This window comes from Pseudoalteromonas sp. Z1A2 (assembly GCF_011378755.1).
Classification (GTDB): domain Bacteria; phylum Pseudomonadota; class Gammaproteobacteria; order Enterobacterales; family Alteromonadaceae; genus Pseudoalteromonas; species Pseudoalteromonas distincta.
On record NZ_WTKX01000020.1, the window covers coordinates 57,672 to 98,127 of the forward strand.

Annotated in this window: 41 protein-coding genes (1 of these 41 running past the window's edge); 25 read left to right on the forward strand and 16 right to left on the reverse strand. The window is 40.2% G+C overall.

Annotation, left to right across the window (positions count from 1 at the left end; all coding sequences use genetic code 11):
• Both pilB and yacG read left to right on the forward strand, forming a co-directional pair.
• A protein-coding gene (pilB, locus tag GQR47_RS14120) for a type IV-A pilus assembly ATPase PilB (RefSeq protein WP_002957773.1) crosses the window boundary here: on the forward strand, positions 1 to 171 show its 3' end. It extends 1,506 nt beyond the left edge of the window; the window shows 171 of its 1,677 coding nt (coding positions 1,507–1,677); the start codon falls outside the window, past its left edge; the stop codon is at positions 169 to 171.
• A 101-nt stretch (positions 172 to 272) separates the two neighbouring features.
• Complete coding sequence (yacG, locus tag GQR47_RS14125) at positions 273 to 503, forward strand: DNA gyrase inhibitor YacG (protein ID WP_024597564.1); 231 nt, start codon at positions 273 to 275, stop codon at positions 501 to 503.
• A gap of 72 nt (positions 504 to 575) precedes the next feature.
• Here the strand turns inward: yacG and GQR47_RS14130 are convergent, their stop codons facing one another.
• The gene (locus GQR47_RS14130) at positions 576 to 1,064 is read right to left on the reverse strand and encodes a Spy/CpxP family protein refolding chaperone (RefSeq protein ID WP_002957775.1); all 489 of its coding nucleotides are present in this window, start codon (positions 1,062 to 1,064) and stop codon (positions 576 to 578) included.
• A 165-nt stretch (positions 1,065 to 1,229) separates the two neighbouring features.
• Between GQR47_RS14130 and GQR47_RS14135 the strand changes: the two genes are divergently transcribed.
• From GQR47_RS14135 to GQR47_RS14145, 3 genes are read left to right on the forward strand one after another with little or no spacing between them, the layout of a single operon-like run.
• On the forward strand, positions 1,230 to 1,919 hold the full coding sequence (locus GQR47_RS14135) for a response regulator (protein ID WP_165723908.1): 690 nt from the start codon (positions 1,230 to 1,232) through the stop codon (positions 1,917 to 1,919).
• Entirely contained in the window at positions 1,897 to 3,312 is a 1,416-nt protein-coding gene (locus GQR47_RS14140; RefSeq protein ID WP_154903595.1) for an ATP-binding protein, read from the forward strand. Before GQR47_RS14135 ends, GQR47_RS14140 begins: the two co-directional genes overlap by 23 nt.
• 3 nt (positions 3,313 to 3,315) lie before the next feature.
• Entirely contained in the window at positions 3,316 to 4,263 is a 948-nt protein-coding gene (locus GQR47_RS14145; RefSeq protein WP_024597562.1) for an alpha/beta fold hydrolase, read from the forward strand.
• On the opposite strand, the gene GQR47_RS14150 is transcribed toward GQR47_RS14145, so the two are convergent.
• Positions 4,226 to 5,140: a cation diffusion facilitator family transporter gene (locus GQR47_RS14150; protein WP_029753364.1), complete on the reverse strand. Its 915-nt coding sequence runs from the start codon at positions 5,138 to 5,140 to the stop codon at positions 4,226 to 4,228. The two genes, GQR47_RS14145 and GQR47_RS14150, sit on opposite strands and share 38 nt — an antisense overlap.
• A 109-nt stretch (positions 5,141 to 5,249) precedes the next feature.
• On the opposite strand from GQR47_RS14150, the gene trmL reads away from it, so the two are divergent.
• Positions 5,250 to 5,714: a tRNA (uridine(34)/cytosine(34)/5-carboxymethylaminomethyluridine(34)-2'-O)-methyltransferase TrmL gene (gene trmL / locus GQR47_RS14155; protein WP_002957780.1), complete on the forward strand. Its 465-nt coding sequence runs from the start codon at positions 5,250 to 5,252 to the stop codon at positions 5,712 to 5,714.
• Positions 5,715 to 5,782: 68 nt separating this feature from the next.
• Here trmL and gpsA read toward each other — a convergent pair whose 3' ends face one another.
• The 4 genes from gpsA to GQR47_RS14175 are packed head-to-tail and all read right to left on the reverse strand — an operon-like array spanning position 5,783 to position 8,034.
• Positions 5,783 to 6,790 carry an NAD(P)H-dependent glycerol-3-phosphate dehydrogenase gene (gene gpsA / locus GQR47_RS14160; RefSeq protein ID WP_024597561.1) on the reverse strand — a complete coding sequence of 336 codons (1,008 nt, stop codon included), beginning with the start codon at positions 6,788 to 6,790 and terminating at the stop codon, positions 5,783 to 5,785.
• A 3-nt stretch (positions 6,791 to 6,793) separates the two neighbouring features.
• Positions 6,794 to 7,279: a protein-export chaperone SecB gene (gene secB / locus GQR47_RS14165; RefSeq protein ID WP_002957782.1), complete on the reverse strand. Its 486-nt coding sequence runs from the start codon at positions 7,277 to 7,279 to the stop codon at positions 6,794 to 6,796.
• Positions 7,280 to 7,313: 34 nt separating this feature from the next.
• Entirely contained in the window at positions 7,314 to 7,571 is a 258-nt protein-coding gene (gene grxC, locus GQR47_RS14170) for a glutaredoxin 3 (RefSeq protein WP_002957783.1), read from the reverse strand.
• Between the two features lie 31 nt (positions 7,572 to 7,602).
• Positions 7,603 to 8,034, reverse strand: coding sequence for a rhodanese-like domain-containing protein (locus GQR47_RS14175; RefSeq protein ID WP_002957784.1), 432 nt, complete (start codon positions 8,032 to 8,034; stop codon positions 7,603 to 7,605).
• A gap of 605 nt (positions 8,035 to 8,639) precedes the next feature.
• Here GQR47_RS14175 and gpmM point away from each other — a divergent pair.
• The 4 genes from gpmM to GQR47_RS14195 are packed head-to-tail and all read left to right on the forward strand — an operon-like array spanning position 8,640 to position 13,439.
• Entirely contained in the window at positions 8,640 to 10,184 is a 1,545-nt protein-coding gene (gene gpmM / locus GQR47_RS14180) for a 2,3-bisphosphoglycerate-independent phosphoglycerate mutase (RefSeq protein ID WP_024597560.1), read from the forward strand.
• Positions 10,185 to 10,187: 3 nt separating this feature from the next.
• Entirely contained in the window at positions 10,188 to 11,327 is a 1,140-nt protein-coding gene (locus tag GQR47_RS14185) for a peptidoglycan DD-metalloendopeptidase family protein (protein WP_024597559.1), read from the forward strand.
• 34 nt (positions 11,328 to 11,361) lie between these two features.
• Positions 11,362 to 12,627 (forward strand): S41 family peptidase, encoded by a 1,266-nt coding sequence (locus GQR47_RS14190; protein WP_024597558.1) that lies wholly within the window; start codon positions 11,362 to 11,364, stop codon positions 12,625 to 12,627.
• A 50-nt stretch (positions 12,628 to 12,677) separates the two neighbouring features.
• The gene (locus tag GQR47_RS14195; protein ID WP_024597557.1) at positions 12,678 to 13,439 is read left to right on the forward strand and encodes a divergent polysaccharide deacetylase family protein; all 762 of its coding nucleotides are present in this window, start codon (positions 12,678 to 12,680) and stop codon (positions 13,437 to 13,439) included.
• 344 nt (positions 13,440 to 13,783) lie between these two features.
• On the opposite strand, the gene rpoH is transcribed toward GQR47_RS14195, so the two are convergent.
• The 4 genes from rpoH to ftsY form a co-directional block, all read right to left on the reverse strand.
• Positions 13,784 to 14,647, reverse strand: a complete 864-nt coding sequence (gene rpoH / locus GQR47_RS14200; protein WP_002957791.1) for an RNA polymerase sigma factor RpoH — start codon at positions 14,645 to 14,647, stop codon at positions 13,784 to 13,786.
• Between the two features lie 314 nt (positions 14,648 to 14,961).
• Positions 14,962 to 15,948, reverse strand: a complete 987-nt coding sequence (ftsX, locus tag GQR47_RS14205) for a permease-like cell division protein FtsX (RefSeq protein WP_002957792.1) — start codon at positions 15,946 to 15,948, stop codon at positions 14,962 to 14,964.
• Complete coding sequence (gene ftsE, locus GQR47_RS14210) at positions 15,945 to 16,622, reverse strand: cell division ATP-binding protein FtsE (RefSeq protein ID WP_002957793.1); 678 nt, start codon at positions 16,620 to 16,622, stop codon at positions 15,945 to 15,947. Before ftsE ends, ftsX begins: the two co-directional genes overlap by 4 nt.
• An 87-nt stretch (positions 16,623 to 16,709) precedes the next feature.
• Positions 16,710 to 18,392: a signal recognition particle-docking protein FtsY gene (gene ftsY / locus GQR47_RS14215; protein ID WP_165723909.1), complete on the reverse strand. Its 1,683-nt coding sequence runs from the start codon at positions 18,390 to 18,392 to the stop codon at positions 16,710 to 16,712.
• Positions 18,393 to 18,599: 207 nt separating this feature from the next.
• On the opposite strand from ftsY, the gene rsmD reads away from it, so the two are divergent.
• The 14 genes from rsmD to GQR47_RS14285 all read left to right on the forward strand — a co-directional run bounded on the left by rsmD (position 18,600) and on the right by GQR47_RS14285 (position 34,707).
• Entirely contained in the window at positions 18,600 to 19,205 is a 606-nt protein-coding gene (gene rsmD, locus GQR47_RS14220) for a 16S rRNA (guanine(966)-N(2))-methyltransferase RsmD (RefSeq protein WP_024597555.1), read from the forward strand.
• Positions 19,206 to 19,350: 145 nt separating this feature from the next.
• Positions 19,351 to 19,566, forward strand: a complete 216-nt coding sequence (gene rpsU, locus GQR47_RS14225; protein WP_002957797.1) for a 30S ribosomal protein S21 — start codon at positions 19,351 to 19,353, stop codon at positions 19,564 to 19,566.
• A 19-nt stretch (positions 19,567 to 19,585) separates the two neighbouring features.
• On the forward strand, positions 19,586 to 20,032 hold the full coding sequence (locus GQR47_RS14230; RefSeq protein WP_007376027.1) for a GatB/YqeY domain-containing protein: 447 nt from the start codon (positions 19,586 to 19,588) through the stop codon (positions 20,030 to 20,032).
• 244 nt (positions 20,033 to 20,276) lie between these two features.
• Positions 20,277 to 22,028, forward strand: a complete 1,752-nt coding sequence (gene dnaG, locus GQR47_RS14235; protein WP_024597554.1) for a DNA primase — start codon at positions 20,277 to 20,279, stop codon at positions 22,026 to 22,028.
• Positions 22,029 to 22,418: 390 nt separating this feature from the next.
• A complete protein-coding gene (gene rpoD / locus GQR47_RS14240; protein ID WP_154903596.1) occupies positions 22,419 to 24,269 on the forward strand; it encodes an RNA polymerase sigma factor RpoD in 1,851 nt (616 codons plus the stop codon).
• 68 nt (positions 24,270 to 24,337) lie between these two features.
• Positions 24,338 to 25,219 (forward strand): 50S ribosomal protein L11 methyltransferase, encoded by an 882-nt coding sequence (gene prmA, locus GQR47_RS14245; protein WP_002957801.1) that lies wholly within the window; start codon positions 24,338 to 24,340, stop codon positions 25,217 to 25,219.
• A gap of 282 nt (positions 25,220 to 25,501) precedes the next feature.
• On the forward strand, positions 25,502 to 26,473 hold the full coding sequence (gene dusB, locus GQR47_RS14250; RefSeq protein WP_024597553.1) for a tRNA dihydrouridine synthase DusB: 972 nt from the start codon (positions 25,502 to 25,504) through the stop codon (positions 26,471 to 26,473).
• 19 nt (positions 26,474 to 26,492) lie between these two features.
• A complete protein-coding gene (fis, locus tag GQR47_RS14255; RefSeq protein WP_002957804.1) occupies positions 26,493 to 26,783 on the forward strand; it encodes a DNA-binding transcriptional regulator Fis in 291 nt (96 codons plus the stop codon).
• A 325-nt stretch (positions 26,784 to 27,108) separates the two neighbouring features.
• Complete coding sequence (purH, locus tag GQR47_RS14260) at positions 27,109 to 28,695, forward strand: bifunctional phosphoribosylaminoimidazolecarboxamide formyltransferase/IMP cyclohydrolase (RefSeq protein WP_024603412.1); 1,587 nt, start codon at positions 27,109 to 27,111, stop codon at positions 28,693 to 28,695.
• Positions 28,696 to 28,801: 106 nt separating this feature from the next.
• Positions 28,802 to 29,623, forward strand: coding sequence for a class I SAM-dependent methyltransferase (locus tag GQR47_RS14265; protein ID WP_024597551.1), 822 nt, complete (start codon positions 28,802 to 28,804; stop codon positions 29,621 to 29,623).
• A gap of 15 nt (positions 29,624 to 29,638) precedes the next feature.
• Positions 29,639 to 30,922, forward strand: a complete 1,284-nt coding sequence (purD, locus tag GQR47_RS14270) for a phosphoribosylamine--glycine ligase (RefSeq protein WP_154903597.1) — start codon at positions 29,639 to 29,641, stop codon at positions 30,920 to 30,922.
• Positions 30,923 to 31,034: 112 nt separating this feature from the next.
• Positions 31,035 to 33,575 carry an EAL domain-containing protein gene (locus tag GQR47_RS14275; protein ID WP_024597549.1) on the forward strand — a complete coding sequence of 847 codons (2,541 nt, stop codon included), beginning with the start codon at positions 31,035 to 31,037 and terminating at the stop codon, positions 33,573 to 33,575.
• 22 nt (positions 33,576 to 33,597) lie between these two features.
• The gene (locus GQR47_RS14280; protein ID WP_024597548.1) at positions 33,598 to 34,407 is read left to right on the forward strand and encodes a DUF2797 domain-containing protein; all 810 of its coding nucleotides are present in this window, start codon (positions 33,598 to 33,600) and stop codon (positions 34,405 to 34,407) included.
• Positions 34,408 to 34,413: 6 nt separating this feature from the next.
• Positions 34,414 to 34,707 carry a hypothetical protein gene (locus tag GQR47_RS14285; protein ID WP_002957811.1) on the forward strand — a complete coding sequence of 98 codons (294 nt, stop codon included), beginning with the start codon at positions 34,414 to 34,416 and terminating at the stop codon, positions 34,705 to 34,707.
• 13 nt (positions 34,708 to 34,720) lie between these two features.
• Here GQR47_RS14285 and GQR47_RS14290 read toward each other — a convergent pair whose 3' ends face one another.
• From GQR47_RS14290 to GQR47_RS14315, 6 genes are all read right to left on the reverse strand, one after another.
• Positions 34,721 to 35,638: a histone deacetylase family protein gene (locus tag GQR47_RS14290; protein WP_024597547.1), complete on the reverse strand. Its 918-nt coding sequence runs from the start codon at positions 35,636 to 35,638 to the stop codon at positions 34,721 to 34,723.
• Between the two features lie 100 nt (positions 35,639 to 35,738).
• Positions 35,739 to 37,280, reverse strand: a complete 1,542-nt coding sequence (locus GQR47_RS14295; RefSeq protein WP_024597546.1) for a serine hydrolase — start codon at positions 37,278 to 37,280, stop codon at positions 35,739 to 35,741.
• A 15-nt stretch (positions 37,281 to 37,295) separates the two neighbouring features.
• On the reverse strand, positions 37,296 to 37,790 hold the full coding sequence (locus GQR47_RS14300; RefSeq protein WP_024597545.1) for a gamma-glutamylcyclotransferase family protein: 495 nt from the start codon (positions 37,788 to 37,790) through the stop codon (positions 37,296 to 37,298).
• Between the two features lie 27 nt (positions 37,791 to 37,817).
• Complete coding sequence (locus GQR47_RS14305; RefSeq protein ID WP_024597544.1) at positions 37,818 to 38,456, reverse strand: LysE family transporter; 639 nt, start codon at positions 38,454 to 38,456, stop codon at positions 37,818 to 37,820.
• Between the two features lie 11 nt (positions 38,457 to 38,467).
• Entirely contained in the window at positions 38,468 to 39,241 is a 774-nt protein-coding gene (locus GQR47_RS14310; RefSeq protein WP_024597543.1) for a hypothetical protein, read from the reverse strand.
• A 47-nt stretch (positions 39,242 to 39,288) separates the two neighbouring features.
• Entirely contained in the window at positions 39,289 to 39,774 is a 486-nt protein-coding gene (locus GQR47_RS14315) for a CreA family protein (RefSeq protein ID WP_002957817.1), read from the reverse strand.
• 207 nt (positions 39,775 to 39,981) lie between these two features.
• On the opposite strand from GQR47_RS14315, the gene GQR47_RS14320 reads away from it, so the two are divergent.
• A complete protein-coding gene (locus GQR47_RS14320) occupies positions 39,982 to 40,311 on the forward strand; it encodes a 5-carboxymethyl-2-hydroxymuconate Delta-isomerase (RefSeq protein ID WP_002957818.1) in 330 nt (109 codons plus the stop codon).
• The last annotated feature ends 145 nt before the right edge of the window (positions 40,312 to 40,456 follow it).

The following is a 40,456-nucleotide window of genomic DNA, read 5'->3' on the forward strand; positions in this document are numbered from 1 at the left end:
ATGCAAATTACTCCTGAAATTGCCCAAATTATTATGCGCGGTGGAAATTCGCTTGAAATAGCAGAGGTATCACTTAAAGCCGGTTTTAATAATTTACGTTTATCGGGTTTACGCAAAGCAGCCGATGGCCTTACATCCCTTGGTGAAATAAACCGCGTAACCAATTTTTAAAGTCCCACAGTAAAAGATAAGGCTCTAAGCTCAGAGCCTTATAGCTAGAGACTCATATCTAAGTAATGTAATATGCACCAAAAATTTGTAGAGAGTAATTTATGCCTACTGTTGTAAACTGCCCAACCTGTAAAACTAAAGTTGAATGGTCAGAGCAAAGCCCATTTCGCCCTTTTTGCTCAAAGCGCTGCCAACTAATTGATTTAGGTGAATGGTCGTTCGAAAATAATAAAATTTCTGCACCAATCACCTCGGCACAAGAGTTTAGCCAAGACATGATAGAAGATATTGAGGCAATGATGGCTAAAAATGAAGATGACTTTTTTAAATAATTTATCTTCATAATGCCCTAAATACAAAAACCAGCATTACGCTGGTTTTTTAGTATTTACAAAAAAGTAAAATTAACTTTTTTGTTTACGGTGCTTTTTATTCATACGCTTTTGCATTTTAGCAAACTTCTCTTTTTGCTCAGCGTTAAGCACTTGCATTACTTGGTGTTGTGTTTTTAGTTTAATTAAACCAAATTGCTCACCTTTTGCATGACGTTCATTTAATAGCTCTTTTGCTGCATTTTCGTCAAATGTCGCAGCCGAAAGTAATGCATCCATTTTTGCTTTGTGCGCTTCACGCATCGCTTTACGGGCTTCTTTATCGTCGCCACGCAGAGCTTTCATTTGTGTTTTTTGCGCTTCAAAAATAGCCTTTAGCTTAGTTTGCTGCTCATCTGTTAGGTTTAATTTTTCAACGCCGCGCTCAGAAAGTAAAAAGCGAGCTTGAGAATGGCCTTGCTTATGTCCGTCGCCTTTAGCTAACACGCTACCAGCACCAAGCGTTGCTGTTGCTAAGCCACAGATAAGTACTAATTTTGAAAGTGTGTTTAATTTAGTCATAATCATTACCTTAATATTGGGTTGGTTGTGGCTGCTAAGCCAGTGAGTTAACTATACCTAACTCAACGCAAAGTAACGCAAAGCAGTGTAAAGGTTGTGTAAAGATTCACCTTTGCACTATTTAGCGGGTAAAATAACGCTATAAACAACTCTAAGGGTTTGTAAATGAGACTATTAATGATTGATGACGACACTGGCCTTTGTGAGCTATTAAGTGAATATTTAACTGTCCAAGGCTTTGAAATACAAAGCGTACACGACGGTGAACAAGGCCTTAAACTAGCACAAGCAAATGACTACGCCCTTATATTGCTAGATGTAATGTTACCAACGCTTGATGGTTTTGAAGTACTTAAACAACTTAGGCAAACAAAACTCACACCGGTAATAATGCTTACAGCAAAAGGTGAAGACTTTGACCGTATTTTTGGTCTAGAGCTAGGCGCTGACGATTACATTCCAAAGCCTTTTAATCATCGTGAATTACTAGCCCGCGTAAAAGCGATAACTCGCCGTATAGAGCACATTAATAGTTTAAATATAGCTACAACGAGTAAGTTACTCGTTAATGGCATTACTGTTAACCTTGCAGCTCGAGAGGCCTCAATAGACGGCTCTACACTAACGCTTACTGGTACAGAGTACGAAATACTCACGCTATTGTGTAAAAATGCAGGTGAATTGGTTAGTAAAGAGCAAATTAGTGAAGAAGTACTAGGTAGGCGTTTAGCTTCTTTTGATCGCTCTATCGATATGCATGTAAGTAATATCCGCAAAAAAATAGCAGAGCATATTCCAGGTGAGCGAATTAAAACAATGAGAGGTACGGGTTATGTCTTTATCCAAGGCGAATAAAAGCACTTACTTTGCTTGGTTAAAACACCCTGGGCACTACCTGTTTTTTAAAATATTTATTTGGTTTTGGTTAACTATAATCGGCACCGTTGCAGCGCTTATATTTTTAAGTAACATTACCGCTATTAACGCGGTAACTAACGAGCCGCTTTATGGCCCTATGAAAAAAAACTTAATATATACCGCTAAAAGTATTGAGCGCACTGCTATTAAACATAAGCGCAGCCTAAGCGATGTATTAGTACACCCTCGCCTATCAAAGCGTAAACTTTTATACTTAAGCGCAGCTCAAAGCGAAGACTCCCTTAGTAGTAAAGAGGTGCCAGAGAGCATCGACTTAAGTTTATTAAACTTTACTCAAAATATGTCACCACAAATTATTTTTACTGAAAAATATCAAGCCTTCGGCCCTGTTAACATAAACGTGCCTGAAGGGAGTTTTTATCTTTATGAAATAGATATTAACCATCAACCGCCGCTATTAATGCGCTTTAAGCTTATGCCTAATTGGATGAAAATAGTCATCGCAATTGTTGCCTCTCTTATTTTAAGCTTTGTATTTAGCCGTAACTTAATAGCCCCTATAAATAGTCTTAAAAAAGCAGCTATTAAACTATCAGCGGGCAACCTAAGCGCAAGAGCCGACATTTCTGTAAACCGAAAAGATGAGCTGGGAATACTTGGGCGAGACTTTAACAGCATGGCCAATCAGCTAGAGCTTTTAATTAGTTCACAAAAACGCTTATTAGCCGACATATCACATGAGTTACGCTCGCCCCTTACGCGTTTAAAAATGGCTACCGGTCTTGCGCAAATGCAAGCTAACGACGCTAGCCAATCGTATTTATTACGCATAGAAAAAGAAGCAAACCAACTTGATAAGATGATTGCAGACGTGCTGCAAGTTTCTCGCTTAGAAGCAAAAAGCCAAGCGCTTTCACTGCAAAAACAATCATTACAAATAATTGTAGATCACGTTATTAACGATGCGCAGTTTGAAGCAAAACAAAATAATAAGCAGCTAAATATAGTGGGCGCTGTAGAGGTAAATATTAATTGCGACGAAACACTTATTGCCAGTGCGCTTGAAAACCTACTTCGTAACGCTATTAAATACGCAAACAATACAATTAGCATTACTCTAAAGCACACAGATGCCATTTATATAGAAATATGTGATGATGGCTCTGGTGTGCCCGATGATCAACTGAGCAAGCTTTGTGAGCCCTTTTTTAGGCAATCAGATGCGCGGGATCGCGTAAGTGGTGGTACGGGTTTAGGGCTGGCGATTGCTAAAAATGCTATTACTGCGCATGGTGGCAGTTTAGTATTATCAAATAAAGAACTAGGTGGCTTGTGTGCTAATATAACCTTGCCATTAATAAAAGAGTAAAGCATGTTTTATAGTTCAGAAGCCCAGCTTGAGAGCAATCAAGAGGCCATTAATGTTTTTTATACTGAAAATTTAATTAAAAGCTACTTAGATACGCCATCAGGAAAGCTATTTTACGCATACGCAATCCCTAAAAACGCGACAACCGCAATAGTAGTAAGTACAGGGCGTATTGAAGGCCTAGAAAAATATAAAGAACTGCTCTGGGAGCTGTATTGTAATAATTTTGCTGTGTTTATTATGGATCATCAAGGTCAGGGCCGCTCTTACAGGCACCTTAAAAATAAACATAAAGGCTTTGTAAAACATTATAATAACTACAGCAGTGACCTAAATAACTTTGATCAGCAAATAGTTTCAAAACATTGGCAAGGTAAAAAAGTCATGCTGGCTCATTCAATGGGTGGCGCCATTGCTATTGATTATTTAGCAAAATTTGAAAATAGCTATAAAGGCGTGTTTTTGTCTGCTCCTATGTTTGATATTTTTACAAAAGACGTACCAAAAATACCAACGAAGTTTATTGTTAAATTAGCCACTTTACTTGGTTTACACTCTTGCTATGCATTTGGACAAGGCAACTACAACCCGATCCCATTTACCGAAAACGTACTTACTAGCAGTGAGAAGCGTTACACCTACTTTAGGCAAACCTATAAATTAGAACCTAACATACAATTAGGTGGCGTTACGTTTGGCTGGCTAGCAGCTACAATATCGTTTTTAAAGTCTGTTGATAACCTAAACGTACCAATCCCTTTGTTTATAGCAAGTGCAGCTAGCGATACAGTGGTAAACAACGAAGCACAGTACAGTATTGCAAAAAGGCATGCTCATGCAACGATTGAGAGTTTTGAAGGCGCTAAACACGAGCTACTTTTTGAACGTGACGAAATTCGAAAGCCGCTATTAACTAACTTTTATCAATTTTGTGAGTCGGTGACGGCTTAACAAGTACTGACAAAGGGTCGAGGTGGATCAGTATATCTACCTCAGACTCAAAACGTTCTTTGAGCATTGCCTCTACTTCATCAGCCACATTGTGCGCGCGAATCAAGCTTAAATGATCATCAAGCTCTAAGTGCATTTGAATAAACTTAACTTTTCCGCCTTGGCGAGTACGAATATCATGCACGCCATGCACATCAGCATGGGCTCTGGCTATGTCAAATATGCTTTGTTTTTCATCATCAGGTAGCTCTTTATCCATTAAATGATCGGCACTATCGCGAGCTATATCCCAGCTGTTATAAAGTAAGTAACCCGCTACACCTATTGCAAAAATAGGATCTGCATACAACACGCCATAATAAGCTAACAAAATAGCTAACAGCACAGCAGCGTTTAATATTAAATCGCCTTTGTAATGTACTGAGTCGGCTTTTATAGCAATTGAATCGGTATACTTAACCACTTTGTTTTGTACAAATACAATGACGAGCGTACACGCAATAGCAAAAATACTTACCCACACACCTAATAAAGAATGGCTTAACTGTATAGGGTTAAATAATCGCTCAATACCATGAAAAGCAAGTAGGCAACCTGATCCAGCAATAAATGCGGCTTGGCCAAGTCCTGCAAGTGCTTCAGCTTTTCCGTGTCCAAATCTATGGTCATCATCTGCTGGGCGCAGTGCGTAACCCAACACTAAAAAGCTCATAGCGGTGGCAGTAATATCCATTAACGAATCAGTTAACGAGCCAAGCATTGAAGCCGAGCCAGAAGCCAGCCAGGCCCATGTTTTTGCGCCGATCATTAAGCTAACCATGACCATGGTAACAATGCTGGAAGTTTTAACCCAAAATTCGTAGCTACGGTTATGCACGCGTGTATCCATTAATCACTGTATTGAATGTGTTGAGTATATCATTTTTTTAAAAGGTTTCGTGTATACTGCCCTTCGTCAAACTACAGATTATTTTATAAGGCTCATTATGCTGGATATTGTTTTATACCAACCTGAAATACCGCCTAACACAGGTAATATTATTCGCCTATGTGCCAATACTGGCTATGCATTACATTTAATTGAGCCATTAGGTTTTGAATGGGACGATAAACGCGTGAAACGTGCGGGCCTTGATTACCATGAATTTAGCCATGTTCAACGCCATGCCTCTTTTGAGGACTACCTTGAAAAATGCAAACCTAAAAAAGTGTATGCCTGTACAACTAAAGGCAGTCAGTTTCATCATGAAGCAAGTTACGAAGCTGGCGACTGCTTGGTATTTGGTCCTGAAACACGCGGCCTGCCTGATGAAATGATTCAAGCATTACCAAACGATCAGCGTGTACGTATTCCTATGCAAGCAAATAGCCGTAGTATGAACCTTTCAAATGCAGTTGCCGTGTTTGTTTACGAGTCGTGGCGTCAGTTGGGCTTCCCTAACGCCCAGTAAATATAATCCGTTAGGCAATAAAAAACCGACATAATGTCGGTTTTTTAGTTAAGGCCTAGCTCAAGCGCTTATTCAGCGCGTTGTTCTCGTCCTAAAAGAGCCATAGCGGCTTCTTTCATGTCTTTATTTTCATAAAGTACTTTATAAATTTGCTCTGTGATTGGCATTTCTACGCCAGCACGCTGCGCTAGTAAATACACTTCTTTAGTGTTTCTAAAGCCTTCAACTACTTGGCCAATAGACTCAATAGCAGCATCAACACTCTCGCCTTTACCTAACGCCAAACCAAATCGACGATTACGTGATTGGTTATCTGTACAGGTTAGTATTAAATCACCAAGGCCTGCCATTCCCATAAAGGTTTCTGGCTTAGCACCCAGAGCACAACCTAAACGAGTGAGCTCTGCAAGGCCTCGGGTAATGAGCGCGGTACGCGCATTAGCACCAAAACCTACACCGTCCGAAATACCGGCACCAATTGCAATTACATTTTTAACCGCACCACCGAGCTGTATACCAATAAAGTCATCATTGTTATACACACGGAATGAGCGACCACAATGAAGTAAATCAGCCAGTTGCTGCGCAAATTCAGGTGACGTAGAAGACACTGAAATAGCTGTAGGTGACCCCATCGCCATTTCTTTTGCAAACGTAGGACCCGAAAGTACCGCAAGTGGTATGTCATCACCCAATTCTTGCAAAGCAACTTCTTGTAACAAACGTCCAGTATTAGGCTCAAGCCCTTTAGTTGCCCACGCTACTTTAGCACCCTCTTGCAATGCAGGTTTTATTTGCGCAAGCGTGTCGCCAAAAGCATGGCTTGGCACAACAACAAGTACAATAGCACTGCTAGCAACGGCATGTTGTAAGTTAGCTTCAAGAGTAAGAGTATCTGGGAAAGGAGCATCAGGTAAGTAACGTTGATTTTTCCGCTCAGCTGCAAGCGTGGCAACGTCGTCGCTATTTCTTCCCCAAAGTGTCACCTGGTGACCATTTCGGGCTAAACAAATAGCAAGGGCGGTGCCGTAAGACCCTGCCCCTAATACAGTAACAGCTGTAGTTGCTGTACTCATAAGTTATGCGTCTGCTGAAGCCTGGTCAGCTTGCGCAGTACGTTGTTGCATGTATTGTGCAAATAACGCATCAAAATTAACTGGCGCAAGGTTAAGCTGTGGGAAAGTACCACGGTTAACAAGATTTGAAACAGCTTCACGTGCATATGGGAATAACACGTTAGGACAAAATGCACCTAGCATGTGCGCAAGTTGCACTTCTTCAACTTCAGCAATAGTAAAAATACCTGCTTGTTGAATTTCACATAAGAACGCAGTTTCTTCACCAATAGATGCAGTTACAGTTAGCGCTAAAACAACTTCAAATACACCTTCGTCCAACTTGTTTGAGCGTGTATCTAGGTCTAGCTTAACTTCTGGTGTCCATTCTTTTTGAAAGATGGCCGGAGAGTTTGGCGTTTCAAACGATACATCTTTAGTGTAAATGCGTTGAATAGTAAATTGTGCGCCAGCTTCAGCAGCTGCTACGTTTTGATTTTCTTCGTTCATTGTTATTCCTAACTTGTTCGTTATTATAATTAAATTAAGCGTTTAGCTTAGCGTCAAGTTTACCTTGCGCTTCAATAGCCATCATGTCGTCGCAGCCACCGATATGTTCATCATTAATAAAAATTTGCGGTACTGTGCTTGCACCACCTGCTTTGGCAATCATTTCATCGCGTAGCTCAGGCTGCACACCAATATCATAATTTGTGTATTCAACGCCTTTGCTGTTTAAAAGCGAAAGAGCACGCTGACAAAATGGACAATACGCCTTGGTGTATAAAACAACATTACTCATAATAAATCCTCTATCGGCCTAGCTAAACTGATTAGCGACCTGTTGTAGTTGGTAAGCTGGCAGATTGCCACGCACCCATGCCACCTGCTAATAAGTAAACTCGTTCAAAACCAGCTTTACTCATAGCGGCTGCAGTACCTTGGGCAGTCATACCTGTAGTACATACAACTATAATGGGTTTAGTCTTGTACTTTTCAAGGCTTGAAAAGTCAGATTTTTTCGCATTCTCTGGGCTTAAGTGCTCAGCACCAGAAATACGCCCTGCATTAAACTCTTTTTGCGCACGTATATCGATTACTTGACCGTCATCACGGTTAATAAGTAACGTAAGCTGCTGGGGATTTATTTGACGAACAGCTGAAAGCTTACTTTTTATCCAGCCACTAACAATAAGGAAAACAATACCAACCCAAGCAAGGCTTAAAATGGGATGATTTGTAATAAATTCAATATATTGATCCATTCTACTTCCACTATGAAATTATGTTTTAAACCTAGGGCGTGTTGGCCTTTGTGGATTGAAATTTGTTCAATCTAGGGGCGATTAAATCGCGGCGCGAGATTTGTAACCTAGTGGGCTAAGTAAAAACCGAGCAACAAAGAGGTAATAGTCCCTAGAAAGAACCCAGCGGGCAGCGTATGTTTGGTATTTATGCTACGTTATCGCCTATTTATGGGGAGTAACCACACTTCATAGGCTCTGCCTTGCCTAAAAACCAAACATACTGCTGCAAATTCAACCACCAAAGTGCAACACGCCCTAATATTTTAAGGATTTTGTACTTTAGCCACGCAAGTATACCCAAACCAACCTAAAATGCGAGTTTAGGAGCACTTAGAGGCGTTTAAAAAACGATAAAGCCCCCCCATATATAGTTAACAAGAACTCTGGATAATAAATTTATCTCAAGCAGAGTTCAGGTTAGTCAATGAGGTATAAGTGAAAAAATTTAATATCTTGTTTTCAATGCTGATCCTAGCTTAAAAACACGGTATGCTAAAACCACGCTAATAAACCTTTTTAGGTGCACAGTATCCATCAACAGATACTAATTTTCAGGAGCTATTATGACAGAGCATAAAAAACCACTGGTATTAATGATTTTAGACGGTTGGGGACACCGCGAAGATACGCAAAGTAATGCTATTCTTGCAGCTAACACACCTGTATTAGACAACTTATGGGCCACCCGCCCACACACATTAATATCGGCTTCGGGTTTAGATGTTGGTCTTCCTGATGGTCAAATGGGTAACTCAGAAGTTGGCCATGTAAACTTAGGTGCAGGGCGCATTGTGTATCAAGATTTTACCCGTATCACCAAAGCAATTAACGATGGCGAGTTTGATTCAACCCCAGCCTTAGTTGAAAACATAGACAAAGCAGTAAGTGCTGGTAAAGCGGTTCACATAATGGGTCTTTTAAGCCCAGGTGGTGTGCATAGCCATGAAGATCATATAGTTGCAAGTATTGAGCTGGCGGCAAAACGTGGTGCTAAAGAAGTCTATTTCCATGCATTTTTAGACGGCCGTGACACACCTCCACGTAGCGCAAAAGCATCAATTGAACGAATTGAAGCGTTATTTAGTAAACTTAAGTGCGGACGTTTAGCATCACTTATTGGCCGTTACTACGCAATGGACAGAGACAACCGTTGGAACCGTGTAGAAAAAGCTTACAACGTAATGACGCTCGCCGAAGGCGACTTTAATTTTGATAATGGTGTTGAAGCACTTAATGCAGCGTACGAGCGCGACGAAAACGACGAGTTTGTAGCAGCTACGACTATTACGCCAACAGGTGCCACTCAGGCTTCAATAAACGATGGTGACACCGTTATTTTTGCTAACTTTAGAGCAGATAGAGCCCGCGAAATTACCCGCGCTTTTGTTGAGCATGAATTTGATGGTTTTACTAAAAAAAGAACGCCAGAGCTTAGCGCATTTGTAATGATGACAGAGTATGCAGCCGATATAGACGCACCTGTTGCATTTGGACCTACACCACTAATAAACGTACTCGGTGAATGGTTTGAAAAAAATAATAAAACACAGCTTCGTATTTCAGAAACCGAAAAATACGCACACGTTACATTTTTCTTTAGTGGCGGACGTGAAAGCGAATTTAAAGGTGAAACACGCGAGCTAATTCCTTCGCCGCAAGTAGCAACCTACGACCTACAACCTGAAATGAACTCAGAAATGCTAACCGACAAACTGGTAGAAGCAATTAAAAGCGGTAAATACGATGCTATTATTTGTAACTACCCTAATGGCGATATGGTTGGTCACTCAGGTGTATTTGAAGCCGCTGTTAAAGCTTGTGAAGCTGTAGATAGCTGTATCGGACGTGTTGTTGATGCGCTAGAAGAGTTTGGTGGTGAAGCACTAATTACAGCCGATCATGGTAATGCTGAGCAAATGGCTGATCTCAAAACAGGCCAAGCACATACTGCCCACACTAGCGAACCTGTGCATTTTATTTATGTTGGTCGCGATGCAGAGCCAATGCAAGGTAAAGCCTTGAGTGATGTAGCCCCAACAATGCTTCACTTAATGGGTATGGAGCAACCAAAAGAAATGACTGGTACGCCTATCATGATGTTGAAATAACACATGAACAAACGTATTAACCGGTTAATTAAGTGCGGTTTGATACTAACTTCATTAGTGGCTGCATCTGCAGTTGCTAATGAAGATCGTACTAAAAAAGACTTATCAGAGGTTCAAAATGCACTTGAGCAAAGCCAAGCTGAATATAACGCCCAAAGAAAAAAAATAGCGTCGCTACAAAAAAATCTAAAAAGCCATGAACTCGATATAGCTAAAAATGCTAAAGCACTTAACATGGCAGAGCAATCCGTAAAAGAGACTAAAACACAGCAAAAAGAGTTACAAAGTAAAGCCGATGAGCTTGATAAAAAATACGCTCAGTTTCAGAAAATTTTAGCCGCGCAACTCAAAAGTGCCTATATGGCCGGTGGCGACGACTACTCTAAAATGCTGTTGAATCAAGAAGACACAGCCAAGTTTGAGCGCACACTTAGCTATTACAATTACTTAAATAAAGCCCGTATTGAACAAATCGAAGATCTAAAAGATCTTCAACAGCAAATAGTACAAAACCAAGAAGAGCTCGTTAAAACGCAAGAAAAACTAGAGCTTTTATTTGATGAACAAAAAAGGCGCCAAACTGCATTACTTAATGCACAAAGTGAGCGCCAAGCTAATCTTAAAAACTTACAAGCTCAGCTCAACAGCACTAAAAGCTCAATAAATTATTTAAAAGAAAACCAACAAACTTTAGTAACAACGATTAAAGAGCTCGAAAAAGAAAAAACACAAAAAATAGAATTACTTGGCCTAAATAAGAGCAAGGGCAAATTAGACTGGCCGAGCAAAGGTAAGTTAGAGCACACATTCGGCCAACGTAAACATGGTGGTATTGATTGGAAAGGCGTATTAATTGGTGCAAAAGAAGGCACTAATATTAATAGCGTGCACAACGGGCAAGTTGTATTTGCCGATTGGCTAAAAGGTTATGGATGGGTAATTGTTGTAGACCATGGTGAAGGTTTTATGAGCCTATATGGCCACGCTCAAACGCTACTAAGAGATGTAGGGGATATGGTACGTGAAGGCGAAACCCTCGCTTTAGTAGGCCAAAGCGGCGGACAGGCAAGTTCTGGTCTATACTTTGAAATACGCCACAAAGGACGCGCAGTAAATCCTGTAAAATGGTGCAAACGTATTTAATTAGATAAATCGCTGCACCGCCCTGGAGCAGCTGATGACAACTAAAAAACACACAATAAATACCGTTAATAAAAAAAGTGCAGACTTTTATATAAGTCTGTACTTGCTTGTATTACTAACCCTAATTACCTTTACTAGTAATGCACTAGCAAGCTCAATTAAAGATCTTAAAAGACAACAAATAGACGAAATACTCTTCAACATTCATACCTATTACGTTGAAGATCTCACCTTACAAAATAGCCACCATATTAAATATAACAACCAACAGTTTGAGCGTTTATATTCAAAACTCGACTCCTATTCTAAGTACTTAAATGAGTATGAATTAGCCTCATTATTTGATAACACAAATGGTCGTTACACAGGTATTGGTATAGAAGTTAAGAACATAGACGAGAATATGACTATTGTTAACGTGGTTAATAATTCGCCCGCAAAAGCGGCAGGTATTTTACCAGGCGATATTATTGTAAGTGTAAACAACAACGCAGCCCAAAACCGTACTATCGACGAAGTAGCAACACTAATAAGAGACAGTGAATTTTCGAATATAGATATAATTGTAAATCGCGATAACAATAAAAACCCACTCACTTTTCATGTCACACGTCGCCAAATAAACCTCGAAAGTGTAACAAGCGAACTTTTAGATTTTGGAACTGGTTACATAGCTATCAATAACTTCTCTAACCACACATTACATGAAGTTGCACTACAAGTTGCCGCCCTGCAAAGCCATTTTGGCTACCCACTTAAAGGCTTAGTAATTGATTTACGTGATAACCCAGGGGGGACATTACAAAGCGCAGTGGCTGTATCAGACCTATTTTTACAAAGTGGCACTATAGTGACGACTAAAGGACGTTTTTACGATGCTAACCAAGCATTTTATGCAAAGCGTGGAGACATTCTAAAAAATGCGCCCATAGTTGTGCTTATAAACGAAAATTCTGCCTCTGCAGCCGAAATACTTGCAGCAGCACTTAAAGATAATAACCGAGCAACCATTGTTGGCAGCCAATCTTTTGGGAAAGGCTCTGTACAATCACTCATTCCACTCGGTGATGGCAATACCGCATTAAAGCTCACCACAGCGAAATACTTCACACCGTTAGGTAAATCGATTGATGGAATAGGAATAACCCCAGATGTGGCGGTTAATCAAACAAACCTTTCACAAAGTAATAAAGCCGTTATAATAAAAAATGAACACACTAACAATAATGCGCAATTACTTACTGGTAATCTAACCGATTTACAGTTGGTTAAAGCCAAACAATTACTCAGCATGCAATAGCTTGTATAAGCTGTATAAATAAAGCTAAAAAGATAATAAAAACTATAAACGTGAAAATAATAAAATGGCTAACATTAGCTATTTGTTTTAGCTCTGCAACAATTAGCGCCAAGCAAATAGCAATAGTGATAGACGATATAGGCTATCATCAACGGGACTTAGAGTTCCTTTCCTTACCTGGGCAATTGTCGTATTCAATTTTGCCCCATACCCCTTATTCGCAAATTTTTGCAACACTTGCCAGTCAATCAAATAAAGAGTTATTGCTTCATGTACCTATGCAAGCACTTAACGGTAAAGAACTAGGGCCTGGTGCGCTTACTTTAAATATGAATAAAGAGCAGCTTCAGCAAACTCTTGGAACAGCTCTCGCTAGTTTACCGCAAGTTAAAGGCGTTAATAACCACATGGGCTCAGCGCTTACGCAAAAAAGCCAAGCTATGAAGTGGACAATGGAAGTACTTAAAAAGCGTCATTTATATTTTTTAGATAGTCGCACAACCGATTTGAGTCAGGCACAAAATGCCGCTAACTTTTTGGGTGTTGCTAATATTAGTCGCCAAGTGTTTTTAGACAACATAACTACACCAGAACAACTGCAGCTAAGGCTTGAAGAGTTAAAACAATTAGCCATTTCCCATAGCTTTGCCATTGCAATTGCTCATCCCTACCCTGAAACCATCGAATTTTTACGCCATGCCTTACCAGAGCTAACTAAGCAAGGTTTTGAACTCGTACCTGTTTCGCAATTAGTTGAACGTAAGTACATTCAGTTAGCGCATGCTGAGGGAAAGGGAGTGAGTGCTAGGTAATATAAGCTTTAAATAATGCTATATCCGAATAATAAACTAATACCAATTCGCTTAATTAAGTGGTCTATTTTGAGGGCGGAAAAACGTGTTGATAGCTAGGCAAAAAATTCACTATTCGGTTGTTCTAAATGAGACTTTTTTAACGCAGGTAGCGACACGTTTAGCCTCGCAAAATGATTAAGTATTATTGCGGATTGGTATAACCATTCGATAATGCAGAGTATCGGTATTACTTGATTAGATATTTTATCGTTGGGTTTCGCTTCGCTCAAACCAACCTACTCAAAAGCAAAAAGCCCCGCATTTTCATGCAGGGCTTTTTAAATTTTGCTGCTTGAGCAATATTAGCTCATAGCGCTTTGTAACTTTTTCATCGCTGTTTTTTCAAGCTGACGAACACGCTCAGCAGATACACTGTACTTTTGTGCAAGCTCCTGAAGCGTCGCTTTATCATCAGACAACCAACGTGCGCTAACAATATCTTGTGAACGTTCATCTAGTGTTTTAAGTGCGCTAAATAAACGGGTATGCGCTTGCTCTTTCCACTGCTCTTGTTCAACGTCGTCAGCTAAGTCAGCTGCGCCATCTGTTAAATACTGTACTGGAGAGTATGTACTTGTTGGTGCATCGTCGTTATCGTCACCAGTTAGGTCAAAGCCCATGTCTTGGCCGCTCATGCGCGATTCCATTTCACGTACTTCTTTTTCACTCACACCTAGCTCGCTAGCAACAGTGCTAACCTCAGCTTGGTTGAACCAACCTAAACGCTTTTTGTTTTTACGAAGATTAAAAAACAATTTACGTTGCGCTTTAGTGGTTGCAACTTTAACTATGCGCCAATTTTTAAGAACAAACTCGTGAATTTCGGCTTTAATCCAATGCACTGCAAACGACACTAAACGTACACCCACTGTAGGGTCAAAACGTTTAACCGCTTTCATCAGGCCTATATTACCTTCTTGAATAAGGTCAGCTTGTGGTAAGCCGTATCCCGAGTAGCTTTTAGCAATATGTGCTACAAAGCGTAAATGCGACATAATGAGTTGCTTGGCAGCACTAAGATCGCCTTCTTCCTGAAGTCTTTTAGCAAGTTCTTGCTCTTGTTCAACTTTAAGCATAGGAATAGTGCTTACCGCTTGAAGGTAACCGTCCATGCTTGCGCTTTGTTGTCCGACTGTAAGTGCCATTGCGTATAAATCTTTACTCATTTTTCACCTCGGTGATAAACATTTGAAACTATCTTAGCACTCTTTCTCTAAGAGTGCTAACCCCAATTTAAAACTTTTTAAAAGTATAAATCAAGCAGTTTTTAGTATGTGTTTAGTCTACTACAAGCGACTGAATAAGTGATGAATTGAGGGATTGCAGCCAATTAACCTAACCGCATCACCTTATTTACAACTCATTACTTTATGGGAGGATAGTACACAAATATGACAGTTTTAGTAACGGGAGGTACAACCCAGTCCGATACGTTACGCATATCAAGCTGGGTTGGTTCACTTATAGTTTGCAGGGTTTTTTATACTTTATCGGGTTCTATTTCTTTAATATATCGATTTACAGAAAGGTACGAGCCTACAAATCCTAAGCTTGTTGCAAGTAACACTAAAAAGCCGAGTTCATTAAGCGATAATCCTATTAACGAAAAACTTGTTTGATACACCCCCGCTACACTGCTCACAGCGCTTGAAAGCCACCACATCATCAGACCTACGCATATAAAGGCAAACAAACCACCTATTACACCATACCAAATACCGGTCCACAAAAATGGGGCATGTATAAAGGTGTTCGTTGCGCCTACTAGCTTCATTACTTGTATTTCTTCTTTTTTATCCATGATCGACAAACGAATGGTGTTACCAATAATAAGTGTCACTGAGGTAAGTAGTAATAATGCGATAGTTATTACACTTTCTTTGAGTAAATCTAGTAATGCATTTAAACGCTCTAACCACGCTATATCGAGCTTACCAAAATCAACTTCACGTTCACTTTCTAATTTAGTTAGCAGTACTTTAGCGGCATTTGGGTGTCTGTGACGTTTTGTTGGAGTAACGAGTACCACATCCGGTAATGGATTTTTATCTAAATACTCCAAAGCTTGCCCAAAGCCAGATACGTCTTTAAATTCTGTTAATGCCTGTTGTTTTGAAATAAACTCAACACTTTCCACTTCTGGGTAAAGTGCTAAACGCTTTACTAATGTTTGCGTTTCTTGCTCGTTCATACTTTCTTTTACAAACAACGATATTTCACTCGCCTCTTCAAAGCCACTACTCACTTGCTGTACGTTTTTAACGACTAAGTAAAGTGTTGCAGGTAACGTTAGGCTCAAACCAAGTACAGCGATAGTCATCATAGACGCAAGCGGCGTGCGCCACATTTCACCTAAGCTATGCACACCTTGGCGAAAAATATTAATAATAAAAAAATAACCGCCAGCTAATACTGATTTTTTTTGCTTGTCGTTACTATTTTGGCGACCTTTAAAAAGTAAACTCATAGTGCCCCCTCAGCAAGCGGGTCTTGAAGCATACGGCCATCTTTTAAGGTTAAGCTACGATACTTCATACGTGCAACCAAACCCAAATCATGCGTTGCGATAAGAACAGTGGTACCGTGTTTATTAAAGTCTTCAAACAACTTGAGTATTTCCATTGAAAGCTCTGGGTCAAGATTACCTGTTGGTTCATCAGCTAGTAAAATTGGTGGGGAGTTTACAATAGCTCTGGCAATACCAACTCGTTGCTGTTCGCCTCCAGAGAGCATAGAAGGATGACATTTAACTTTGTCAATTAGGCCTACCTTGTCAAGCGCGCCATGGACCCGTTTAGCTATTTGCTTATGGTGAGTCCCCTCAATAATGAGAGGTAATGCCACGTTATCAAAAATAGTGTAGCGCTCTAATAACCTATGGTTTTGAAAAATAATACCTATATCACGACGAGCATAAGGAATTTGACGCGAGTTTACTTTGTTTAAATCAACACCGTTGATAAATACACTACCTGCTGAAGGACGTTCCATTAAGCTAATTAACTTAAGCAACGTACTTTTACCCGCACCACTGTGGCCAGTTAAAAAGGCAAGTTCACCCGGTTTAATATGAAAATTAACTTTTTCGAGGGCGCGGTGCCCTCCAGGATAGGTCTTACTTACTTGCTGAAAATTTATCATCTTTTTATTATGCCAACTCCATTAACACATTAATGAAATTAGTATTCCTCGCAATTAAAAAGGGAGCTAGCTCCCTTTTTTGGTAAATTAAACGTCGTCCTCATCTTGGCTAAATAACGCATCAATAAAATCATCGCTTTTAAAAGCGCGTAAATCATCAATACCTTCACCAACACCAATGTAACGAATTGGAATATTAAACTTATCTGCAACCGCAAAAATAACACCACCCTTTGCAGTTCCATCAAGTTTTGAAAGCGTAATACCAGTTAAACCAACACATTGATTAAACAGGTTTACTTGGCTAATTGCATTTTGCCCTGTGCCTGCATCGATAGTTAACATCACTTCGTGCGGCGCATCAGGATCAATCTTTTTCATTACACGAGCTATTTTTTCAAGCTCTTGCATTAAATTATCTTTATTTTGCAAGCGCCCAGCTGTATCAGCAATTAACACATCTATATTACGTGCTTTAGCCGCTTGGAATGCATCAAACACAACTGATGCACTATCTGCACCTGTATGCTGTGCAATAACGGGAATGCTGTTACGTTCACCCCAAACCTGAAGCTGCTCAACAGCTGCCGCTCTAAACGTATCACCAGCAGCCAGCATAACCGACTTACCTTCGTTTTGAAATTGCTTAGCCATTTTACCAATAGTCGTTGTTTTACCAACACCATTTACACCTACCATTAAAATAACAAACGGCTTTTTATCTTCGCTTATGACTAAAGGCTGTTCTGCCGTTTTAAGCATCGCAGCCATTTCTTGTTTCATTAACTCATAAAGCGCATCACCATCTTTTAACTGTTTACGGTTCGCTGCATCAGTTAAACGATCAATCAACTTCATGGTAGTATCAACGCCTAAATCGGCGGTGAGTAATTGAGTTTCAAGATCTTCAAATAATTCGTCGTCTATTTTTTTTCCACTAAAAATAGACGCAAAACCAGAACCTATATTAACGCGAGTCTTTAACAAGCCTTTTTTAAGACGAGAGAAAAACCCTTCTTTTTTTGGCTTTTCGGCTTTTTTAGCTTCTTCAATTGCAAGTTCTGCTGTGATACGTTCTTGTTCTAAACGCTCATTTTCTGCTTTTTCAGCTACAATACGTTCTTGCTCTAAACGCTCATTTTCTGCTTTTTCAGCCGCAAGGCGTTCTTGCTCTAAGCGCTCATTTTCTGCTTTTTCAGCCGCAATGCGTTCTTGCTCTAAAAGCATCTGCGCTTCTTGTTCTGCTAAGCGCTTCGCTTGCTCTTGCCTTTGAGCTTCAGCATCCGCTTGTTCTTTTGCTAATAACTCAGCATTCGCTTGCTCTATTGCAAGCTTTTCGGCTTTGATCGCCTCATCTTGTTTTTCAAGGCGTATTTGCTCTAGTCGCTCAGCCTCTACTTTTTCTGCCGCTAATCGTTCTTGCTCTAAGCGCATCTCTTTTTCTTGATCGGCTAAACGTTGCGCATGTTCTTGTCTTTGCGCCTCGGCATCTGCTTGCTGTTTTGCAAGTAATTCAGCATTGGCCTGCTCAATGGCAATCTTTTCCGCGTTTTCAGCACGCTGGCGTTCTTGTTCTAAACGCTCTGTTTCAGCCTCTGCTTTTAACCGTTCAGCTTCAGCTTGCTCTTGCGCTAGTTTTTCTTGCTCTAGCTTCTGGGCCTCTTCTTGCGCTAATACTTGTTGTTTATCAGCTGCTGCTTTTTGCTCTGCTTCTTTTTTATCTGACTTGCCAAAACCGAGCCACGACATGAATTTACTTTTTTTTGTCATACTTGCTAATAACCACTTATAAAAATCTGATAAACTAAAATTTGAAATAGCTTGGCAATGCCCAGCAATAGTTGCTAATAAATACAACCATTCAAAACGTAAGTGTTTAATAGTAACACTTTTAATGCGGTTGAAAAATGAAGCTACACGTAATCGCCCATAATATTATCTGAGCTAGATACCATATACCATTTTTTAGTGAGCTAAATGAGAAAAAAAACAACGCAAAATAAAGCTGCTAACAAGCCCAGTGATGGCTTTATTAGAGTGATTAGTGGTCAATTTCGAGGCCGTAAACTCCCGGTTAAAAACGTAGAAGGCTTGAGACCTACTACCGATCGAATTAAAGAAACTGTATTTAATTGGCTAATGCAAGATACGCGTGACGCAAATGTACTTGATTGTTTTGCCGGTTCTGGTGGATTGGGATTTGAAGCGCTATCACGATATGCTAAAAGCGCTACATTTATCGAGCTCGACTCATTAGCTGCTAAGCAATTAGAACAAAATATTAGCACTTTAAAGCTCGACAACGCATACGTTAAACATACTAATTCGCTCTCCTTTTTAGAGCAAAAAAACACAAACGAAGCTTTTAATCTTGTATTTGTTGACCCACCATTTCGTAAAGATTTAGCGCAAACAACCTGCGATTTATTAGAAAAAAACCAATGGTTAAGCAACGACGCATTAATTTATGTTGAAGTAGAGGCAGAGCTAGCCGCCTTAGAAACACCAACCAACTGGTTGTTAATTAAAGAAAAAAAGGCAGGACAAGTACTTTGCCAACTGTACCAGCGCCAAGCAAATTAATACTGTTTAACGTAATGCGTTTCTGTTAATATTGTCCTTTACATGTGGTGTTGCTTCGGATTACAATACCGCACCATTTTTGAACCACTTGATCAATGTTTGATCAACTTGAGCAACGCTCATAATTTAGGTAGGTGAATTTTTAATGCCAGTAATTAAAGTAAGAGAGAACGAACCGTTTGACGTAGCACTTCGTCGCTTCAAGCGTTCATGTGAAAAAGCAGGAATCCTTTCAGAAGTTCGTCGTCGCGAGCACTATGAAAAACCAACAGCTGAGCGTAAGCGTAAAAAAGCTGCTGCAGTTAAACGTCACATGAAAAAACTTTCTCGTGATAACGCTCGTCGCGTTAAATTATACTAATATATTAGGTCTTGTATAAATGAGCCTTTTAATAACGCTAAAAGATGCGCAAAAAGATGCGATGAGAGCTAAAGACAAGCAACGTCTTAACCCTATTCGTATGGTACTTGCTGCAATCAAGCAACGTGAAATTGACGAGCAAATAACGCTAGACGACGCAGGTATTACCTCCGTTATAGTGAAGCTTGTTAAACAACGTCGTGACTCTTACACTCAGTACAAAGATGCTGGGCGTGATGATTTAGCTGATATTGAAGCCAATGAAATAGTAGCGCTTGAAACTTTTTTACCTCAACAATTGAGTGAAGAAGAAATAATTGCTCTCATTGACGCGGCTATTGCTGATACTAATGCAGCAGGTATGCAAGACATGGGTAAAGTAATGGGTATAATCAAAAGCAAAGCTGAAGGTCGAGCCGATATGGGTAAGATTTCTGGTTTAATTAAGCAACGATTAACTGCCTAATACTCCCACATACATTAAAGTATGATTGAAGTAAACCGAGCCTAGCGCTCGGTTTCTTTGTTTTTAACTTTAATAAAAAGTACACCGATTAGGTTACTTTAAAATGAAATTTTTTATAGCTTCCCTATTTATTTCGCTGTCATTTTGGTAAGTTAAAGCACACTATATTTTGCATCAAGCAAGTATAAAAAAGTAAATTTCATATTCGTTCTTCTTCTTATTATTTCAGGACTGTATTTTACTAATGGCCGGAAAGATCCCACGTAACTTTATAGACGATTTACTTGCCAGAACCGATATTGTCGACCTGATAGACTCAAAAGTAGGTCTAAAAAAAGCAGGTAAGGATTATCAAGCTTGCTGCCCATTTCATAACGAAAAATCTCCCTCATTTACTGTATCGCAAGACAAACAGTTTTATCACTGCTTTGGGTGTGGCGCTAATGGTAATGCAATTTCGTTTGTAATGGAGTACGAAAAGCTAGAGTTTGTAGATGCTATTGAAGAAATAGCTAGCATGCTTAACTTAGAAGTACCTCGAGAACAAGGCGCAAATTCAGCACCAGAGCGTACGGCTGCGCAAAAGCGCTCCGATTACGACTTAATGCTTCATACTGCTCGCTTTTATCAGCACCAATTAAAACACCATAGTAATTCTGCTGCTGTTATTGAGTATGTTAAAGGCCGTGGTTTAAGCGGTGAAACTGTTAAAAAATTTATGATTGGCTACGCTCCCAGTGAATGGGATGGGCTATGCCTACAGCTTGGTCGTAATAAAGAACAAAAAGAGCAATTGGTTGAGCTAAAGCTAGCTTCAGAAAAAACACCAGGCAGACAATTTGATTTTTTTCGCGATCGCCTAATGTTCCCTATTCGCGATAAACGCGGACGCGTTATTGCATTTGGTGGGCGTGTAATGCAAGCCGACCAAGGGCCAAAATATCTAAACTCGCCAGAAACCCGAATTTTCCATAAAGGCTTTGAGCTTTATGGGCTTTACGAAGCAAAGCAAGCCCATAAAAAACTTGATCATGTAATGATTGTTGAAGGTTATATGGATGTTGTTGCCTTAGCTGAAGAAGGGATTGAATATGCAGTTGCATCACTGGGGACAGCAACAACAAGCGAGCACATGCACACTTTATTTAGAACTACTGATAAAGTAATCTGTTGTTACGATGGCGACAGGGCTGGCCGTGACGCTGCTTGGCGGGCACTTGAAAATGCACTCCCTTATTTAAACGATGGTAAAGCACTACAATTTGCATTTTTACCAGATGGCGAAGACCCTGACTCGCTTGTACAAAAAGAAGGTAAGGAGCAATTCGAATTGCGCCTAAGCCAAGCAGATGACTTTACCAAAGTATTGTTTAATAAATTAAGCCAAGAGGTTGATTTAACACTCGATTCAGGAAAAGCTAAACTTCTTAGTGCAGCACTTCCACTAATTGAAAAAATTCCAAGTGAGTTTTATCAAGAAAACATTCTTGAACAATTAGGACGCTTAATTGGCAGAACGCGTGAGCAGTTGAATAGCCGTTTAAAAACGCCTAAACAGCAACACTCTATTGAACGTAAATTTAAAATAACACCTATGCGCCAAGCTATCGGTATATTGATCCAGCACCCTAATTTAGCTAAAAGTGTGCCGTATTTACCTGAGCTTGCACAAATGAACATTGCTGGCATAGGGCTGTTATTACGATTACAAGAACAAGCTTTAGAAAAAGAAAATGTGACCACAGCGCAACTGCTCGAGTTTTTTCGAGGAACTGAAGATTACGAGCCATTAATCAAGCTTGCAACGTGGCAACATGAGATAAATGAAGAACGTTTAGAGACGGTTTTTAAAAATACTTTCAAGTTTATTGAAGATCAGTGTTTAAATTATCGACTCGAGACCCTATTAATAAAGGACAAGACACAAGGCCTTAGTAGCGATGAAAGGCTTGAGTGTCATTTGTTAATGACAGCGTTAAAAGCGACTAACAGTTAGGGTCTGTTTATCTTTCGAGGTTAAGTTTACAGCAGTGTGTTTGGTATTTAGACAAGACAGAGCTTATGTAGTGTGGTTATTCCACATAAATAGGCGATAACGCAGCATAAATACCAAACACGCGCTGCCCTTTGGGTTCGACCCAAGGGAGGTTTACTCTTTGTTGCTCGGTTTTTACTTAGCCCACTAGGTTACAAACCTCGCGCCGCGATTAAAACCCCCTTGGATAGAACAAACTTTAATCCTGAAAGACCAACAGACCCTAGTCAAAATTGATTTAAACTGTTATACTGTGCTATTCACTGCGTCACATTATTCTAGTTAGCTTTAATGCAAACTACATGATGGCGCCTGTTGTATCAACTTATCAGAGTGGAAGAAACAATCTCTATGGATCCAACTCCTCAGTCACAATTAAAACTTCTGATTCAGAAAGGTAAAGAGCAAGGCTACTTAACTTTTGCAGAAGTAAATGATCACCTTCCACAAGACATTATAGACTCAGATCAAGTAGAAGATATCATAAGCATGATTAATGACATGGGTATCAAGGTTAGCGAAAACGCGCCTGATGCTGATGAATTAATGATGCAAGAAACAACGACAGACGAAGACGCAGCTGAAGCTGCCGCTGCAGCCCTTGCGACTGTAGAAAAAGAAATCGGCCGTACAACGGATCCAGTTCGCATGTACATGCGCGAAATGGGTACTGTTGAACTTCTTACACGTGAAGGCGAAATTGTAATCGCTAAACGTATTGAAGAAGGCATTAATCAAGTACAGATTTCTGTTGCAGAGTACCCTGAAGCAATCACTTACCTACTAGAGCAGTGGGATAAGTTTGAAGCTGAAGAAATGCGTTTAAGCGATATTATCGCTGGCTTTATCGATCCTAATGAAGATACAGCGCCAATTTCAGCAACTAACATCGGTTCAGAATTAAGTGCTAAGCAACTTGAGGACGACGATAAAGATGACAAAGATGATGCTGATAGCGATGATGAAGATGAAGAAGAGATAGACACAGGGCCAGATCCTGAAGAAGCTCGTATTCATTTTGAAAATTTACGTGATTTATATAATAAAGCACGTGATACGTTTGAAGCTAAAGGTCGTTCGCATCCTGAATCACAAGCAGCCATTTTTGAAATTGGTGAGCTTTTCAGAACATTTAAATTAATACCTAAACAGTTTGACCGCATGGTAAATAACATGCGTGAAATGATGGATCGTGTTCGTGTTCAAGAACGCCTAATCATGAAGCAAGCTGTTCAAATTGCTAAATTACCAAAGAAAACATTCGTTAAGCATTTTGCTAATAACGAAACTGACGCTTCTTGGGTTGATTTAGAAATTTCAGGTAACGAAAAGTATTCAGCTAAACTTGAAGAAGTTAAGCCAGAAATCATTCGTAGCATTAATAAATTATCTGTTATTGAACAAACAACAGGTTTAAGCATTGAGCGTATTAAAGACATCAACCGTCGAATGAGCATAGGTGAAGCGAAAGCACGCCGTGCGAAAAAAGAAATGGTTGAAGCTAACTTACGTCTTGTAATCTCAATTGCTAAAAAATACACAAACCGTGGCTTACAATTCTTAGATTTAATCCAAGAAGGTAACATTGGTCTGATGAAAGCGGTTGATAAGTTTGAATATCGCCGTGGTTATAAGTTCTCTACTTATGCTACGTGGTGGATACGTCAAGCAATCACACGCTCTATTGCTGACCAAGCAAGAACAATCCGTATCCCTGTGCATATGATTGAAACGATTAATAAACTTAACCGTATCTCTCGTCAAATGTTACAAGAAATGGGTCGTGAGCCAAATCCAGAAGAATTAGCAGAACGCATGATGATGCCTGAGGATAAAATCCGTAAGGTACTTAAGATTGCTAAAGAGCCAATTTCAATGGAAACACCAATCGGTGATGATGAAGATTCTCACTTAGGTGACTTTATCGAAGATACAACTATTGATTCGCCAATCGATTCGGCAACAATGGAATCTCTTCGTGGCGCAACTAACGATGTACTTGCAGGCTTAACAGCTCGTGAAGCTAAAGTACTACGTATGCGTTTTGGTATTGATATGAATACCGACCACACCTTAGAAGAAGTAGGTAAACAGTTTGACGTAACACGTGAGCGTATTCGTCAAATAGAAGCGAAAGCGCTGCGTAAATTACGCCACCCTTCTCGCTCAGATTTACTGAAAAGCTTTTTAGACGCTAAATAATTTTAGCGCTACTATATAAACTAAAAAGGCCGCTATAGCGGCCTTTTTTCTATTTGAAGGAAATAACCATGGCTTGGATCCAAATTCGTATTAATGCCAATGCTGCAACAGCTGATGCCGTAAGCGATCTATTAATGGAAGCGGGTAGCGCTTCAGTAACCTTTATTGACGCAAAAGACACCCCTATCTACGAGCCTAAAATTGGCACCGTTGTGTTCTGGGCTGATACCACAGTTATTGGCCTGTTCGAAGCTAATCATGATATGAACGCAGTCGTTGCGTTATTGAAGCGCCATGATGAGCTAAAAGACAATTTAGTATACAAAATCGAGCAACTTGAAGATAAAGACTGGGAACGTGAATGGATGGATAACTTCCACCCTATTCAATTTGGCGAAAAACTATGGATTTGCCCAAGCTGGCGCGACATTCCTGACCCTGATGCTGTAAATGTATTGCTAGACCCTGGCCTTGCTTTTGGCACGGGTACGCATGCAACAACGGCCTTGTGCCTTAAATGGTTAGAAAGCCAAGATCTGACGGGTAAAACGGTTGTTGATTTTGGTTGTGGCTCAGGCATTTTAGGTATTGCAGCTATAAAACTAGGTGCAGAGCGTATGATTGGGATAGATATTGACCCTCAAGCGCTTGAAGCTAGCCTTGATAACGCGAACCGAAATGGTGTTGCAGACAAACTCGAAGTATACCTTCCAGAAAACCAACCTGAGTTTAGTGCAGATATAGTAGTGGCCAATATTTTAGCCCAGCCACTTCGCGAATTACATAGTGTGATTTTAGGGTTATTAAAGCCAGGTGGTAAAATTGCCATGTCAGGTATTTTAGAAGAACAAGCACAATCGGTTGCTGACATTTATGCACCGTTTATTGAACTAGATGACATTGCCGTTGAAGGTGATTGGACTCGAGTAAGTGGCACTAAAAAAGCGTAATAAATCGAACAATCAAATCTAGAGCATTAACTCAAAACATGCATGTAAAGCCTGTATTTAACAGGCTTTACTATTTTTTTACATATCAAAAAATTTTCTAGTTATCTTGTAAAAAATAAAATCTGTATGAATTTCAAACAAATCAACCTACTTGTCATGTGGTTATCAAATGTCAATACGAAAAGGGCAAAAAAAAGTTACTTTTGTTCAATTTATAGCCTTTGATTTTTGTGAAAAAAACCGTAAACTTAGCGCCCCTTGAAAAGAGGCCTATTGAATATAGTGCGTATCGGTAAATACCAACTTGAGAATAATGTAATTGTCGCGCCAATGGCAGGCATTACAGACAGACCATTCAGACAACTTTGTCGACGCTTAGGTGCGGGCTTAGCTGTGTCTGAAATGCTATCGTCAAATCCTAAGGTTTGGAAAACAGAAAAGTCGATGAACCGTATGGATCACAGCGGTGAGTCGGGTATACGCGCGGTGCAAATTGCAGGAGCAGATCCTGAGCTTATGGCGCAGGCCGCACAATTCAATGTTGCTAATGGTGCACAGATCATAGATATCAATATGGGGTGCCCAGCAAAAAAAGTGAACAAGAAACTCGCAGGCTCTGCCTTATTACAGTTTCCTGAACTTGTGGAAGAGATTATTGATGCAGTTGTTAATGCTGTTGATATACCTGTGACACTTAAAATCCGTACAGGATGGGATCCGGATAACCGTAATGGTGTAGAGATTGCGAGAATAGCTGAACGTTATGGCATTGCATCACTTGCTGTACATGGGCGTACGCGCGCATGTATGTACAAAGGTGAGGCTGAGTACGCCACGATTAGGGATATAAAACGTTCAGTGTCGATTCCTGTAGTTGCCAATGGTGATATTACATCACCAGAAAAAGCAAAACAGGTTTTAGACTATACGGGTGCAGATGCCATTATGATTGGCCGAGCCGCCCAAGGTCGCCCTTGGATATTTAGGGAGATAGACCACTATTTGCGAACTGGGGAACATTTACAGCCACCTGCTATTGCAGAGGTGCGCAGTATATTAATGGAGCATTTAACAAACCTCCATATGTTTTACGGTGAGCCAATGGGAGCGCGAATTGCTCGCAAACATGTATCTTGGTATTTGCAAACCCATGACAGTGATGGTCAGTTTAGGCGAGTATTTAATGCGCTCGACAACCCACAGGCACAGGTCGTCGCATTAGAGCAATACTTTAAAACACTAGCAGCTAACTAAGAAAGAAAGAGACTTAATAATGTTCGAACAAAACGTGACTTCTCCATTTATCACTAACCCTCATGTTCAGTCACACGAGAAACCGCAGCCATTGCGTGATGCAGTAAAAAAAGCTGTTCACCACTATTTAAAGCAGCTTAACGGTCAAGATGTGCAAGACGTTTACGACCTTGTTCTTTCAGAGCTAGAAGCGCCATTACTTGAAGAAGTAATGACATATACACGTGGTAACCAAACTCGTGCAGCAATTTTACTAGGTATCAACCGTGGTACTTTACGTAAAAAGCTTAAAAAATACGGCATGAACTAATACCAATTATATTGAAAGCGTAAGTATTCTAACGAGCTAAACAAGCCCATAACGTCGTTAAAAGTTTTTTATGTAGAATAACTACACTGCAAAATTTTTGCCTTGTTATAGACTTGTTTTTCTATCGTTATTACTACTTACTAATCCAATACAACTGGTATTTTGTAAAAAAAGCACCTTAGGGTGCTTTTTTTATGCCTACAGTATATTAACTAAATTGCAAAATGCTCACGCTTATTGAGCCTTTATAAGTCGTTTTTTGAGTAGTAATCAGTTAAAATGCCCGCTTCTAAGCTAGCTCATTAACTGAGGAAATCAAACTACAATGGATACTCATCGTCCCATTCGTCGCGCACTATTAAGTGTGTCTGATAAAACCGGTATTGTTGAATTTGCCCGCGCACTTGAAGCGCAAGGCGTTGATATTTTATCAACTGGCGGCACATGTAAACTACTTGCTGATAACGCCATAAAAGTGACTGAAGTATCAGATCACACAGGCCACCCTGAAATCATGGATGGTCGCGTAAAAACCCTTCACCCTAAAATTCACGGCGGCATTTTAGCCCGTCGCGGACAAGATGAAGATGTAATGGCAGATAACAACATCTCTGCTATCGATATTGTTGTAGTTAACTTATACCCCTTTGCGAATACTGTCGCTCAAGAAAACTGCAGCCTTGAAGATGCCATTGAAAACATTGATATTGGCGGCCCTACAATGGTTCGTGCAGCAGCTAAAAACCACAAAGATGTAACAATCGTGGTAAACGCAAGCGACTACGACCGTGTTATTAGTGAAATGCAAAACAACAATGGTTCAACAACGTACAAAACACGTTTTGATTTAGCGATTGCCGCCTACGAGCACACTGCACAATACGATGGCATGATTGCTAACTACTTCGGTAAAATGGTGCCTGATTACACCGAGGAAGCTGCTGTAGAGACTAAATTCCCACGTACTATCAACATGCAGTTCACTAAAAAACAAGATATGCGTTACGGTGAAAACTCACATCAAGATGCTGCTTTTTATGTTGAAAATGACATTGCTGAAGCATCAGTTGCAACAGCAACTCAATTGCAAGGTAAGGCCCTTTCGTTTAACAACATTGCAGATACCGATGCAGCACTTGAATGTGTTAAAGAATTTGACGTACCTGCGTGCGTAATTGTAAAACATGCTAATCCGTGTGGTGTTTCAATTGGGGACAATATTCTACAAGCATACGAGCGCGCTTTTAAAACAGACCCTACATCAGCATTTGGTGGCATTATTGCCTTTAACCGAGAGCTAGATGCAGCAACTGCACAAGCAATTGTTGACCGTCAGTTTGTTGAAGTAATTATTGCACCTAGTATTTCGAGCGACGCTGCAAAAATTGTTGAAGCTAAAAAGAACGTGCGCCTATTAGAGTGTGGACAGTGGACAGGTAAAGCCGCAGGCCAAGATATTAAACGCGTTAACGGCGGTATTTTAGTTCAAGACCGCGACTTAGGCATGGTAACGCAAGGCGACTTAAAAGTTGTTTCTAAGCGCCAGCCTTCTGAGCAAGAACTTAAAGATTTACTGTTTTGCTGGAAAGTAGCTAAATTTGTTAAATCAAACGCAATTGTTTATGCCCGTGACGGTATGACCATTGGTGTGGGCGCAGGCCAAATGAGTCGCGTATACTCAGCTAAAATTGCAGGTATAAAAGCCGCCGACGAAAACCTTGAAGTTAAAGGTTCAGTTATGGCGTCTGACGCATTCTTCCCATTCCGTGATGGCATTGACGCAGCAGCAGCAGCTGGCATTACTGCGGTAATTCAGCCTGGAGGCTCAATGCGTGATGAAGAAGTGATTGCAGCTGCTGATGAAGCTGGCATGGCAATGGTACTAACTGGTATGCGCCATTTCCGCCACTAATCACACAAAGGGTTAAACGTTGGTTTAACCCTTTTTGTTTGCTATAAATTCACGTATTCTGATTATTCAATAACCTATTTAAAATTATAATGTGAAGGAACAAACAATGAAATTTGCGCTAAAATCGCTACTTGTAGCCACACTAACAATGACATCGACTATGGCGCTTAGCCATAACCACGAATCAAGCCTTGAACATGCACTTCAATCAAGCGAACGCAATGCTAAAAACAGCGCTCGTGATGAATATCGTCACCCAGCTCAAACACTTGCATTTTTTGGCTTTAAACCAACCATGACAGTTGTTGAAATTGCACCCGGTGGTGGTTGGTATAGTGAAATTTTAGCGCCAGCATTAAAAGAGCAAGGCACTTATTATGCCGCGCATTTTCCTGCTGATTCATCAGTTGGCTACTACCAACGCTCTCTTGCAGGCTTTAAACAAAAAGTAGCTGAAGATAAGCGCTTTAGTAGCGTTAAAATTACTGAGTTTGCACCTGTAACACATTTAGATATTGCGCCAGCTGGCAGTGCCGATATGGTTTTAACATTTCGTAATGTACATAACTGGTATATGGGCAAAGATAAAAGCGGTGCATTAAGTGCATTCCAAGCTTTTTATAAAGCCCTTAAACCAGGTGGTACATTAGGTTTAGTTGAACACCGTTTAGCTGAAGAGCGTGCTGATGAAGATCAAAAAACATCAGGTTATATGAAGCAGAGCTACGTAGTAGACCTTGCTGAACAAGCTGGGTTTGAATTAGTAGCAAGCAGTGAAATAAATGCAAATCCAAAAGATACAGCCGATCACCCTAAAGGTGTATGGACGCTACCACCAAGCTTAAGACTCGGCGAACAAGATGCTGACAAATATAAAGCCATTGGTGAAAGCGACCGCATGACGCTGAAATTTAAGAAACCGCTTTAAATAGGAATTTTCGCCATGAATGTTTTAGTCATTGGCAGCGGCGGCCGCGAACACGCACTTGCGTTTAAAGCCGCTCAAAACACCAAAGTAAATACTGTATTTGTAGCCCCTGGTAATGCAGGTACTGCACTTGAACCAAAACTTGAAAACGTAGCAATAAACGTTGACGACTTAGATGGTTTACTTAATTTTGCACAGCAAAATAAGGTAGAGCTTACTATTGTAGGTCCTGAAATACCGTTAGTACTGGGTGTTGTTGATAAGTTTCGTGAACATAACATGGCTATTTTTGGACCAACGGCGGGCGCAGCTCAGCTTGAAGGTTCGAAATCGTTTACTAAAGACTTTTTAGCACGTCATAAAATCCCAACGGGTGACTACCAAACGTTTGAACAAATTGAGCCTGCCCTTGCTTATTTAAAAGAGAAAGGCGCGCCAATTGTTGTAAAAGCAGATGGTTTGGCTGCGGGTAAAGGCGTAATTGTAGCCATGACGGAGGCCGATGCCGAAGAAGCGATTCGCGATATGCTTGCGGGTAATGCTTTTGGCGATGCGGGAAGTCGTGTTGTTATTGAAGAGTTTTTAGACGGTGAAGAAGCGTCTTTCATCGTAATGGTTGATGGTAAAAACGTATTACCATTTGCAACCAGCCAAGATCATAAACGCGCTTACAATGGCGATGCGGGTCCTAACACGGGTGGCATGGGTGCATACTCACCTGCGCCAGTTGTTACTGATGAAATCCACCAGCGTATTATGAACGAAGTGATCTACCCTACGGTAGAAGGCATGGCAAGCGAAGGCCATCCGTACACCGGCTTTTTATATGCAGGTTTAATGATTGACGAAACAGGTACCCCTAAAGTAATTGAGTACAATTGTCGCTTTGGCGACCCTGAAACTCAACCAATGATGCTACGTTTGCAATCAGATTTGGTTGAATTGATTGAAGCTGCTAACCGTGTAGAACTTGATAAAACAACAATTGAGTTTGACCCACGCGCAGCCGTTGGTGTTGTACTTGCCGCTAAAGGCTACCCTGGTGATTACCCTAAAGGTGACGCTATTTCGGGGCTAAAAGTGGATTACCCTGCAGGTGAAAAAGTGTTCCATGCGGGTACTAAACAAAGTGGCAATGAGGTTGTAACCGCAGGCGGTCGCGTATTATGCGCAACAGCACTTGGTAACACTGTTACGCAAGCGCAGCAACGCGCCTATGAGCTTGTTAAACAAATTAGCTGGGATGGTATGGAATATCGTACAGATATAGCTCACCGTGCTATTGCACGCGAGCAATAGCCTATAATACCTATTCATTGGTATAACCAATTAATTTAACTAAAAAAGCGCAGTTTCCCTGCGCTTTTTTAGTGCTACACTAATTAAAAGGTTTTTTAAAAGTAAATTAACGTTGGAACTAAGAACTTTACGTTACCATGCAATTGCTGTTGCCATACTGATTTTTATATTTTTTATAATCAGTACATTGGCATCAAACTTAGTCGTGCCTACACGATATACAATTGATAAAACGGCTCCAATGTACCTCGATTACGCCTACTATATTGACGAAACCAAAACTAAAACATTCGATACCATCATTAACCAACCTGAATTACTTACTCATCAACCATTTTCAGATGTTCCATGGAGCTTTAGCCAACAAAATTATTGGTTGTTTCTTGATTTAGAAAATAAAAGCCTTAACAAGCAAAATGTTGTAGCACATTTTGACAACCCTATGGTCGATCACCTTACGGTTTATCGCCTCGATAAAAATAACAAACTAGTTGAAACATACAAACTCGGCGATAAAGAAGAAGCCCTCTCTTTATTTGAATACAGCGTGCCGCATATTCGCTTTTTAGTAGAAAGAAAATCATCACAACGCCTAGTAATAAAAATAGACACAATAGGCATAAGTAAAACACCTGTAAACTTGTATCGTGATAAAGAGTTTATTGACTTAGTGCGCTCTCAAACTGGGATCTGGGGTATTTTTGTAGGCGTGCTATTGATGGCTGCGCTTTACAACTTGGTGCTTTATTTTGGTATAAAAGACCGTGTTTATTTAATTTATATTGGCTACATCGTCAGCGCTATTACACTAATGGGTGCAGTACTGGGCTTTGGTTTTTATTTATGGCCTAAGCAATGGCAGCTCTTTATTCACGAACAAATTGTGTTTAGTAATTATGGGGTCGCCTTTTTCACCCTTGCTTTTTGCACCATGTTTTTGCGCTATCATAAAGATAAATGTTGGCGTTACAAAATGAGTATAGCTCTACTTTGGCTTATGTTTACTCTTGCTGTATGTAGCTTGTTTATTCCTGAAAATATAGCGGCTCCTATATTTTTTGGTGTAATGGTACTGCTTTATATTACTTGTATTATTTTAATATATAACAAGTTACGCAGTGGTTTTAGGTGGGCTAAGTTTTATGTTTTATCATGGATACCGCTAATTTTTGGTGCGGCAATTCAACCTATGGAACTCACTGGTGTTTTACCGTATACCTTTGCAACCCGCCATGCCTTTTTAGTCGCTATTTTGTGCGAAGTTATTTTAATGGCGATGGCATTAGCTGACAGGGTAAGGTATCAGCGAGAACGTGCGCTTTACCATGCCACGCATACACAACAAACACGATTACTTAATAGCTCCAAGCTAAAACAAGCATTTATGGCACTACAGAGCCAAAATCGCTCAACAACGTTGTGTTTAATAAAAATACGTCACTTTAATTCACTCAATACGATTATTACCTCTTCTCAGGGCTACACACTTATAAAGCATATAGCCAAAGAGCTTGAATTAGAACTCAGCCATGAACGTGAATTTACAAACCTCGAAACAGATTTAAACACCAGTCCTCGCTTAGCCGATTTAAGCAGTGGTGTATTTGCCTGTATTTCTACAAAAACACAAAACCAAGAAATGCTAGAAGCACTACTGACTAAAATAATTAGTAGCTTACCAAAACAATATGAAATTAAAGGGCTAAACCTGCAGCTTAGTTACAGTATAGGTATTAGTAGTGCAGGTAAAAGTAACGACTTTGAATATTGGTTAAAGCGTGGTTATTTAGCGCTTAAAAAAGCAAAAGGTAGCGTTAATCAAGTTGGGTCATCGTCAAACGGTAATAATCTGATAATGGACGTTGCTCTAGCCGCTAAGCTGCAACAAGCAATCAAAACAAATCAACTGGCGCTTTATTACCAACCTCAAATAAACTTATTAAGTAACCACGTAAGTGGTGCTGAAGCTTTATTACGTTGGCCCGACCCAACTTACAGCAACTTATCAATTGAAGAGCTAATAATACTTGCTGAACACACAGGTATTATTAACGAGCTAACACTGTGGGTAATAGAGCAAGCTTGTAAAGACATAATTGAGCTTACTAAAAATGGCTATAACGAGCACACAATTAGCGTAAATTTAAGTGCTAAAAACTTAACCATAAATAATTTAGCCGAAAAAGTAGAAAATATTTTAATTAAATACCAAGTGCCGGCACACTTACTTAAATTTGAACTAACCGAATCGGCCTTCGTAGATAGTCAAGATGCACTTATAAAGTTAGTTGATGAGTTAACCGCATTAGGTATTAAAGTGGTACTGGATGACTTTGGGACAGGCTACGCGTCACTTAGCTACTTAGTTAATTATCACTTTAGTGAGCTTAAAATAGATAAGTCATTTGTTTTTGATTTGCCTAACAACCCAACTCACCAAGTTATTGTACAAACAGCCATTGATATGGCGCATAACCTCAATTTATCAATAACAATTGAGGGGGTAGAAACCCAAGAAATCCATCACTTGCTCAAAGATATGAACGCTGATTCCGCCCAAGGTTATTTATACGCAAAAGCACTGCCTTACACCGACTATTTACACTTCTTAAAAAGCCAATATAGCTTAAAAATGTTAGACTCCTCTTTTTAACATCTTTAGGGGCCAAGTAAAGATGCAAGGCACACTGCGTAAACTAAAATCGAGCTTAACCGAACCAGTACAATATCACTTACCTGTAGGTGAACACTTAGTAGACTTAAATGCATTTATAGGTAAGGAGCTTACGCTTACCTTTAGTGGCACTATTTTATGTTCTAACTGCGGTAAAAAAACCAAAAAAAGCTATTCTCAAGGTCACTGTTTTGTATGTATGCGCAAGCTTGCTAGTTGCGATATGTGCATAATGAAACCAGAAACCTGCCACTACGATCAAGGCACTTGCCGAGAGCCGCAGTGGGGCGAAGAAAACTGCATGATCCCACACTATGTGTATCTCGCTAACACCTCAGGTTTAAAGGTAGGTATTACCCGCCACACACAAATACCGACTCGCTGGGTTGATCAAGGCGCCACTCAGGCATTACCTATTTTTAAAGTGCAAACTCGCCTGCAATCTGGTTTAGTAGAAGTTGCATTGGCTGAATTTATTGCCGACAAAACTAATTGGCGCAATATGCTAAAAGGTCAAAACGACGCAATTGACTTAAAAGCAGCGGCAGCCGAGCTGATCCCACAAATTAGTGAAAAGCTAAACGAGCTCAGTGAATTATTTGGCGCAACAGCAATAGAGCAACTTGATGAAGATGTGGTTGATTTAAACTTTCCAGTAACCGAATACCCAACAAAAATCAGCTCATTTAACTTTGATAAAGACCCTGTTGTAAGTGGTGTTTTACAAGGTATTAAAGGTCAGTACTTAATCTTTGAAAAAGGCGTTATTAATATACGTAAATTTACGTCTTATGAAGTAACCGTAGGCTAACGGGCCATGTTAAACAGCTACCCACAATTATTGGTTATTTATAATGAGCTTGAGATAGCCCATAACCAACAAGAGCAACAAGAGTGCTTGCACAGCGTTACGCAAAGTGAACTAAGCGATGTGCGAGTACTTAACAAGCAAGGTGACTACCTTAATTTACAAGGCACTGTTTGCCCTAAATTGAATGGCGAGCAACTAGCACAGCTTGTTACAGCTTACTTATTAAATGAAGGACAATGCTGCCTTGGTAAAATCAAAACCCTAAGTACTGCGCAGGCGTTTGATTTACTAGGGCTATAAACACTCTCTTTATTTAAACCTCAGTAAGCACTTTTATATGCGCTACAGCACTGCGACCTAAAGCTGATAGCGCATAGCCACCTTCTAAATACGAAATAACCCCTTTACAACCGCCCTCTTTAGCAACGCCACATAGTTGCTCGGTAAGCCAAGTATAGTCATCTTCAACAAATTTTAAGCTTGCCATATCATCTTCTAGGTGAGCATCGAACCCTGCGCTTATAAAAAGTAATTCAGGTTTAAACGCTTTTAATTTTGGTAGCCATTGCTGAGCAAACACCTCTTTTAAATCGTCGCCATTACTGGCAATTGGCAGAGGTGAATTAACTATATGGCTATTATTTTTAACCGCTGTATTTGGATAAAACGGATACTGAAATAACGAACAAAGCAGTACATTTTCGTCATCAATAAAAATATCTTGCGTGCCATTACCGTGGTGTACATCAAAATCCGCAATAGCAATGCGCTTAACCCCTTTGCTTTGTGCGTACTTAACAGCAATAGCTAAGTTATTAAACACACAAAACCCAGATGATGAGTTTTTATTAGCGTGATGCCCTGGCGGGCGTACTGAGCAAAAAGCAGCATCGAGTTTATCGGCAAGTATTTCATCAACCGCTAACAATCCTGCACCTACTGCCCGCTCAATCGCTTTAAACGAATCGGGGCACAGCCACGTATCGCCATCTAAATTAGCGAGCCCTTCTGTTGGTAGCGTATTTTCTACGTGTTTAAGTAAAGCTTCATCGTGAGCAAGTAGATAATGTTCACGCTCGGCCTTGGGTGCTTGTAGGTGTGTTAAGCCAACATCTACGCCGCTGGCAAGTAATCTATCGGTTATGGCATCTAGACGCTCTGGGCACTCGGGGTGGTCGCCTATCATTTTATGCTTACGGCAATGAGGATGAGAAATAACAGCGGTACGCATAAAAAGTCCCTTACAAGGTGTAAAAACTTAATATAGCAAAGCCACCGATGGGTGGCTTTGCGACTTTGGTTTATATCAATACTTTAAATATCAATATTAGCTATTTTGCTTTTAAATGTAGGTTTCTAAAGTCAAAGCTAAAGTCGGTCACTTGTGTTGATACCGCGCGCATTTTGGCACTGTTTACACGGTTTTGTGAGCTCATTTCAAAACGAATAAACGCATCTGCTTCTAGTAATTTTTCATCCCACTTAACAATAAATGTATTGCCAGTGTAATGCTCAAGAGTGCCTTTCAAGCGTTTAGTGTGGGTAAAATCAATGCGTAATTTACCATCTAACTGCTCAATAATTACATCGCCGTACCAGTCATCGTGCAATGTTCCGGTGTAATTAATATTTGGTAATTGTGGTTGGTAGTCAGCGGGGGCTTCTGGTTTTGCATTAGCATACGCTTGTTGCTTGCCTTCAAAATGACTTTTAGCTAAATCTTCTACCCAGTCTTTATCTTCAAGTTCAAGTGCATCTTCAAGCACTTCATGGGTTACAGCCGAAAGTGCACCAAAAGCTTGTTGATTAGATAAAATAACAATACCGAGGTTTTTCTCAGGCAATAAAGTAACTTGCGATACCATTCCCAAAATACCACCGCCGTGACCTAGCTTTTTAAAGCCGTGGTAGTCTTCAATACTCCAGCCTAACCCATAACCCCTAAACTGCTGGTGATACGATTCAAACGCACTTTTAGACGCCATAGATGTAATATGTGGGTGCCACATTTGCGCTTGTTGCTTTTCACTAAATAGCTGCTCGCCACTTGGCATTTTACCGCCTGCTAATTGCGTACGAAGCCATTGGCTCATGTCGCTTACACTTGATGCAATGGCGCCTGCGCCTCTAAAGTCCTCAAGATAGTTCACAAAAAATGGATGAAGCGTGCCATCCATAGGAATATGACCTGTCGCCCAGTTTTTATTACTTTTAGGAATACGTGAAAAGCCCGCGCGTGAGTTATCCATATGCAGCGGCTGTAATATATTTTTTTCGATGTAATCGTTCCAGCTCATCCCCGCCACACGTGCAACCACTTCACCAGCGGTAACAAACATCAAGTTGTTATAAGCGTACTTACTACGAAAACTGCTCGCTGGTTTTAAATACTGTAATCCCGCTAAAATTTCATCAACTGATTTATCGGTACTTGGCCAAATCATTAAATCGCCTTGCCCAAGCCCAAGCCCACTGCGATGACTTAATAAGTCACGAATACGCATTTCGCGTGTTACGTACGAATCGTACAATCTAAACTCGGGTAAATGATCAATTACGCGGTCATCCCAGCTTAATTTACCTTCATCAACCAACTTTGCCAGTGCCGCAGTAGTGAATGCTTTTGTGTTTGAAGCAATACCAAATAAAGTGTCTTTGTTTACTTTTTTGTTGGTATCGAGATTAGTTACACCAAAGCCTTTAGCAAATATTACTTTATCGTTTTCAACAATGGCAACTGCCATCCCGGGTACGTCAAAACGTGCCATTGACGCTTTAATTACATCGTCAACTTTGTTGGTATCAACTTGTGCCCAGCTGCTAAACGTAGTGCCTGCTAATAGTGCAATTGCGGCAAGTTTGGTTAATTTCATATCAATCCTATTTTATTATTTTTGATGAACTGCAAATTCAATTGCTGCGCGCTCTTGATTGGTGTCGCTTTTTTGTGCGCGATTTAATATGGCATCACTGTATTCTTTTGGTACGCCCGCTTCAAGTGAACCGCGATGAACGTGTTTTATGTACCAATCATATGGCAGTACATCGCTGTCATGGGTATTAGCTATATAACAATGTGCGGCTACAGTCTCACCCGTTAAAAGCGTCGGGGCTATATCTACACAATCGTAACCTACGCCCTCAATACCATCTAAAATAGCTTTTTCTTCTTCATTGAGCTCATAAATAACGCCGTAAACCAATGCATCTTCTTTATCGCTTGGACAAATACTGCATTTACCTGAGCCATCTTTAAATAGCATATCAAAAGTAAGCTCGTAGCCTTTAAGTACCGCAGTTCCTACACGCTTTACATTGGGCAAGCGCGCTAACAAACGATTAGATGACATATTAGAACCAAACGAGAAATTATATAGCGGCATTTTTATCTCCTGCGCTTTTTGAATAAGTTAAATAACAACACGTACTGCAAGTGCAATTAAAATAATGCCAATTCCACGGTCAAACCAATAACCGCGTTGTTGGAAAAAGCCCCTTACATTATCTCGAGAAAGCATCATTGAAAGCATTGAAAACCACGCCCAAGTAGCCAATGCCATATACACGCCGTAGCCGACCTGTATGCTAGTAGGTGTTGTTGGGCTAATCACGAGTGTAAATAACGACATAAAAAATAACGTGGCTTTTGGGTTTAATGCATTGGTGAAAAAGCCGCGCCTAAAAGCCACCCAAACGGGTTCCTCTTGAACGGTTTTGTTTTCAACATCTTTTACAGCCTCGCCTTCATTACTTGCAGGCGGTTTTGCAGCTCTAAGAGCTTGTACGCCTAAGTAAGCTAAATATGCACCAGCAAGGTACTTGAGCGCCATAAATAAACTAGGCGATTGCGTTAAAATAAGCGCAACACCTAAAACACAATAGGCAACGTGCAGTAAAATAGCAGCGCCAACACCTGCGCTTGTCCACAATGCATTGCGCCTTCCTTGTTGCACACTTTGCTTAAGTACTACGGCAAAGTCAGGCCCTGGGCTTGCTACTGCAAAAAAATGAGCAATAACAATCAGTAAAAATTCATCTAAGTATTCCACGCAGATCCTTGCTAGTTTGGCGAATAAGCTAATAACAGCGGGTTGGCCGAGTTATTTACCAATGCTTTAATTTCTTTTTGTGCTTTTTTAAACTGGCCACGTAAATGCGGCTTTAAGTGCTTTTTAGACACCGTATCGTTTTTAAAGTAACTAATTAGGGCATGCATAAATACCGTATGCGTTTCACTTAACTTAGCTTCACGGTTAGCGTATGGATTATAGCAAGAGCCACACCCGCCTTTAAACTGATACACCGTGTTGCTCATCATCACACCAAACCCTAAAAAACAAGCAAGTGCATCAGCAGCTTGTGGTAAATACTCCCTACCACCTGGCGGTAGCACCCCCACGTGATGTATAAGTATGGTGGCCAGAGTACCTGCATAACTTGCCACTAAATCTTGTGGCTGATTAATCTGGTTAGGATTAAAAGAAATATTAATCGTATGGCTTGGCGGCACAATTAAATGGCTGCCTTCGCCACGTATTTCATTGCTAAATTCAAAGTGTGGAAAAACTTGCGGTTGTAATTGCTGCGGTGCAACTAGTTGGATAGGCCATGCGTTCATACCCGCGTAATTAGTAACGCGGTTAAAAACATTACTCGCCATTTCTTCAATGCTCGATACCGAATCAGGGAAAAAAGTGGCCGTTGGCAGTATTATTTGAGTGTGCTTTGTAAAAAACTCAGCATCAAAGTTTTCTACAGCCCAAATAAATGTATCAATAAGCCATTGCTGTTCTTGCTGCTCTAATAATGGCTTTGATTTAAATAAAGCTAACATAGTGTGCTCTTTTAGGTTTTAGTTTAGGTGCTTACGTAGGTGCTAACTTAGTCTTTTTGTGTAAGCGCCCAGTCCCACGCTTGAGTATTGTATAGCGGCACAGTAGATAGCGCATGGTGGTGGCTTCCACTGGACTCTTTAGTTGAGTACGATAAGTACAATAAAGTACGATTTTCAGCATCGTAAATACGACGCACTTTTAGTGATTTAAATAATATACTTTTAGATGATTTGAATATCACCTCGCCCGATTTGCTGCGGTCTATTTTTTGTAGCTGCTGCGCTGTAATTGGCCCCGTTTGACGACACGCTATAGACATATCAGAGGGATCAGAAAAGTCCAAATTAGCCTCTATATGACTAATATGACAAGTAACGCCCTCAACAATAGGATCTTGCTGCGAATTCACCACAACATCTTTAGTTGTAAATAACCCAAGGCTTACCGAAGCAACATCGTCAGAGCAAGCACTTAACGTAACAATTGCACCTGCAAGTAAAGCTAAACGTTTAAATTTTTGTGGTAATTTCATACTTATCCTTAATCAATATATAGGTAACTTAGTAGATAAGTTACTAAGCGAAGGTTCACCTGTTTGTTTTTATACTAACATCAAAAATAAATACGACTAAATTAGTTTAAAGTAAAGATTTTAGATAGCTCAGGATTTAGTGACCCCTCTTGTATTTGGTACAATTACCTCTCGCTCATGCAGTAACTCATAATAGGAAACGCCTAAATGCCGCACATTATTATTGAACACTCAGAAGACCTCCCCGTTTTACCTCAAGTACTGGTAGAAAAAATTCATACAACCGCTTTCGAAAGTAACTTGTTTGAATTAGAAACCATAAAAACACGTGCTATTGCTTATCAGCAATATCAACTTGGCGCAGGAAAATCAGGGTTTATACATATCGCGGTACATATTTTGGCAGGGCGCTCAATTGAGCAAAAACAAATGTTAAGCGAACTGCTACTTTCATGTTTAAAAACATATTGCAGAGCATCAGACAGTCTAAGCGTAAATATTTACGATATTGAGCATGAGATATACCGTAAAAATTAGTTAACTCTTGTAGTTTTGAGCAATAAAAGTAAACACTAGTAAGTAAAAAGCCCCAATAGCTGTCTCTTGATCACAAGTCTGACTCAAGAGATTTTGCTAAATCGTAGCCTTCCAGGATGGCTTGTAACTTAAGCCATCCTTTCCA

Bases quoted from the DNA above. Each gene is read 5' to 3' on its own strand.
- rpoD (WP_154903596.1), top strand. From the start codon at position 22,419: ATGGATCCAACTCCTCAGTCACAATTAAAACTTCTGATTCAGAAAGGT.
- dnaG (WP_024597554.1), top strand. From the start codon at position 20,277: ATGGCCGGAAAGATCCCACGTAACTTTATAGACGATTTACTTGCCAGA.
- GQR47_RS14280 (WP_024597548.1), top strand. From the start codon at position 33,598: ATGCAAGGCACACTGCGTAAACTAAAATCGAGCTTAACCGAACCAGTA.
- GQR47_RS14190 (WP_024597558.1), top strand. From the start codon at position 11,362: ATGACAACTAAAAAACACACAATAAATACCGTTAATAAAAAAAGTGCA.
- ftsY (WP_165723909.1), bottom strand. From the start codon at position 18,392: ATGACAAAAAAAAGTAAATTCATGTCGTGGCTCGGTTTTGGCAAGTCA.
- GQR47_RS14300 (WP_024597545.1), bottom strand. From the start codon at position 37,790: ATGCCGCTATATAATTTCTCGTTTGGTTCTAATATGTCATCTAATCGT.
- GQR47_RS14295 (WP_024597546.1), bottom strand. From the start codon at position 37,280: ATGAAATTAACCAAACTTGCCGCAATTGCACTATTAGCAGGCACTACG.
- GQR47_RS14315 (WP_002957817.1), bottom strand. From the start codon at position 39,774: ATGAAATTACCACAAAAATTTAAACGTTTAGCTTTACTTGCAGGTGCA.
- gpsA (WP_024597561.1), bottom strand. From the start codon at position 6,790: ATGAGTACAGCAACTACAGCTGTTACTGTATTAGGGGCAGGGTCTTAC.
- GQR47_RS14135 (WP_165723908.1), top strand. From the start codon at position 1,230: ATGAGACTATTAATGATTGATGACGACACTGGCCTTTGTGAGCTATTA.
- rpoH (WP_002957791.1), bottom strand. From the start codon at position 14,647: ATGAGTAAAGATTTATACGCAATGGCACTTACAGTCGGACAACAAAGC.
- yacG (WP_024597564.1), top strand. From the start codon at position 273: ATGCCTACTGTTGTAAACTGCCCAACCTGTAAAACTAAAGTTGAATGG.
- trmL (WP_002957780.1), top strand. From the start codon at position 5,250: ATGCTGGATATTGTTTTATACCAACCTGAAATACCGCCTAACACAGGT.
- GQR47_RS14285 (WP_002957811.1), top strand. From the start codon at position 34,414: ATGTTAAACAGCTACCCACAATTATTGGTTATTTATAATGAGCTTGAG.
- GQR47_RS14265 (WP_024597551.1), top strand. From the start codon at position 28,802: ATGAAATTTGCGCTAAAATCGCTACTTGTAGCCACACTAACAATGACA.
- GQR47_RS14185 (WP_024597559.1), top strand. From the start codon at position 10,188: ATGAACAAACGTATTAACCGGTTAATTAAGTGCGGTTTGATACTAACT.
- grxC (WP_002957783.1), bottom strand. From the start codon at position 7,571: ATGAGTAATGTTGTTTTATACACCAAGGCGTATTGTCCATTTTGTCAG.
- fis (WP_002957804.1), top strand. From the start codon at position 26,493: ATGTTCGAACAAAACGTGACTTCTCCATTTATCACTAACCCTCATGTT.
- ftsX (WP_002957792.1), bottom strand. From the start codon at position 15,948: ATGAGTTTACTTTTTAAAGGTCGCCAAAATAGTAACGACAAGCAAAAA.
- GQR47_RS14320 (WP_002957818.1), top strand. From the start codon at position 39,982: ATGCCGCACATTATTATTGAACACTCAGAAGACCTCCCCGTTTTACCT.
- GQR47_RS14145 (WP_024597562.1), top strand. From the start codon at position 3,316: ATGTTTTATAGTTCAGAAGCCCAGCTTGAGAGCAATCAAGAGGCCATT.
- GQR47_RS14140 (WP_154903595.1), top strand. From the start codon at position 1,897: ATGTCTTTATCCAAGGCGAATAAAAGCACTTACTTTGCTTGGTTAAAA.
- gpmM (WP_024597560.1), top strand. From the start codon at position 8,640: ATGACAGAGCATAAAAAACCACTGGTATTAATGATTTTAGACGGTTGG.
- rsmD (WP_024597555.1), top strand. From the start codon at position 18,600: ATGAGAAAAAAAACAACGCAAAATAAAGCTGCTAACAAGCCCAGTGAT.
- prmA (WP_002957801.1), top strand. From the start codon at position 24,338: ATGGCTTGGATCCAAATTCGTATTAATGCCAATGCTGCAACAGCTGAT.
- GQR47_RS14310 (WP_024597543.1), bottom strand. From the start codon at position 39,241: ATGTTAGCTTTATTTAAATCAAAGCCATTATTAGAGCAGCAAGAACAG.
- secB (WP_002957782.1), bottom strand. From the start codon at position 7,279: ATGAACGAAGAAAATCAAAACGTAGCAGCTGCTGAAGCTGGCGCACAA.
- rpsU (WP_002957797.1), top strand. From the start codon at position 19,351: ATGCCAGTAATTAAAGTAAGAGAGAACGAACCGTTTGACGTAGCACTT.
- GQR47_RS14290 (WP_024597547.1), bottom strand. From the start codon at position 35,638: ATGCGTACCGCTGTTATTTCTCATCCTCATTGCCGTAAGCATAAAATG.
- ftsE (WP_002957793.1), bottom strand. From the start codon at position 16,622: ATGATAAATTTTCAGCAAGTAAGTAAGACCTATCCTGGAGGGCACCGC.
- GQR47_RS14175 (WP_002957784.1), bottom strand. From the start codon at position 8,034: ATGGATCAATATATTGAATTTATTACAAATCATCCCATTTTAAGCCTT.
- GQR47_RS14230 (WP_007376027.1), top strand. From the start codon at position 19,586: ATGAGCCTTTTAATAACGCTAAAAGATGCGCAAAAAGATGCGATGAGA.
- purH (WP_024603412.1), top strand. From the start codon at position 27,109: ATGGATACTCATCGTCCCATTCGTCGCGCACTATTAAGTGTGTCTGAT.
- purD (WP_154903597.1), top strand. From the start codon at position 29,639: ATGAATGTTTTAGTCATTGGCAGCGGCGGCCGCGAACACGCACTTGCG.
- GQR47_RS14130 (WP_002957775.1), bottom strand. From the start codon at position 1,064: ATGACTAAATTAAACACACTTTCAAAATTAGTACTTATCTGTGGCTTA.